Annotated in this window: 56 protein-coding genes; 12 read left to right on the top strand and 44 right to left on the bottom strand. The window is 54.4% G+C overall.

Going from position 1 to position 57,671, the window contains the following annotated elements; all coding sequences use genetic code 11:
- Window positions 1-186: 186 nt before the first annotated feature.
- The 8 genes from hflC to tsaE all read right to left on the bottom strand — a co-directional run bounded on the left by hflC (window position 187) and on the right by tsaE (window position 9,339).
- The gene (gene hflC, locus WEB54_RS11770; protein WP_368055829.1) at window positions 187-1,131 is read right to left on the bottom strand and encodes a protease modulator HflC; all 945 of its coding nucleotides are present in this window, start codon (window positions 1,129-1,131) and stop codon (window positions 187-189) included.
- A gap of 12 nt (window positions 1,132-1,143) precedes the next feature.
- A complete protein-coding gene (hflK, locus tag WEB54_RS11765; protein ID WP_368055827.1) occupies window positions 1,144-2,340 on the bottom strand; it encodes an FtsH protease activity modulator HflK in 1,197 nt (398 codons plus the stop codon).
- A gap of 64 nt (window positions 2,341-2,404) precedes the next feature.
- Window positions 2,405-3,718, bottom strand: a complete 1,314-nt coding sequence (hflX, locus tag WEB54_RS11760) for a ribosome rescue GTPase HflX (RefSeq protein WP_368055825.1) — start codon at window positions 3,716-3,718, stop codon at window positions 2,405-2,407.
- Window positions 3,719-3,771: 53 nt separating this feature from the next.
- Window positions 3,772-4,014, bottom strand: coding sequence for an RNA chaperone Hfq (hfq, locus tag WEB54_RS11755; RefSeq protein ID WP_028669518.1), 243 nt, complete (start codon window positions 4,012-4,014; stop codon window positions 3,772-3,774).
- Between the two features lie 328 nt (window positions 4,015-4,342).
- Window positions 4,343-5,329 (bottom strand): tRNA (adenosine(37)-N6)-dimethylallyltransferase MiaA, encoded by a 987-nt coding sequence (gene miaA, locus WEB54_RS11750; RefSeq protein WP_368055822.1) that lies wholly within the window; start codon window positions 5,327-5,329, stop codon window positions 4,343-4,345.
- Window positions 5,330-5,338: 9 nt separating this feature from the next.
- A complete protein-coding gene (gene mutL / locus WEB54_RS11745; protein ID WP_368055820.1) occupies window positions 5,339-7,228 on the bottom strand; it encodes a DNA mismatch repair endonuclease MutL in 1,890 nt (629 codons plus the stop codon).
- A 214-nt stretch (window positions 7,229-7,442) separates the two neighbouring features.
- Window positions 7,443-8,798, bottom strand: a complete 1,356-nt coding sequence (locus WEB54_RS11740) for an N-acetylmuramoyl-L-alanine amidase (protein ID WP_368055818.1) — start codon at window positions 8,796-8,798, stop codon at window positions 7,443-7,445.
- Window positions 8,799-8,841: 43 nt separating this feature from the next.
- A complete protein-coding gene (tsaE, locus tag WEB54_RS11735; protein WP_368055816.1) occupies window positions 8,842-9,339 on the bottom strand; it encodes a tRNA (adenosine(37)-N6)-threonylcarbamoyltransferase complex ATPase subunit type 1 TsaE in 498 nt (165 codons plus the stop codon).
- A gap of 147 nt (window positions 9,340-9,486) precedes the next feature.
- Here tsaE and queG point away from each other — a divergent pair, with 147 nt between their 5' ends.
- The 3 genes from queG (at window position 9,487) to WEB54_RS11720 (ending at window position 12,818) form a co-directional block, all read left to right on the top strand.
- Window positions 9,487-10,566, top strand: a complete 1,080-nt coding sequence (queG, locus tag WEB54_RS11730) for a tRNA epoxyqueuosine(34) reductase QueG (protein WP_368053284.1) — start codon at window positions 9,487-9,489, stop codon at window positions 10,564-10,566.
- A gap of 252 nt (window positions 10,567-10,818) precedes the next feature.
- Complete coding sequence (locus WEB54_RS11725) at window positions 10,819-11,883, top strand: BamA/TamA family outer membrane protein (protein ID WP_368053286.1); 1,065 nt, start codon at window positions 10,819-10,821, stop codon at window positions 11,881-11,883.
- A gap of 89 nt (window positions 11,884-11,972) precedes the next feature.
- On the top strand, window positions 11,973-12,818 hold the full coding sequence (locus WEB54_RS11720) for an ion transporter (protein ID WP_368055867.1): 846 nt from the start codon (window positions 11,973-11,975) through the stop codon (window positions 12,816-12,818).
- Window positions 12,819-13,017: 199 nt separating this feature from the next.
- On the opposite strand, the gene pobA is transcribed toward WEB54_RS11720, so the two are convergent.
- A complete protein-coding gene (gene pobA / locus WEB54_RS11715; protein WP_368053288.1) occupies window positions 13,018-14,199 on the bottom strand; it encodes a 4-hydroxybenzoate 3-monooxygenase in 1,182 nt (393 codons plus the stop codon).
- A 191-nt stretch (window positions 14,200-14,390) separates the two neighbouring features.
- Here pobA and WEB54_RS11710 point away from each other — a divergent pair, with 191 nt between their 5' ends.
- Window positions 14,391-15,263, top strand: coding sequence for a helix-turn-helix domain-containing protein (locus WEB54_RS11710; protein WP_368053290.1), 873 nt, complete (start codon window positions 14,391-14,393; stop codon window positions 15,261-15,263).
- A 105-nt stretch (window positions 15,264-15,368) separates the two neighbouring features.
- Here the strand turns inward: WEB54_RS11710 and WEB54_RS11705 are convergent, their stop codons facing one another.
- From WEB54_RS11705 to WEB54_RS11650, 12 genes are all read right to left on the bottom strand, one after another.
- Window positions 15,369-16,184 (bottom strand): redoxin family protein, encoded by an 816-nt coding sequence (locus tag WEB54_RS11705; RefSeq protein WP_368055814.1) that lies wholly within the window; start codon window positions 16,182-16,184, stop codon window positions 15,369-15,371.
- 114 nt (window positions 16,185-16,298) lie between these two features.
- Window positions 16,299-17,297, bottom strand: coding sequence for a substrate-binding domain-containing protein (locus WEB54_RS11700; RefSeq protein ID WP_368055812.1), 999 nt, complete (start codon window positions 17,295-17,297; stop codon window positions 16,299-16,301).
- The gene (locus WEB54_RS11695) at window positions 17,287-19,836 is read right to left on the bottom strand and encodes a PAS-domain containing protein (protein WP_368055810.1); all 2,550 of its coding nucleotides are present in this window, start codon (window positions 19,834-19,836) and stop codon (window positions 17,287-17,289) included. The genes WEB54_RS11700 and WEB54_RS11695 overlap by 11 nt, the downstream gene beginning before the upstream one ends.
- Entirely contained in the window at window positions 19,829-20,557 is a 729-nt protein-coding gene (locus WEB54_RS11690) for a response regulator (RefSeq protein ID WP_368055808.1), read from the bottom strand. The genes WEB54_RS11695 and WEB54_RS11690 overlap by 8 nt, the downstream gene beginning before the upstream one ends.
- Window positions 20,558-20,614: 57 nt before the next feature.
- On the bottom strand, window positions 20,615-21,469 hold the full coding sequence (locus WEB54_RS11685) for a carbohydrate ABC transporter permease (RefSeq protein WP_368055806.1): 855 nt from the start codon (window positions 21,467-21,469) through the stop codon (window positions 20,615-20,617).
- Window positions 21,466-22,353: a carbohydrate ABC transporter permease gene (locus tag WEB54_RS11680; protein WP_368055804.1), complete on the bottom strand. Its 888-nt coding sequence runs from the start codon at window positions 22,351-22,353 to the stop codon at window positions 21,466-21,468. The genes WEB54_RS11685 and WEB54_RS11680 overlap by 4 nt, the downstream gene beginning before the upstream one ends.
- Before the next feature lie 87 nt (window positions 22,354-22,440).
- Window positions 22,441-23,802: an ABC transporter substrate-binding protein gene (locus WEB54_RS11675; protein ID WP_368055802.1), complete on the bottom strand. Its 1,362-nt coding sequence runs from the start codon at window positions 23,800-23,802 to the stop codon at window positions 22,441-22,443.
- A 287-nt stretch (window positions 23,803-24,089) separates the two neighbouring features.
- Entirely contained in the window at window positions 24,090-24,716 is a 627-nt protein-coding gene (locus WEB54_RS11670) for a nucleoside/nucleotide kinase family protein (protein WP_368055800.1), read from the bottom strand.
- A 253-nt stretch (window positions 24,717-24,969) separates the two neighbouring features.
- Entirely contained in the window at window positions 24,970-27,045 is a 2,076-nt protein-coding gene (locus WEB54_RS11665) for a UvrD-helicase domain-containing protein (RefSeq protein ID WP_368055798.1), read from the bottom strand.
- A 44-nt stretch (window positions 27,046-27,089) separates the two neighbouring features.
- A complete protein-coding gene (locus tag WEB54_RS11660) occupies window positions 27,090-27,620 on the bottom strand; it encodes an NUDIX hydrolase (RefSeq protein ID WP_368055796.1) in 531 nt (176 codons plus the stop codon).
- A gap of 95 nt (window positions 27,621-27,715) precedes the next feature.
- Entirely contained in the window at window positions 27,716-28,870 is a 1,155-nt protein-coding gene (gene cfa, locus WEB54_RS11655) for a cyclopropane fatty acyl phospholipid synthase (protein ID WP_368055866.1), read from the bottom strand.
- A gap of 313 nt (window positions 28,871-29,183) precedes the next feature.
- On the bottom strand, window positions 29,184-29,900 hold the full coding sequence (locus tag WEB54_RS11650) for a YebC/PmpR family DNA-binding transcriptional regulator (protein WP_368055794.1): 717 nt from the start codon (window positions 29,898-29,900) through the stop codon (window positions 29,184-29,186).
- 183 nt (window positions 29,901-30,083) lie between these two features.
- Here WEB54_RS11650 and WEB54_RS11645 point away from each other — a divergent pair, with 183 nt between their 5' ends.
- Window positions 30,084-30,383, top strand: a complete 300-nt coding sequence (locus WEB54_RS11645; RefSeq protein ID WP_368055792.1) for a Rho termination factor N-terminal domain-containing protein — start codon at window positions 30,084-30,086, stop codon at window positions 30,381-30,383.
- Window positions 30,384-30,497: 114 nt separating this feature from the next.
- Here the strand turns inward: WEB54_RS11645 and WEB54_RS11640 are convergent, their stop codons facing one another.
- The 3 genes from WEB54_RS11640 to WEB54_RS11630 all read right to left on the bottom strand — a co-directional run bounded on the left by WEB54_RS11640 (window position 30,498) and on the right by WEB54_RS11630 (window position 33,393).
- A complete protein-coding gene (locus WEB54_RS11640; protein WP_368055790.1) occupies window positions 30,498-31,262 on the bottom strand; it encodes a Crp/Fnr family transcriptional regulator in 765 nt (254 codons plus the stop codon).
- Between the two features lie 827 nt (window positions 31,263-32,089).
- Complete coding sequence (locus WEB54_RS11635) at window positions 32,090-32,734, bottom strand: ion channel (protein ID WP_368055788.1); 645 nt, start codon at window positions 32,732-32,734, stop codon at window positions 32,090-32,092.
- A gap of 8 nt (window positions 32,735-32,742) precedes the next feature.
- A complete protein-coding gene (locus WEB54_RS11630) occupies window positions 32,743-33,393 on the bottom strand; it encodes a hypothetical protein (protein WP_368055786.1) in 651 nt (216 codons plus the stop codon).
- Between the two features lie 276 nt (window positions 33,394-33,669).
- On the opposite strand from WEB54_RS11630, the gene WEB54_RS11625 reads away from it, so the two are divergent.
- Window positions 33,670-34,524 carry an SDR family oxidoreductase gene (locus WEB54_RS11625; protein ID WP_368055784.1) on the top strand — a complete coding sequence of 285 codons (855 nt, stop codon included), beginning with the start codon at window positions 33,670-33,672 and terminating at the stop codon, window positions 34,522-34,524.
- A 123-nt stretch (window positions 34,525-34,647) separates the two neighbouring features.
- Here the strand turns inward: WEB54_RS11625 and orn are convergent, their stop codons facing one another.
- Complete coding sequence (gene orn, locus WEB54_RS11620; protein WP_368055782.1) at window positions 34,648-35,193, bottom strand: oligoribonuclease; 546 nt, start codon at window positions 35,191-35,193, stop codon at window positions 34,648-34,650.
- An 85-nt stretch (window positions 35,194-35,278) separates the two neighbouring features.
- On the opposite strand from orn, the gene rsgA reads away from it, so the two are divergent.
- The 5 genes from rsgA (at window position 35,279) to WEB54_RS11595 (ending at window position 40,623) form a co-directional block, all read left to right on the top strand.
- Window positions 35,279-36,298, top strand: coding sequence for a small ribosomal subunit biogenesis GTPase RsgA (gene rsgA, locus WEB54_RS11615; protein ID WP_368055780.1), 1,020 nt, complete (start codon window positions 35,279-35,281; stop codon window positions 36,296-36,298).
- A gap of 27 nt (window positions 36,299-36,325) precedes the next feature.
- Entirely contained in the window at window positions 36,326-36,826 is a 501-nt protein-coding gene (locus WEB54_RS11610; protein WP_368055778.1) for a hypothetical protein, read from the top strand.
- A gap of 105 nt (window positions 36,827-36,931) precedes the next feature.
- A complete protein-coding gene (locus WEB54_RS11605) occupies window positions 36,932-38,665 on the top strand; it encodes an EAL domain-containing protein (RefSeq protein ID WP_368053896.1) in 1,734 nt (577 codons plus the stop codon).
- 17 nt (window positions 38,666-38,682) lie between these two features.
- Window positions 38,683-39,519, top strand: coding sequence for an alpha/beta fold hydrolase (locus tag WEB54_RS11600; protein WP_368055776.1), 837 nt, complete (start codon window positions 38,683-38,685; stop codon window positions 39,517-39,519).
- A gap of 159 nt (window positions 39,520-39,678) precedes the next feature.
- On the top strand, window positions 39,679-40,623 hold the full coding sequence (locus WEB54_RS11595) for a GGDEF domain-containing protein (RefSeq protein WP_368053892.1): 945 nt from the start codon (window positions 39,679-39,681) through the stop codon (window positions 40,621-40,623).
- 236 nt (window positions 40,624-40,859) lie between these two features.
- Here the strand turns inward: WEB54_RS11595 and WEB54_RS11590 are convergent, their stop codons facing one another.
- From WEB54_RS11590 to WEB54_RS11525, 14 genes are all read right to left on the bottom strand, one after another.
- Window positions 40,860-41,192, bottom strand: a complete 333-nt coding sequence (locus WEB54_RS11590; RefSeq protein ID WP_368055774.1) for a multidrug efflux SMR transporter — start codon at window positions 41,190-41,192, stop codon at window positions 40,860-40,862.
- Window positions 41,193-41,292: 100 nt separating this feature from the next.
- The gene (locus tag WEB54_RS11585) at window positions 41,293-41,484 is read right to left on the bottom strand and encodes a hypothetical protein (RefSeq protein WP_368053842.1); all 192 of its coding nucleotides are present in this window, start codon (window positions 41,482-41,484) and stop codon (window positions 41,293-41,295) included.
- Between the two features lie 11 nt (window positions 41,485-41,495).
- On the bottom strand, window positions 41,496-42,710 hold the full coding sequence (locus tag WEB54_RS11580) for a YeeE/YedE family protein (protein ID WP_368053844.1): 1,215 nt from the start codon (window positions 42,708-42,710) through the stop codon (window positions 41,496-41,498).
- Between the two features lie 102 nt (window positions 42,711-42,812).
- Window positions 42,813-43,748 carry a sulfurtransferase gene (locus WEB54_RS11575; RefSeq protein WP_368055772.1) on the bottom strand — a complete coding sequence of 312 codons (936 nt, stop codon included), beginning with the start codon at window positions 43,746-43,748 and terminating at the stop codon, window positions 42,813-42,815.
- Between the two features lie 146 nt (window positions 43,749-43,894).
- Window positions 43,895-44,248 carry a RidA family protein gene (locus tag WEB54_RS11570; RefSeq protein WP_368053848.1) on the bottom strand — a complete coding sequence of 118 codons (354 nt, stop codon included), beginning with the start codon at window positions 44,246-44,248 and terminating at the stop codon, window positions 43,895-43,897.
- A gap of 44 nt (window positions 44,249-44,292) precedes the next feature.
- Window positions 44,293-45,330: a histone deacetylase family protein gene (locus tag WEB54_RS11565; protein ID WP_368055770.1), complete on the bottom strand. Its 1,038-nt coding sequence runs from the start codon at window positions 45,328-45,330 to the stop codon at window positions 44,293-44,295.
- A gap of 10 nt (window positions 45,331-45,340) precedes the next feature.
- The gene (locus WEB54_RS11560) at window positions 45,341-46,096 is read right to left on the bottom strand and encodes an amino acid ABC transporter ATP-binding protein (protein WP_368053856.1); all 756 of its coding nucleotides are present in this window, start codon (window positions 46,094-46,096) and stop codon (window positions 45,341-45,343) included.
- Between the two features lie 65 nt (window positions 46,097-46,161).
- Window positions 46,162-46,815 (bottom strand): amino acid ABC transporter permease, encoded by a 654-nt coding sequence (locus WEB54_RS11555; protein ID WP_368053852.1) that lies wholly within the window; start codon window positions 46,813-46,815, stop codon window positions 46,162-46,164.
- Window positions 46,816-46,827: 12 nt separating this feature from the next.
- Entirely contained in the window at window positions 46,828-47,484 is a 657-nt protein-coding gene (locus WEB54_RS11550; RefSeq protein ID WP_368055768.1) for an amino acid ABC transporter permease, read from the bottom strand.
- Window positions 47,485-47,755: 271 nt separating this feature from the next.
- Window positions 47,756-48,559, bottom strand: a complete 804-nt coding sequence (locus WEB54_RS11545; protein ID WP_368055766.1) for a transporter substrate-binding domain-containing protein — start codon at window positions 48,557-48,559, stop codon at window positions 47,756-47,758.
- A gap of 21 nt (window positions 48,560-48,580) precedes the next feature.
- Window positions 48,581-49,108, bottom strand: coding sequence for a peptidase dimerization domain-containing protein (locus WEB54_RS11540; RefSeq protein WP_368055764.1), 528 nt, complete (start codon window positions 49,106-49,108; stop codon window positions 48,581-48,583).
- Complete coding sequence (locus WEB54_RS11535; protein WP_368055762.1) at window positions 49,095-49,751, bottom strand: 3-oxoacid CoA-transferase subunit B; 657 nt, start codon at window positions 49,749-49,751, stop codon at window positions 49,095-49,097. Before WEB54_RS11535 ends, WEB54_RS11540 begins: the two co-directional genes overlap by 14 nt.
- Window positions 49,738-50,433, bottom strand: a complete 696-nt coding sequence (locus WEB54_RS11530) for a CoA transferase subunit A (RefSeq protein ID WP_368055760.1) — start codon at window positions 50,431-50,433, stop codon at window positions 49,738-49,740. Before WEB54_RS11530 ends, WEB54_RS11535 begins: the two co-directional genes overlap by 14 nt.
- A gap of 2 nt (window positions 50,434-50,435) precedes the next feature.
- Window positions 50,436-51,770, bottom strand: coding sequence for an aspartate aminotransferase family protein (locus WEB54_RS11525; protein WP_368055758.1), 1,335 nt, complete (start codon window positions 51,768-51,770; stop codon window positions 50,436-50,438).
- Between the two features lie 156 nt (window positions 51,771-51,926).
- Here WEB54_RS11525 and WEB54_RS11520 point away from each other — a divergent pair, with 156 nt between their 5' ends.
- Entirely contained in the window at window positions 51,927-52,853 is a 927-nt protein-coding gene (locus WEB54_RS11520) for a LysR family transcriptional regulator (protein WP_368055755.1), read from the top strand.
- A 158-nt stretch (window positions 52,854-53,011) separates the two neighbouring features.
- Here WEB54_RS11520 and WEB54_RS11515 read toward each other — a convergent pair whose 3' ends face one another.
- From WEB54_RS11515 to WEB54_RS11495, 5 genes are all read right to left on the bottom strand, one after another.
- On the bottom strand, window positions 53,012-54,292 hold the full coding sequence (locus WEB54_RS11515; RefSeq protein WP_368055753.1) for a sorbosone dehydrogenase family protein: 1,281 nt from the start codon (window positions 54,290-54,292) through the stop codon (window positions 53,012-53,014).
- Between the two features lie 282 nt (window positions 54,293-54,574).
- Window positions 54,575-54,961, bottom strand: a complete 387-nt coding sequence (locus WEB54_RS11510) for a cytochrome c (protein WP_368055751.1) — start codon at window positions 54,959-54,961, stop codon at window positions 54,575-54,577.
- Between the two features lie 693 nt (window positions 54,962-55,654).
- On the bottom strand, window positions 55,655-55,969 hold the full coding sequence (locus tag WEB54_RS11505; protein WP_368055749.1) for an ArsR/SmtB family transcription factor: 315 nt from the start codon (window positions 55,967-55,969) through the stop codon (window positions 55,655-55,657).
- A gap of 52 nt (window positions 55,970-56,021) precedes the next feature.
- Window positions 56,022-56,957 carry a cation diffusion facilitator family transporter gene (locus WEB54_RS11500; RefSeq protein ID WP_368055747.1) on the bottom strand — a complete coding sequence of 312 codons (936 nt, stop codon included), beginning with the start codon at window positions 56,955-56,957 and terminating at the stop codon, window positions 56,022-56,024.
- A 410-nt stretch (window positions 56,958-57,367) separates the two neighbouring features.
- A partial coding sequence (locus tag WEB54_RS11495) for an SCO family protein (protein ID WP_368055745.1) occupies window positions 57,368-57,671 on the bottom strand: 304 nt, incomplete at its 5' end.

The raw sequence follows: 57,671 nt of genomic DNA, 5'->3' as shown, positions 1-57,671 counted from the left end.
TCAGGATTTTACCGGGCGTTGTGGACGTACCAAAGGCCCCAAATTAGCCGGACCAAGCTGCCATTTGCCAACACCAGGCACAAAAAAACCGGGCACATGGCCCGGTTAACGGATTCTACACTTGCAATGCTCGACCCCCAACCCTTTTTTAAACTATTTCACCGGATTTGGGGAAAGCCTACCAAGCTATTGTTGATCCTGAGACGGAACGCCGCCCTTGGACTGCAGGTAACGGAAGAAATCATTATCCGGTTCCAGCAACAGGATGTCGCCATCGCCACCAAAACTTTGCTCATAAGCGCCAAGACTGCGATAGAAGCTATAAAACTCCTCATCGGCCGAATAGGCTGTTGAATAAATCCGGGAGGCTTCAGCATCACCTTCACCGCGAATCTGTTCGGACTCGCGAAACGCATTAGCCAGAATCACCGTTTCCTGGCGGTCAGCGGATGCCCGAAGTTCTTCGGCTTCCCGCTCACCGTTAGACCGGAACAACTGAGCTTCCTGCTGGCGGTCGGAGCGCATCCGGCTGAACACGTCCTGAGAAACTTCCTGTGGCAGGTCAATCGCTTTTACACGAATATCGATTACCCGGATGCCAAGACCGCTGCGGGCAAAGCTATCCACATCGGCCGTTACTTCACGCAGCAAACGGTCCCGCTCACCTTCATCTTCAATCTCGGTTCCGGTCGAAAGCGGCTGGTTCTCGCTCCGACCAGATACAACTTCACGCAAGGTGCGACGACCGAAGGCGTCGCGCAGGGCAGAGTTTACCCGGTTACCCAGAATTGTGTTGGCGCGGAAGAAATCGCCGCCACTGGTGGCGGTGTAGAACTGACGCACATCGTCGATTTGCCATTGAATATAGGCATCTACTTCAAGACCTTTCTGTTCACTGGTAATGAAACGCTCTGCTTCGCTATCCAGAGTGATCAGACGAGCTTCAAATTTGCGCACGTTCTCGATAAACGGCACCTTGAACTGCAAGCCTGGCTCCACATCGGCGGCAACCACTTCACCGAACCGCAGCTTGATCGCGCGCTCTTTCTCGCTCACTACATAAACGCTTTGCAAGCCAACAAAGACAACCAACGCGAGCACGGCGAGCAGGATTGTATTACGAGTACCCATAGTTCAGCCTCCTCAGTTTGCTCGCCGACGGTCGATTTCACGCAAAATCTGATCAGTCAGACTCCGCACATCGCTGTTCGACAAGTTATTCATGTTAGAACCGGCCGGGCTGCCAATCTGGCTGGCTGAGCTCTGACCACCACCACTTGCATTGCGACGCAACTGATCCAGTGGCAGGTACATCATGTTGTTACCACCCTCGACATCCACCAAAACCTTACTGCTGTTAGCATAGATGCGCGAGATCGATTCCAGGTAGAGACGTTCACGCGTTACTTCCGGTGCTTCACTATAAGCGCCTAGAATATCGGAGAAACGATCGGCCTCACCCGTTGCATTGGCAACCACCTGTTCGCGGTAGGCCTGGGCTTCTTCCAACTGACGACGCGCACGACCCTGAGCCACCGGTAAAATCTGGTTGGCATAGGCCTGAGCTTCGTTGATCAGTCGTTGCTGGTCTTCACGTGCGGTAATAACATCATCGAACGCGGCCTGCACCTGCTGTGGTGGCGAGGTGTCGTTGATGTTCAGCTGGGCCAGTTCAATACCCACATCATAAAGGTTCAGATAATTCTGCAGCCGGTCACGCACCGAGAGCTGAATCTGGTCACGACCCACGGTCAATGCCTGCTCCAGCGTGGCCGAACCGATGACGTGGCGCAAGGCCGATTCGGCGGCATTGGCCAGACTGGTTTCCGGCTGCTGTACGTTCAGTGCAAATTTCTGAGCGTCCGCGGCACGGTATTCCACCGTCATGGTAACCGATACGATGTTCTCGTCACCGGTTAGCATGCTTTCCTGCAAACGCAGGCTGCGCACTTCGGTAACGTTCACTTTCTGATCAATTCGGTCAATGAATGGCACCTTGAAATGCAGACCAGGCAGCTGAATGCTGCTGAACTCACCCAAGCGCAAAATTACAGCTCGTTCAGATTCGTCGACCGTGTATATGGAGTCATAGGCGGCATAAGCCAGCACCACAACCAACAAAATGCCCAGAATGGCACCAAAACTGGCTCCGGAGCCACCCGAGCCACTGGAACCACCCCCGCCTTTCTTTTTGCCACCGAGCCACTTGTTCAGTTTCTCGTTGACCTGTTTGAAAATTTCATCGAGATCCGGGGGACCATCGTTGCCTTTACGGCGCCGGTTCCCCCAGGGATCCTGATCGTTATTGTTGTTGCCATTTGGTGGTTCATTCCACGCCATGGTCATCTCCGTTTTCAAATGATAAAGGTTGGGTTGATGGACACCGGCCAAACACCGACGACCGTCACAACTCAAAAAATTCCCGGGGTTCGCTCACACCGAACCGCTCCGCATCAAGCCCGTTTTTCTTCAGCAGCTGTTTAAAGTCTTTTTTCTGGATTCGTATATCCAGGACCGACAACCCCTGTGCATCGTAATCTTCAGACAGTACCGCATTGTACTGATAGAGTGCAGCCCTTAAAGCCGATTCGTTCGGTTTCAGGCTGATTTTACGCGCAATAATCTCGTCACCAAGGCATTCTGCAATAGCTTGCTGAATCAATGCCAGGCCCTGACCGGTTTGCGCCGACACCCAGACCCGCACTGGACGCCCCTGGTCATTGCGTTCAATGGCCGGGGCAAAGTCGTCGAGCAGGTCAATCTTATTGAAAATTTCCAGCCGGGGAAGGTCCAGCGAGCCAATCTCTTCCAACACCAGCTCAACCTGCTCCATATTCTCTATACGGTCTTCATCGGCACAATCGACCACATGCAGCAGCAAATCGGCGTCCGCCGTTTCCTGAAGCGTCGCCTTGAAGGCCTGAACCAGCTTGTGCGGCAGATGTCGGATAAAGCCCACGGTATCTGCCAGCACCACGTCACCCATGTCGGGAATGCTCAGTCGGCGCAGGGTGGGATCGAGTGTCGCAAACAGCTGATCGGCGGCATACACCTCAGCTTGCGTCAGGGCATTAAACAGAGTCGATTTGCCAGCGTTGGTGTAACCCACCAGCGAAATCGTCGGAGTGTCCGACCGGGTCCGTGCGCGGCGGCCCTGATCACGCTGCTTTTCAACCTTTTCAAGCCGACGGTGAATAGTGCTGATGCGAACCTGCAGCAAGCGACGGTCCGTCTCCAGCTGGGTTTCACCCGGGCCACGCAGACCGATACCGCCCTTCTGGCGTTCCAGGTGAGTCCAGCCTCGTACCAAGCGTGTGCTCTGGTACTGCAACTGGGCCAGTTCGACCTGGAGTTTACCTTCGTGGGTTCGCGCCCGCTGGGCGAAAATATCGAGAATCAGGCCAGTGCGGTCCAGTACCCGGCATTCCACCGCACGCTCGACGTTGCGTTCCTGTGACGGTGACAGGCTGTGATTAAACAGCACCACCTCGGCTCCGGTTGCCTGAACCGCCGCTTTAATTTCTTCAAGTTTACCCGACCCGACAAAATATTTCGGGTGCGGCGCAGACCGGGAACCGCCCAGAGTGGCCACAGCTGTGGCCCCGGCGGACGTCACCAGTTCTTCAAATTCCTGGGGGTCTTCCCGATTGGCAGACTCGGGAAAATCGACGTGGACCAGTATGGCCCGGTCCCCGCCTTCGACACGTTCAAAAAACAATCAGATTCTCCGATACCCGATCATCGACCGGGCTGGCCTGCATGACAACGCCGTCACTCGATGGTGACTTCTTCGCTTTCATGAGGAATTTTAACATTACGCGCTGGCACCACAGTGGAGATGGCATGCTTGTAGACCATCTGACTCACCGTGTTTTTCAGCAGGATGACAAACTGGTCGAAGCTCTCAATCTGCCCTTGCAGTTTGATCCCATTTACCAGAAAGATTGAAACCGGAATACGTTCTTTCCGCAGCGCATTGAGGAAAGGGTCTTGTAACGAATGCCCCTTTGACATGTCGAACTCCTTTTAACGAAGGATTATAGTAATCGTTTATGGGCCTTCCGACAGTGCCGAACGTCACTGGACGTTCCTGCACCCGGCTTGCCATTGATGGATTGCGCCAGCGTCACCATCGACATCGCAATCTGGTAAGGGTATACCACTTGACCGAATTGAATCGGACTAGCGGAACACTGGATACGCAAATCAACGTGCCCTGGGTCGACAAAAAGTCTGGGTTGAAACTGTCTGACCAACCAAAGCCAGCCAGATCACTTCACAATCCGCAAGATAATGTGGAATTGTAGGCGAAATTCAAGGTGATGTGGATGCAATTCGTGCACTAAAGTCCCGATTTACGCAAGATTTGCCACGTTTGGTCAATAATGCGGCGATCCCCTCCGGGCCCAGTTGGATCCAGCACCGCCAGTTCCGGCCATTTGCGCAACCAGGTCAATTGCCGTTTAGCCAGTTGACGGGTGGCGGCCACTCCGGTCTCGATCAGGGTCGAATGATCAATCTGACCTTCAAGGTACTGCCACATCTGGCGATAACCCACTGCACGAATGCTGGGCAGATCAGCGTGCAAATCTCCCCGTGCCATCAGTGCACGCACTTCCTGCTCGAAGCCCTGGTCCAGCATTTGCTGGAAACGCCGGGCAATTCGCTCATGCAATATTGCCCGATCTCCTGGTATCACGGCCAGTTGTATCAGTTGCCAGGGGAACGCTTCCGCTGCAGTTTCAGCCAGACGGCCTTTGCCGTCATTCACCGATTCGGCCCAGTACGCTGAGATTGGCCGGCCACTGATCCGGTAGACTTCCAGGGCGCGCAAAACACGTTGCGGATTTTGTCGGTCTATCCGCGCATACGCCTGCGGATCAACGACTTCCAGCTCATTCAATAGCGGCGCCAGCCCCCCGCTGTCCAGTTGCGCCTGCAGCGCTTGGCGCACGGCCTCATCCGCCGGGGGCATGGCCGCGAGCGGCTCCACCAATGCCTTGAAATACAGCATGGTGCCACCGGTCAGTAATGGAACCCGGCCACGCTGATGAATGTCGTTCATAGCCGCCAGCGCGTCCGCTTGGAACTGTGCGGCGCTGTAACTGTCGGCCGGGTCGCAGATATCAATCAGGTGGTGGGGCGCTCGCTGCAGGATGGCGGCATCCGGTTTGGCGGTGCCAATGTCCATACCGCGATAAACCTGGGCCGAATCGACGCTGATAATCTCGCACTGCCCCGCCTCTACCAGCGACAGCGCCAGGTCAGTCTTCCCGGCGGCGGTCGGGCCCATCAGGAAAATAGCCGGGGGCTTGTTGGCTGGCGCCATCGTGGTCACCTAGCGCCCTCTCATGAAGAGTTTGTCCAGCTCATCCAGAGACAGCTGAGTCCAGGTCGGGCGGCCGTGATTGCATTGACCGCTGCGCTCGGTGCGCTCCATATCGCGCAACAAGGCGTTCATTTCGGGAATGGTCAGCTTGCGGTTGGCGCGTACTGAGCCATGACAGGCCATGCTCGACAGTATTTCATCGCGACGGGCGACAATCGCATCCGAGGTTTCATGCTCAATAAAATCGGCCAGCACCGAGCGCACCAATGGTTCGATGTCCGCCTGTTGCAGGTACACCGGGGTCTGACGCACGATCAGGGTTTCCGGACCCAGGCGCTCGATCACCAACCCGAACTGCACCAGCAAGTGGGCAAACTCCTCAGCGGCGTCAGCTTCGCGCTCACTGACCGAGAATTTCTGCGGAACAAGAACCGGCTGCGCCTGCAGACCTTGCTGGTCGTATTGGCGTTTCATGCGTTCGTAGGTGATCCGCTCGTGAGCGGCATGCATATCGACCACGATCAGACCATGCTGGCTTTGCGACAGAATAAAAATGCCGTGCAACTGGGCCACCGCGAACCCCAGCGGTGGCACATCACCATCGACATCGGGCAGAGGTTGGGCGGGCCGGTTTGAAGCATCAATAGACGCTCGTTCAGACGGCGATGATGCAGAAGCCGACGGATACAACGCCTGATAGAAGCCGATTTGATCGGCCACCGACGCGGCCTGCCCCCCTACTTCAGTCCGACCATAGCTGCCCGCTGCAGACGACGGCGGCGACATATCCATGCGCTGTTGCCCGCCAAATTCGCCCGCCATGGCACCCGTGGCCTGTGGACGAAAAGCCTCGTGCGAGGGCGACTGCGCCCGGGACGGATCGGTGTCTGCGTCCGGTCTCACCTGGGCCAACGCCCGGTGTAATTGCCGGAACAGGAAGTCGTGCACCAGCCGCTGATCACGAAACCGCACTTCATGCTTGGTGGGGTGAACATTCACATCGACCCCGCCGGGGTCGAGTTGCAGATAAAGCACAAAGCAAGGCTGGCGACCATGGTACAGCACGTCCCGGTAGGCCTGTTTGACGGCGTGCGAGATCACTTTATCGCGCACCACACGGCCATTGACGAAGAAATACTGCATGTCCGCCATCGACCGGGAAAAGGTCGGTAAGCCGACCCAGCCGGTCAGTCGCAAGCCGGCGGCTTCGGCCTCGATCACCAGGGCATTGTTCATAAAGTCGGGGCTGAGCAACTGTGCAACCCGACGTTCCTGCTCGGCCTGGGTCGTCGCCGGGCGCAGTGAGTGGATCGTCTTGTTGTTGTGGCGCAGGCTGAAACCGACGTCAAATCGCGCCAGTGCCTGGCGCTTGACCACTTCTTCCAAGTGATTATATTCGGTTTTTTCGGTGCGCATGAACTTGCGCCGTGCCGGGGTATTGAAGAACAGGTCGCGCACTTCCACCGTAGTGCCATCGGTATGGGCGGCCGGCAGAATTTCGGTATTCATATCCTGCCCATGGGTATTCACCTGCCAGGCTTCAGCCTGATCGGCCGGCTTCGAGGTCAGCATCAGCCGCGACACCGAGGCAACACTCGCCAGCGCTTCGCCCCGGAAACCCAGCGATGCAACCGCTTCAAGTTCATCCAGATTGTGAATTTTGGAGGTAGCATGACGATTCAGTGCCATCGCCAGATCGTCCCGGAGGATACCGGAACCATTGTCGCGAATACGCATCAACTTGACGCCACCCTGCTCAACCTCGACATCAATGCGTGTAGCACCGGCATCCAGGCTGTTCTCAACCAGCTCTTTCACCACCGAAGCGGGTCGTTCAACCACTTCACCCGCCGCTATCTGGTTAGCCAGCCGGGGAGAGAGCGTTAATATTCGACGCATGCAATAACCTTTAATTACTTAAGTTCCGGAGTTTGGTTTCGCTGTATTGCCAGGAGTCCGTGCCAGGCACCGGGGGTGCCTATCCGGGGTCGGCGTAAACCCGTCCATGGGGCCTAGACCGCAACATCCATGTTGCGGACTTCCCCGGATAGGCACCCCCGGCACCTGGACTCAGTTGGTTGCTAACGCCGATATTCGAGATTCTAACCCAAGACTAACCCTGGGGAATCAGAATCACCTGACCGATGCGAATGGCGGTGCCGTTCATCTGGTTAACTTCCCGCAACCGACTGACCGAGGTGTTATTGCGTGAGGCAATGCCCGACAGCGTATCGCCGCTGACCACCACATAGCGGCGCAACGTACCCACTTCGCGCTTTTGCCAGGCAACCCAGGTACCCGGAGGCGGATTACGCTCAAACCACCGAGTCACGCCCTGACGGATGGCCGTCGCCAACTGCCGGCGATACCCGGCCGACCCCAGGTTAGCTTCTTCTGTCGGGTTGGAAATAAAGCCGGTTTCAACCAGTACAGACGGCACATCCGGAGATTTCAACACGGCAAAACCGGCCTGTTCAACGCTGGCCTTGTGCATGCGCGCCACCTGCTTCATCTCACCGAGAATGTCACTGCCAACATCCAGACTGGAGCGCAATGTCGCCGTCATCGACAAATCCACCAGCACGGAGCGCAGAATTTCATCCTTGTCTTCCAGGCTGATGCCGTTCACACCACCGATAACATCGGCCGCGTTTTCCTGATTGGCCAGGTACCCGGCCATGGCGGAGGTCGCGCCGCTGGATGAAAGCGCAAACACTGAAGCGCCCGAGGCTCGGGGGTCGGTAAAGGCATCGGCGTGTATCGAGATAAACAGATCCGCCCGTTTCTCCCGCGCCAGCTCTCTGCGGCGCTGCAATGAAAGGTAATAATCACCGGTGCGCATCAGTACAGGTTCGTAGCCGCGCATCCCATCCAACTGACTGTACAACTCGCGGGCAATAGCCAACACCACGTCTTTTTCGCGCGTGCCCCGGCCACCAATCGCGCCCGGGTCTTCGCCGCCGTGACCGGCGTCAATAGCGATAATGATGTTGCGCTGCTGGTTCGACAGATCATCAGCACTGCGGCTCACCTGCCGCTCACTGGGCTCCATTGAAAGGCCCGGAGGCCGCTCAAGATCGAGCACCAACCGATGCCCATATTGTTCGTTAGGGCGCAGCGCGAAACTGCGCGGACTCAGCTGGGTCGACAAATCCAGCACCACGCGCAGCTCACCGCCATCGCGCTGGGCGCTGCGAATGCGTGATACGCCGCTGTTGTCCAGCGACAGCCGCGCCAAATCGGTACTCAGCGACACATCGCTGATGTCCACCACCACCCGGCTCGGGTTAGACAGCACAAACACCCGATGCTCGACCGGGCCGCTCAGATCGAACACCAGCCGGGTATTGTCTGGCGCGGGCCAGATACGGGCGTCTTCAATTTCAGCGGCCCAAACGCTACCAGGCACACTGACCAGACCCACCAGCACCAACAGGGGTACCGCCAGGCTCACAAACCACTGTTTCATTAACTGTCCCATTAATAATTGCATCGCGCCAGCCACCGGACCATCACAGCGCATGCCCGGCCAGCGGTAGGCTCAGATGATCTACAATGCGCTGCCCCGCAGCAGTAGCACCTTCAAACCTGAGCAGACGACCGTCGCTGCCATCGCTGGCCCCTGCATCGCTAAAATGTACCACGACATCCGCCTCAGGCAACACGCCAGCGCCGCGCTCGGGCCATTCCACTAGCCAGAGGGTATTGGGCAGCAGATAATCGCGTAGGCCCATAAATTCGAGTTCTTCGGCGTCGGCCAGGCGGTACAAATCAAAATGAACCACGGTTATTCCGTCGCACTCATAGGGTTCAAGCAGGGTATAAGTTGGGCTCTTCACCTTGCCCGCCCAGCCACAGGCTTGAATAACAGCACGGCTCAGCGTGGTTTTCCCCATGCCCAGCGTTCCATCGAGATAAACGATGCCACCGCCTTCGGCGCGCACGGCCGCTGCGACATGCTGGCCGACTGACGCCATGGCGATTTCATTAACAGTAATGGACAACACCATGCTCTGTTACTCCTTCGAACCCGGCCATTCCGAACACAAACACACAAAGTGTAACATCAAGGTGCCAACGGTGCGGAACCTATGGGTTGTCTATCGTCGGTTCTGGCCGCACACTTTACACCCTGTTTCCAATCTGGCCATCGTTGCATGCCCGCTAACACCCACAGCATTCCGAGTCTGGATCTGGTTCACCTGACGCAACACATCAAATCCGAAGCGGCCGCGCTAGGCTTTCAAGCGGCCCACATCGGCACAGGCACCACCGAAGCCCACCGCGAACGCTACCTGGCCTGGCTGGATGCAGGCTACCACGGCACTATGAGCTGGATGACCCGCAATCTGGACAAGCGCTTCGACGCGGCCGAGTTACACCCCGGCTCACTGCGCTCGATTTCCGTACGCATGGATTACCGGCCCGAGGGCGATATGCAGGCCGCACTGAACGACCCCAACCGGGCCTACATCTCACGCTATGCGCTCGGCCGTGACTACCACAAGCTGATGCGCAAGCGGCTCACCCAGCTGGGCAAAACGATCGAGACCTGGGTCGGTGAGCACGGTTTCAGGGCCTTTGTCGACAGTGCGCCCGTGCTGGAGCGCCAGCTCGCCCAGCAAAGCGGTATGGGTTGGCTCGGCAAAAACACCCTGCTGTTGAACCAGGAAGCCGGTAGCTACTTTTTTCTGGGGGAACTGTTTACCAATCTGCCTTTACCGCTGGACGCGCCTTTTGAAACCCGGCATTGCGGCAGTTGCACTCGGTGCCTGACCGATTGCCCGACTGAGGCCTTCGTTGAGCCCGGCGTACTCGATGCGAGCAAATGCATCAGTTACCTGACCATTGAACACAGCGGCTCTATTCCGGTCGAACTGCGCAGCAAGATGGGCAACCGCATCTATGGCTGTGACGATTGCCAGATCGTCTGTCCGTTCAACAGTTTCAGCCAACCCACCCGGGAGCCCGACTTTCAGCCCCGACACTCGCTTGACAACATCAGCCTGCTGGCCCTGTTCAACTGGGATGAAAAGACATTCCTGAGCAACACAGAGGGCTCGGCGATCCGCCGCATTGGCTATGAACAATGGCAGCGCAACCTGGCCGTGGCGCTGGGCAACGCACCGACCAGCGACTCGGTTGTAGATGCACTGCAACACCGGTACCCGGCATCGAGCCCGCTGGTTCAAGAACACATCCGCTGGGCGCTGGCGCAACATCATCACTCTGAATAGGTTGACCGGTACTCGAACAGATCGTACCGGCGGGGCTTCTGCTTGCACCGGCGCTTTTAGCGTATAACTCAACCGAACCACCAACTGCGATGAATCATTATGAGAGTACATCGACAAATAACCGCTTCTTCTGCAGTCACTTATGGAGTTCTACCCCATTCACTGGGGTTTCAGGGCACTTTTCACCTTTTCGCAGCCAGATTGGCTGGTTATAGTGGTGTTCATCACCGGCTACATTGAATCGAGTACCCAATGAAAATAAAAATCTTATCTCTGCTTACCCTGACGGCCGCCCTGGGCAGTGTTCAGGCCGAAAACCTGAAACCCGCCAACTGGGTGTTGCTCCCCGCCATCGGGTCCAGCCCGGAGACCGGCTTCCAATACGGCGCCTATGTCATGCGTCAGTTCGAACAAACCAGCCTGAACAAACCTCAGGACCGGCTTGAATTACTGCTCCAGGGCACGACCAAAAGCCAGTTCCAGGCTTATATCTGGCCCGATTTCTACGTTGCCGGCGGCGATTGGAACTTATATGGCACGTTGGGCGGCAAGTACTGGCCAACGCCTTACTATGAGCAAGGCAACGATACCGGCTTTGATGACGACGAGGAGATCTACGACCTTACCACCTTTGAATCCGAGTTCGGCGCGGCCTACCGGGTCACGCCAACCCTGCACATCGGCGGCATCGTGTTCGCCGACAACGAAACCATTAAAGACGATACCAGCGACCCTCTGCTGAGCGGCGACCAACGTGGCTATGAAGGCGGCTTTTACAGCGGTCTTGGCCTGACAGCCCGATGGGATACCCGCAACGACAGAGACTGGCCAACCGCAGGTAGCCAGGCCAGCATCACCGGCCGCCAGTATTTCGAATTCCTGGGCAGTGACAGCAATTTCGGCACCATCGAAACCGATGTTGGTCATTACATCGCCCTGGGCGATGACGTCATAGCACTGGGTGCCAATTATGACTTCGGCTGCAAAACCACCCCCTTCAGCCGTTTACCCCGGCCAGCCGGTGCAAGCACCTTGCGCGGCGCCAACGGCAACCTCTGGTCAGATCATCACTTGCTCGGGCTGCAATCGGAATACCGCATGACCCTGACCCAGCGTTGGGCTGTGACGGGTTTCCTCGACACCGCCCAGGTCGCCGGTGAATTGAGCGGACTCGGCGTCGACCGCTTCCATACCAGCGTCGGCGGTGGCATCCGTTATTCCACCATTGCCGATTCACGCTTTAACATCCGTGCCGATTTTGGCCTGGTCGATATGGAAAGCTTTGGCTTTGCGATCAGCGTTGGTGAAGCGTTTTAATGGGTCAGCGTCGAACAGACCGGTTTCACATTTTACCGCCACACGCAGACCGGGAGCGGTTACCTGAAGAAGAGGCTGCCCCGGAGCCGATGGCTCCGTGGCGACTGGCCCTGAACGACATTATTTTTGGCGCGGAATCAAAACCCGGTAAGCTGTTCGACGTGGTGCTGATTTTAGCGATTCTGCTCAGCGTGGCGGCCGTGATGCTGGAGACAGTCGGCTCGATCAATGCCCGATACCAGTCGCAACTGATTGGCATAGAATGGTTTTTCACGCTGTTATTCACACTTGAATACGGGATACGATTGGTCAGTGTTCGCCACCCGCTAAAATACGCTACGAGCTTTTACGGCGTTGTCGATTTGCTATCGATCATACCGACCTACCTCAGCTTGCTGATACCGGGTATCAATTCGCTGCTGGTGATTCGAATACTGCGCATTCTGCGCGTTTTTCGTGTGCTAAAGCTGATTCGTTACGTCAGCGAAGCCGAAATGCTGATGCAGGCGTTGCGCACCGGTAAACGCAAGATTCTGGTGTTTCTCTACAGCGTCGTTACCATGGTCGTGGTCTTCGGTACCTTCATGTATCTGATTGAAGGCCCCGAGGCCGGTTTCACCTCAATTCCCAAAAGCATCTACTGGGCTATCGTTACCCTCACCACCGTCGGTTACGGCGATATAACCCCCCTTACCCCGCTTGGCCAAATGCTTTCTACGGCGGTGATGATCACCGGTTACGCCATCATCGCGGTACCCACCGGCATATACACCGCTGAACTGGCCACTCATTTACGAACCCAGCGCGACAATCGCAGTTGCCACGGCTGCGGTAAAACCGGCCATGAGATCGATGCGGAATATTGTCGGTTCTGCGGGGAGGAGCTGGAGGATATGGAGGATATGGAGGATATGGAGGATATGGAAAAGGGTTGAGGGCGGTGGTTGCTTTTACCACCTATTGGATAGCACCTTTTGCCAGTGGTTCGCGACCGGTGTCAGGTACTCTACGGGAGGGACGCTGCAAGTACATCCATGTACGCTCGGCGGTCCGCATCCATGCGGACCCACGCCCTCCCGCAGAGTACCTGACACCGGTCACTGTTTCAGTGGTTACCTCTTATGTTGTTGTCAGTTACTCGACCTTCTCATACGGCAAGCCGACGTAATTTTCAGCAATCACCGTAAGCCCCGCTTCAGACCCTGTGAAGTAATCCAACTCAGCCAGCTGCATCTTCTGGTTAAAGGTATTTTCGTCGAACTTGTGCAGCATCGATGTCATCCACCAGGAGAAACGTTCGGCTTTCCAGATGCGGCGCAAAGCAATATCGGAGTATTTATCCAGCAACTCCGGTTTGCCATCGTGATAGGCCCCGATCATGGCGTGGTACAGCGTGTAGACATCACTCGCCGCCAGGTTCAGACCTTTGGCACCTGTCGGTGGCACAATGTGCGCGGCATCGCCGACCAGAAACATGCGGCCGAATTTCATCGGCTCGGCAACGAAGCTGCGCAACGGTGCGATGCTTTTTTCGATCGAGGGCCCCGTAACCAGCCGGGCAGCCGTATCTTCCGGTAAACGGCGCTTAAGTTCTTCCCAGAACCGCTCGTCTGGCCAGTCTTCGACTTTCTCATCCAGCTCTACCTGAATGTAATAACGACTGCGGGTACTGGAACGCATTGAGCAGAGTGCGAAACCCCGTTCGTGGTTGGCGTAAATCAGTTCATCGTCGACCGGCGGAGTATCGGACAGCACGCCCAGCCAGCCAAATGGATAGATGCGCTCATGAGTTTTCAGAACGTCTTTCGGCGCTGTTTTACGGGACACACCATGATAGCCATCGCACCCGGCAATGTAATCGCATTCGAGTGTTACCTGCTCGCCATTCTTGGTGAACGTCACCGTTGGTTTATCGGTATCGATGCCATGCAGGGCCACATCTTCGGCTTCATACACGGACTGGGCACCTGCCGCTTTGCGGGCATCCATCAGGTCTTTGGTGACTTCCGTCTGGCCATAGACCATAACGGTTTTGCCACCGGAATACTTTTTCAAATCAACCCGAGCCAGACGGTTATCGAATGACATGTGAAAGCCTTCATGCACCTGACCTTCCCGATCCATACGTTCATCGACACCCGCTTCACGCAGCAGATCCACCATACCCTGCTCCAGTACACCGGCACGGATGCGGCCGAGCACGTAGTCTTCGCTGCGCTGCTCGATAATGACGTTGTCGATGCCCTTGCGGTGCAGCAACTGGCCGAGCAGCAAGCCCGAGGGGCCAGCGCCGATAATTGCGACTTGGGTCTTCATGTTCAGTACTCCTGTTTGGGCGGTGTAGCACGCATTGGGAAGCGACAGCCAACGTTTTTATAGGCTGTGTTTTCTTATGCTGGTATTTTTAGTCGACAGAGAAGGCAAAAGAAGGAACAAAACAGGGTTTTTCTTGTACTTTTGATGGATATCTGGACAATTATCCATCAATTTACAGGATGAGCGCATCCATGGCCGAGCCAAAACCCATTCCCGTGTTCAAGCTCTATGGTGAACAGGCCGCCTGGCTGACGCCGGACTTGCTGCATTGCGAGGCCATTGCCGATCGCAGCCGCCTGCACGATTGGGTGATCAAACCGCACCGCCACCGGGGCTTGTATCAATTACTGTACTTGAATGCGGGCGATGCGGTGCTGCAACAGGATGCCCAGCAGTATCATCTCGACGCGGGCAGCCTGGTGATCGTGCCTGAGATGTCGATTCATGGCTTTGCCTTTGGGCCTAAGGCTGCAGGCTATGTGCTGACGCTGGCACATCCCCTGGTACACAAGCTGGCACAATCATTACCCGAGTTACACGCCTTTTTCAGCGAATTCGTGCGCCACCGCATCTCGGTGTCGCAACGGCGCAGCGATATCGAGCGGCTGTTCGAAATCATCAATCAGGAATACCAAAGCGATGGTCTGGGGCGGCAGGTATTGTTGGAATCTCTGCTCAGCAGCCTATTCGTCTGGCTGCTGCGCCAGGCCCGCCCGCAAGACACCCATGACACCCCCGCCGCCCAGGACCATTTCGGCCGGTTTAGCGACCTGATCGAAACGCATTTTCGAGAGTCCCGGGGCGTGGCTGACTATGCAAACAACATTGGTATCACGGCCAACCATCTGAACGCTGTGTGCCGCCAGGCGGTCAACAAGCCGGCACTGGCACTGATTCACGAACGCCAGATCCTCGAGGCCAAGCGACGACTGGTCTACAGCGGCCTGACCATCAACCAGATTGCCGATGAACTCGGCTTTTCTGACCCGGCCTATTTTTCGCGGTTTTTTAAGCGACTAACTGGCGCTACACCAAAAGGATTTAGGACTCAGGCAGGGACTTAAGGAGACACTTCTTGACAAGGGCTACGGCCATTGCGCTGCGAGGTGCGCCTTGTGGCAGAACGTTTTAGCTCGCGCAGAGCCCTGGGGGAGTTGTTCAGAGGCTCCTCAATCTTCCGGCAGTATCCTGACTAACCCCCGGGCAAGCGTTGCGCGTGATAACTCACCGGCGTGGGTGTCTTGCAGGGTGCCGCTGGCGTCGTAAAACAGCGTGGTTGGTAGCCCCCGGCTCTGAACTATCGTCGGTAATTCAGCTCGCAGGTCGTAATAGCTGTGACGCAGGTTCAGGCCCTGCTCACGAAGAAACGCCAGCCCCCTGGCCGGGCTCTCGGCCTGGTTGACGAAGATGAACGTTACCTCGGGGTATTCTTCCTGAGCAGCCTCCAGCACCGGCATCTCCCGCACACAGGGGCCGCACCAGGTGGCCCAGAGATTAACGACTCTTGGTCCGCCGGCACCGACCACAGCCAGGTTTTGCGGTTGGCCTTGCAGATCAACCAGTTCGAGCTCCGGCACATCGGCATTGGGATAACCCACCATCTGTACGCCACTCCAGATGCCGACCCAGGCAATTACGCCAGCGCTAACGGCAATGGCCAGTGGCTTGCGCACATCGGCATGACGCCAATACCAGTACGCCGCCATCAGCACCGTGCCTGCCAGGCCAAACCAGGGGTCAAAGCCGCCATCGCGGATATCGATCATGCCCAACCAGTCATCCCGGTAGAACTCGAAATAGCGCACGATAAACCCAAGGCGCGCCACAACCACCGTCACCAGGAAAATATCGCCGAGCTTTGAAATCACAGAACTGCGGGTACGGCGGCCCACCAGGCTACCGACGAGAATGGCAATCCCAAAGGCCAACATCAGCATGATGTAACCAATGGGCAGGCTGACGGGGCCGATAATTACAGAAGTCATAGAAAAGTGTTTGTCCTAATCAAGAGTGCCCTGAAAAAAGGCAGAGTATCGCGAAGCCTGTCCGAACAGCCCACTTGGCCGCAAAGGTATCGGTTGCCTGCCGCGAAAACAAGCTTAAGGCACGCTGGTGTTCTGATCGATGCCCGCACAATTTTGCCATTCGCAAAACTCATCCGTATTGTCGCGGGTGATCAACTGGACCGGAATGCGATGCTCCTGAGGTGTGTAATTACCGGTACGCAGCATCTGCAAACCGAATACAATCGCGCGAGCGCCCATCAGTTGTGGAAACTGTGCCGCGCTGGTGAGTAACGGCCCTTCTGATTCACGCAATGCAGCGGCAAAGGCAGGCGAACCATCCACCGAGGCGATCAGCAAATCGGTTCTGCCTTGCAGGGTCGCGGCGGCACTGGCACCCAGCGCCGCCGGATCATTAATGCTGAACACACCGTCCAGATCCGGATTGCGGCTCATCAGCCGGCTCATTGCTTCAATCCCGCCCACATAACTGGCGCCGCTGTTCTCCCGGTCTACCACTTCAACGTTGGTGAAATAATACAGGGCCGCCTGACACCCTTCCAACCGCTCGCTGATCGACGATACCGGCGGCCCGTCCAGCAGCGCAACCTTGCCTTTCGCATTCAACGCCCGCGCCAGGTGCTGACAGGCCCGGTAACCGGCGTCCCAGTTATCGGTGGTGATGGTGATCAAGGCGCCGCTGGCTTGAACATCCACCGCGATAACAATGTGCCCCAATGCCTGGAGTGCCTGAACCTCAGCACTCAGGGCATTAGGGTCGGCCGCCGACAAGACCACCAGTGACGGTTCTACAGCCATCAGTGAATTCAGTTGCTGACGCTGGCGCTCAACATCGTAACCACTCGACACCACCGTCACCCGGACGTGGTTGCCAAACCATTCCAGTGCAGTGCGGCGCACGCTTCGGCTGAGAACCTGGAAATAATCGTTGCCCAGATCATTTACCAGAATGGTAACCCGGGAAGGCATGGGCGTCTGGGCTACCAGGTGAACCGGACTGGCGAGCAGAACCAACAGCAACACTGCTGCCACGAGACTGACCCGCTGACTGAACCGCTTCTGATCAGGACTCACGTTGAAATACCTCATTCAATTGTGCCAGACGCACCGGCTTGGCCAGCAAACGATGATGCGGCTGCAAGCGAAAATACTGCTCCAGATGTTCTCGGGGCAGCCCGGAGGTCAGTACCACTGGCAAATCCGGAAAATCCAACTCCAACTGATTGGCCAGGTCTACTCCGCTGATCTCACCGCCCAGATTCACATCAGTCAGCACCGCGCCCAGTGTTTCATAATGCTCGGTCACCCAGGCGAGCGCCGCCTCGGCCGAACTGACCGCGCGCGTGCCAAACCCCAGATAATGCATGGCGTCATGCAAGGGCTGCAACACAGACGCATCGTCGTCCACCAGCAAAACGGTTTCACGGGGACTCAGCACCACCGGTGGTACAGGCACTTCGGCCCTGTCTTCCTGTTCAGGGCCATTCAAACCGGGACGGGGTAGAAACAGCCGAACGCGCGTGCCCTTGCCGGGCTGGGATTCCAATAACACATCCCCACCGGACTGGCGCACAAAGCCATAAACCAGGCTTAACCCCAGGCCGCTGCCCTGCCCGACGGCCTTGGTGGTGAAAAACGGTTCCCACACCCGGCGCATCACCTCGGGCGACATGCCGCTGCCAGTGTCTGACACCTGCACCTCAATTTTATCGGTTACCTGGTGTCCCGTTGCGCGTACTTTTAAGGTTAACTGACCACCGTCCGGCATGGCGGCACTGGCGTTGATGGCCAAGTTCAGCAAGGCGTTTTCAAGTTGCGACGGATCGATCCAGGTTTCGGGCGCATCATCGTCCAGATCCAGCACCACATCGACATTGGGGGCCACACTGTATTCGATCAGATCCACCATGCCTTCTATTAAGGCGGGCACATCCACCCGTTCCGGGTGCAGATGCTGGCGCCGGGCAAAGGCCAGCAAACGCTCAACCAGATGAGTACCCCGCTCGGCGATGCCCATGGCGCGTTCTGCGTAAGTGCGGTCTTTATCGGTGAGCCGGTCGGAGGTGTGCAGCAATTGCAAATTACCCACCAGCGCCGCCAGCAGGTTGTTAAAATCGTGAGACACGCCACCGATCAACTGACCCAGCGCTTCCATTTTCTGAGACTGTTGCAACTGACTTTCAATCGCCCGGCGGTCGGTCATGTCTGTATACAGCGTAACAAAACCACCGTCAGTCATCGGCTGGCTGCGAAACTCGATTACCTTGCCGCTGTCGTACTGGCGTTCAAACAAGTGCGCTTCCCGGGCACGCAGATCGTTGATGGAATCCATATCCAGCAATTGACGGTCTAGGCTGTAATTCTTGTGCGGGTACTGATTCATTAATTGCTGCACATCGCGCAACGGCATACCGATGTAAATATCCTGGCCATGCAGTTCAAACAACTCCAGATAACGCTCGTTCCAGGCCAGTAAATGCTGGTCACTGGAAAACACACTCAGGCCGTCGTTAATGGTATTGAACACGGTCTCCAGCAGACGTTTCTGCGATTCCAGATCACCACTGAGACGAACCAGATCGAGTGAGGCCCGACGAAACACACCAAAAGAGCGAACCAGGTCGCCGATTTCATCCTTGCGTTCGATCACCAGCTCCCGCTCTTCGGTACTGCCGTCGGCCAGTTGCGTCATTTCATCGGTGACGGTTTTCAGATCCCGGGTCATACGGGACATAAACCAAAACCCTTCAAGCAACGACAAAAACGCCAGCAACGAGACCAGCATAATGCCCAGTCGGCCACGCTGAACGGCGGCGGTAATTTGCTCCCGCTGGCTGGCAATGTCTTCCTGAACCCGGGCAACAAACCCCTGAACAGACTCGGTCAGGCGTTCAGACTCGGCACGAATACTGGCAAACAGCAGGGTTTTCTGAGCATTAACACGGGCACGCTCCTGCAGTTTATCGGCACTGGAATTCACCAGTTCGCGCAATATCGGCAACACACCCGGCTCCAGCGTTATTGCTTCCAGGCTGTTCAGGGTGGCCTGTCTGACCGTTTCTATCTGATGTTCGGCCTGGTACGGCTGGGTAAAATCCGCTTGCAAAAACTGGGTGTAAACCGCCAGCGAATTTGAGCTTTGAATGCGATCGTTACCCGGTTGCATGAGTTGCCGCAACCACTCACTCAGTTCGAACTGAATCGCGCGAATGTCTTCACGAATAAAAAGCTCTACTTCAACCACGTCGGTCAGTTGTTGAAACCGATCGTTCAACGATTGAATCTTTTGCTGCATCTCGGTTCGAAACGCCAGATCTGTAATGGTCAGAACCCGGTTTCTGAGCAGGTCAAAACGGTCTTCCAGCTCCCTACGTTCAGCCTGTAACTGAAACGGTACGGCTGACTCGCCAATGTAGGGTCCCAGCGCTGCAATTTGAGCCGCACGCTCGGCCAGGCCAAGAATCACCGAGACATTGACCAGTGTCTGGCTTTGTACCTCATTCGCCGTGCGTTCGGTTTGCTGCAGTGCCCACCAGCCAACAATACCCAGCCCCAGCGTCAGTGCCGCCATCATTAAAATGGTGACCCGCGAACGCTGGCGCAGATTAGTCAAGCGGCGTTACCTCGGCGGCAAACAAATAGCCGACGCCACGCTCTGTGCGAATGTACTTGGGTTGACGTGGGTTGGGTTCTATTTTCCGGCGCAATCGCAGAATCAGGACATCAATGGTGCGGTCGTAAACCGTTGCATCCAGCCCCCGGGATTGCTCAATCAGTTGCTCGCGAGTCCAGATCCGCGACGGGGATTTGATAAAGGCTTCCAGCAAATTGTATTCAGCATAAGTAAGATCTACCCGTTGCCCATCCGAGTTGGTCAGTTCGCGCAGGTTATAATCAAGCATCCAGCCTCCAAAGCGCACACCTTGGCGGACTTGAGCCGGTATTTCCGGCGCGGCGTTCAAGGCTTTCGCGCGCCGCAGCAACGCATGAATGCGGGCCATGAGTTCACGCACATTGAAGGGTTTCATCAGAAAGTCGTCAGCGGCCAGCTCCAGGCTCAGAATCCGGTCTACATCGGTGCCTTTACCGGTCAGCATCATGATCGGAATGTCACTGGTCGCGCGCAGATCCCGGGCCAGTTGCAGACCATCTTCACGCTCCAGCTTCAAGTCGAGAATCAGCAAGGCGATGGGGTACCGGTCCAGTGCGGCCATCATTTCCCGGCCGGTGGCAACCGCGTGCACCGCGTACCCGACGCCCGAAAGGGCGTCGCTCAGCATCAGCCGCATGTCGGCATCGTCATCTACGATTAGAATGTGCAGCGGCTGTGTCATGGTTTAGCCTGTCCTGATAATTAAGTGACCAGCCTCTCTGGCCTTGGCCAAGCGATACTACCCCTTAACGGCACCAGCTGTCATACCGCTGACGATGTACCGGTTGGCGACCAGCGCAAACAAAATGACCGGTGCGATAATCAATACCGAATAGGCCGCGATAACACCATACTGGGCACCCACTTCAGCACCACCCAAAAAGCGGGTAATACCAATCGTCAGTGGCTGGGCATCACTGCCGGCCAGGAAGAGCGCAAACAGGTACTCGTTCCAGGACATAATGAACACCAAAATCGCCAGCGCCGTTATACCGGAGCGTACTACGGGCAGCGAAATATTCCAGAACAGCCGCCAGGGGTTACAGCCATCGACAATGGCTGCCTCTTCCAGCTCCTTGGGTACCCCTTCGAAAAAGCCGACCAGCATCCAGGTGGCGAACGGTATGTGAATCGCCAAATGCGCCAGCAGCAGACCCACGCGAGAGCCAGATAGCCCCAACTGAACAAACAGCAGGAACAGCGGCAACGCCAACACCACATAAGGCACGAAACGCATCGCCAGCACACCGAAGGAGACGATGGCTTTCTGGCGAGGGCTGATCTTGTTCAGCCCGTATGACAACGGCACGCAGACAATCAGCGTTATGACCACGGCCGAAACAGAGATAATCAGACTGTTCTGAAAAAAGAACCAGAAGTCACCTTCAGAAAACGCCACGGTAAAATTGTTCAGGCTGAAGTCCCTGAGCATCAGCAGATCCCAGGGAGAGCGAAACAGCGCCGTTTCGTTCATTGAGGCTGCCAGCAGCATAATGGGTGGCGCCAGAGAGAACAGCAGCCAGACCGCCAACGCAATATGCAGACCCCAGATGGTTGAGGATTTATGCATGGACCCTTTGGATGTACGGCTCATGTCTTGGCCTCCAGTTTGCGATAGAGGGTGATATAGACCCAGGCGAAGGTCGCCATAATGAGGAACATGGTGAAGGCAACGGTGTTGGCCATGCCCATATCCTGATTCGAAATACCACGGGTGTAGGCGAAAATACTCAACACACTGGTTGAGCGACCCGGTCCCCCACCGGTCAGCGCCATGATCATGTCGAACTCGCGAAAGGCACTGGTAATGATGATGATCGACACAAACAAAATGTGTGGCCCCAACTGCGGCAGAATGACATGCCACATGGTTTGAACCGGCGTGGCTCCGTCCATACGGGCGGCTTCGTACAAATCTTCCGGTATGGTGGTCAGTGCCGCATAAAACACCAGAATGGCCAGCGGTGTCAGGTGCCAGGAGTTGGATATAATGGTCGCTAAGAGCGCAGTTTCACTATCCAGCAACCAATAGGGCTGGCCCAGACCAAACAAAGCGGTAAACTGGTTGATCAGACCGAACTCCTGTTGCCAGATGAACAAGCGCCAGGCAATGCCACCGACAACCGGTGTCATTACAAAGGGAATAAGAAACAGAGCTATCCAGGTAGAACGGAAGCGCACCAGTTTGGAGCTGAGTAAAAACGCCAGTATGAGGCCAAGCCCTACGGAAATAATCATGCAACCGGCGGTGAAAATGGCCGTTGTTTTTAGTGAGGCGATGTACAACGGATCACGAAAAGCCCAGCGGTAGTTTTCCAGGCCAACAAAAAACTGATTGCGAAAATCGTACAGGAACACATCGTGCAGGCTGAATCGAAAGCCCATGGCCAATGGCACACACACAATGAGTGTCATCAGGGTTAGACCCGGGGCAATAAACCACCAGCCACGGGTGAATCGGTGTTGGTTACCAAACATCGGTCTTCTCCAATACAGGGTATCGCCGGCCGACGCCGGTCAAAAAAGCGGGGCCCGCAGGCCCCGAAAGGTTCAGTTCCGATAAGTTCAGTCGATGTAACCGGCCCGGCGGAAGGTGCGTTCTATGTTGCGAACCCAACGATCCTGTGCCTGTTCGGCGGTCAGATCACCGGAGAAAACGTCGGTGATATAGTCTACGGTTCCCTGCCACATGGCAGCGCCGTACTCGGGAATACCCTGGCGAACGAAGACGGCTTCAAGCGTTTGCTCGTAGGCAGGCAGGAAGTCTTCGAAATAGGGTTTCATGGTGCGCAGCGATTCATTGGTGAAATGCGCGGAACGGGAGAACTGCAGGCTCTGTCTGGCCCACTCAACTTCCTCGTCCTGCAGCATCCACTTTAGAAACTTGAACGCTTCTTCGGCCTGAGGGGTGTCGAACACCAGCACGCCACCACCGCCCAGGAAGGGTACACCCTGGTCATAGCCAACAAGGTTACCTTCCCATTCCGGTAAAGGTGTGTAAGCCACTTTACCCGCAGCCTGACCCGCTGGATCTTCGACCGTCGCAATACCCTGAGGCCACATGGTCGCCATAGCCAAACGACCATCCCGGAAGTAATTCAAACCTTCCAGAAATGCCCAGTTCTGAGCTTCACGGGGTGCGTAGTTTTTGGAGATATCAACAAAGTAGTCGGTTACTTCCAACAAAATGGGGTCGTTGAGGTCCGTCTGGAAGTTCTCGTCGAACCCCTGTAAGCCTGTTGAATACAGCATCACGATAAAGCTTCGGGCAATGCCATTACCTGAACCCAGTGCGTCGGCCCAACCATACAGCGATGATTCAAGCGTTTCGCCAGCAACGGTCTCGCCAGCATCACGGGTAAAGAACTCGGCAACATCACGCAACTCTGCGAAGGTTTCCGGAATGGCCAGTGGTCGGCCATACTCGGCTTCAAACGCGGCTTGTTCTTCCGGATGGTTAAAGAAGTCTTCACGGGCAATCAGCATTGGGGCGGCCGGTGTGGTCGGCAGTGCAATGTACTCACCCGGGCGCGCTGAACTGCGCATGTGCGATTCCACGACCAGGTCCGGATACGCGGAAACATCGAAGTCGTATTTTTCAATGTAAGGCGTCAGATCGACCACATAGTCGGCGAAGGTGCCGAACCAGCCCGGGCTGTGATAACCCAGATCCCAGCGGCCCGTGCCGCCAATGGCCTCAATAGACATACGGTCACGCAGTTGATCGGGTGGCAGTATTTCGCCAATAACCCGAATACCGGTTTCTTCATAATATTTGGGTGCAAAATAATTGACGACGGCATCGGCTTCTTCACCCGGATGCAGTGCCCAGCGAATGGTGGTCTCTTCAGCACTGGCGATACCGCCAGCCAGAGCACCGGCCAGCGTCAGGCCGGCAATGCTCCGCCGTAAGGTGGAATTGGACATGGTAAAACCCCTCTTGTTGTAATGGTCAGGTTCGACATAGCCTGCCACCGGAATAGGTTGCGGGCAGGTTCAGGGCTACAGTGCCTATCCAGCGTGAACGGCAAATTTCAACCACATTACAATTATTACAACCTTTGGGTTCGGCGCTTCGGTTAGCTTTGTTGCCTTTGGTCCGTGACAGGCACCGGGTGTATTGATCCGGGGTCGGCGTTAACCCTTCCATGGGGCCTAGACCGCAACATCCAACCCACCTGATGGATACGAAATTCAGTAACAACAAGAAATTTTTACAAAGACAGTAGTACGGTCTCAGTATCCCTCACGGTCTTTTGCACCACCAGACGAGCATTGGGCAGGTCGTTACCACTGACTTTTTTGTGGGCCATGTCCGCATCGAAACCATGGTCCAGCCAGCGTTGTGTCAGGCGTTGCTCAAGAGTTTCCATCGGTACGTCGAGGTAAACCTTCAGATCAAACAAACTGGCCAGTTCGTTCCAGGGTGCCTGATCCAACAGCAGATAATTACCTTCCACCAACACCAGCCGCTGGGCCGTCGTTACGCGCAGGGCCCCAGCGCGGGCCAGGTCCAGGGCGCGGTCAAACACCGGCAGATACAGATCTTCCTCTGCAGCGGCCAGTCGTTTCAGGCTCAGGGCTAACCCAGCAACATCAAAGGTATGGGGCGCGCCTTTTACCATGCGCCAGTCGTTGGCGTCGAGAATGGCATTGTCGAGGTGGTACCCATCCATCGGCACCACGGCGCAGCGCTCTTCGCCTACGGCTTGCTGCAGACGTTCAACCAGGGTCGACTTGCCCGCGCCAGGGGCTCCTACAATGCCTACCAGGGTCCGTTTAGGTTGCTCAGCTCGTTTTTGTAGTTCAGAGATCAGGGATTCCAGACTGTGCTTGGCCATAGATAACGCCTTCCAGTGATTGTTTTGTTATTAAATTTCAGGAATTCGACGACAAGACAAGCAGCGGTTGCCGGGTGTGATCCTGTGGGGGAGTCCGCAGCAAGGATGCTGCGGCCTAGGCTCCACGGACGGATTTACGCCGACCCCACAGGAGCACACCCGGTAGCCGGTGCGGGCCCATGCCACCGACACCAAACCGAACTCCGGAATTCGATCTATTGGCTTAACGGGACATTGTTCCGGGTAACGGGTTTTACTTTAGCAGCGCCGTCACCTCACCGCTATGGGTTAGCGCCAGGCGATGCATGGCCCGGGTGCAGGCCACGTACAGCAGGTGACGGTCCATCTCCGTGTGATACAGTTTGTCGGTAGCCTCCGGTACGATGACCCGATCAAACTCAAGCCCCTTGGCCATGTAGGCCGTACACACGATGACGCCCGGATTGAATCCCTGACTCTGATGGTTCAACAGTACCGCTGTTTCCACGCTGTATTGTAGCTTGGCATAAAGTTTTTCAGCCTGCTTCTGTGTCTTGCAAATGATGCCCAGGCTTTTGTGATCGGATGACTCAAGCTCTTTCGCCTGTTCAGCAATATACGCCAGCTCCTGCGGTTTGGTCTTAAAAGCAGCCACCTTCGGTTCTTCATCGTGGCGCTCAATGGCCTTCAGCTCCGGGTTGGGAAGAATACGCTGCGAGAACTGACTAATTTCGTAACTCGATCGGTACGCTGTATTCAGCGACACCAGTTTTGCCTGCACAAAGATGTGCTGAATGGCTTCACCGGTCGATGAACTATAGGGGTTCACCGATTGGGCGGCATCGCCCAGTATGGTTTTTTTGCAGGGGAACAGTCGTGCAATGACAGAATATTGAACCGCCGAATAATCCTGCATTTCATCAATCAACAGATGTTTGACCTTGCGATACGACAATGGCACCGTTTCCAGGTTCATCTTCATGTAAATAAGCGGGAAGACATCGGCGTATTCCAGCCGACCACCCTTTGCCTGGCGGAACAGCTCGGGCTTGCCGAGCCAGGTGTAAAATTGCTTGTAGGTTTCACGCAGGCTCGACTTCCGAATCATGCCTTTCAGTTCAGCTTTTAACGCCTGCCGGTCTTCCAGTCGAAAATCATAGCTGTACTGCATCCTCACCTTGACCTCCACTTCCTTCACAACCTGGTTGATGCGCTGAGTCGAATTCAGGGAGCGGTGCTTGCGGTAAATTTCCTCAAGCAAAAAGGCGGGAACCAGGCGCCGCGAAATCCAAACATCGGTTGCCTGAAAGGCATTCTTTTCGACATGGGCGATGTAACGGCCCAGTTCCTTAAGAAATTCGGGGCTCGACTTAAAACGTACTCGCTCTTTTAATTGCTCATCGTTTTTATCGAGCAACTCAGAGGTTTGCTCAAAAAACGTCTGGAATCGATATTGCCCTTCCAGCAATTCATTGGCCAGCGCGTCCATTCCCATTTCGTTGACGGACTCCTCACCCAGCTCAGGCAGCACATTGGCAATGTAACTGGCAAACACCTGGTTGGGCGAGATGATCAGGATGTCTTTCGATGACAGAGTGTCTTTGTGCCGGTAGAGCAAATAGGCGATGCGGTGCAGGGCGATGGATGTTTTGCCAGAACCGGCAACGCCCTGAATGATCAGCACGCTCGACTGATCGTTACGAATAATCGCGTTCTGGTCGCGCTGAATGGTCGCCACGATGTTCTTCATGCCATCGTCCGAGGCGCGGCCGAGTTCATCCTGCAGCACTTCATCCATGACATTGACCGAACTTTCGATCATCAGTTGCAAGTCACCGTTTTTAATACGGAACTGGCGTTTCAGGTCAACCTGGCCGGTAACCTCGCCTTCCGGTGCCTCGTATTGCACCGGGCCGGTCTCGTAATCGTAAAACAGGGTGGCCACCGGGGCTCGCCAGTCAAACACCCGATTGACCCGGTCGAACTCATCGTAGAAATGTTTAACACCGATGTAGACAGGCGTGGTTTCCTGCTCGCCATCCCGGGTGAAATCGAAGCGGCCAAAATAGGGCGACTGTTGCAGTTTCCGGTACTGCTCCTGACGGGCCAAAAGATTGTCACCAGTAGACACCGCAACCTGAATCGAGTCGCGTGCGGCGATCTTTTCAACATGGTCCATCTCATCCCGGTTATTCCACAGATAGTCCTTCTGCTCCTGAATATCCCGGGCGTACTGACTCAACCGGTCGTCAGCCTGATCGATCGACTGCTGCAAGCGTTGCTGTACCCTATCGAGGTACTCCCGCTCTTCCTGTTCCGCGTGGCTTTCGGGCTTGGCTCGACTGTTCATCAAAGAGACTCTTCTATCTGCGGTAACCACTGTGCGCCGATGGCTCAGGCACCCACGGCCAGAAATTCAGTGGCGACCCGGTCCAGCATAAAGGTCTCGCGCTGGATCGACTGGCCCATCGACTTGTCCTGACGCTTCATCACTTCCCGGTTGTGACGCAAGGCATCGTGCAGCTTGACCCACACTGGCTTCATGCCGTTGTCGATCTCGTAGTGTTCCATTTTTGCCGCTTCCAGTTCAGGTGCGATGTCACATACGAAGAAATGCGAGGTCATGTGCATCAGATCGAACTCCGGCTTCCAGTAGGGGCGCAGCTCTTCTATGTAGCCATAGTGATGTTTGACCCGAACATCCCGGGCCCCGGTCTCTTCATTAAGTTCACGGGCCAGCGCCGCGACGATGTCTTCATCCGGATCGACACCGCCACCGGGAAAGCTGAAATCGTTGTAGCGCTCGGTAAAGAGCAACAATATGGACTCATCGCGCAGCACAATACCGCGCGCGGCCTGGCGCTTGAAGACATTACCCTCGGTCGAGGTCAGGTCCGGATGGATCATTTTGCTGATCAGATTCATATGACAGGAATACTCTGTTCAAAAAATAGGCGGCATTCTAATGACATGGGCGTGTGTTTTGAAGCCCGGCCTGGTGAAAACCGGGCTTAAACGGGTCAGGTAACCCTGGGGTAGACACCCTCAACACCGTTTTTGGACATAACCCATTGCCATAACTGGATGTCGCGGGCACGGAAGGCACCGGCACAAGAGAGTAGATAGTACTCCCACATGCGGTAAAAACGGTCACCCAGCTCGTTTTCGAACTGCGGCCAGGCCGCCTTGAAATTAGCGTACCAGGCCATGAGGGTTTTATCGTAATCAGCACCGAAATTGTGCAAATCTTCGACAATGAACAGATCTTCGGTCGCGTCGCCTAGCTGGCCTACTGAGGGTAATTCACCATTCGGGAAAATGTATTTATCGATCCAGGGGTCCGTTCCCGGCGACTTTTCGTTCTTGCCAATGGTGTGTAACAAAAACAGCCCCCCATCTGCCAGGCACCGGTGGGCCACTTCCATGAACGTCCGGTAATTCTTGTGGCCAACGTGTTCGAACATACCGACGCTGACAATGCGGTCATAACTGCCCTGCACATCACGATAGTCTTGCAACAGAAAATTGAGCGGCAAATGCGGGTAGCGTTCTTTAGCCCAGTCTGCCTGTTCTTTCGAGATAGTAACGCCCGTCGCTTCAACCCCGTAGTGTTCAGCGGCATAGCTCATGAAGCTGCCCCAACCACAACCGATATCCAGCACTTTCATACCGGATTTCAGTTGCAACTTGCGACAGATCAGATCGAGCTTAGCTTCCTGTGCCTGCTCCAGCGTTGTGGCCTCTTTCCAGTAACCGCAAGTGTATGTCATGCGTGAATCGAGCATGGCCGCGTAAAATTCGTTACCGAGATCGTAATGCTGTTCGCCTACTTCCCAGGCCCGCTTACTGGTCTGACGATTCAGTAGCCTGGCTTTCAAAAAATGCAATAGAACACGAGACGGTTTAATCTTCTCATGCAGTCGGGCTTTCAAAATGTGATAGAAAAATTCATCAAGATGCTTAGCTGTCCACAACCCATCCATGTAGCTTTCGCCCAACCCCAAATTACCGCGTGACATTGCGCTTTCTGGCACGCCAAAGCCCTGGAACGCAATGTCCCATGGCTGATTTCCACCAATGGTGATATTGGCCTCCGCCAGCGTATCGCGCACAAATTGGTGTAAATTGGAGTCTTCTGAAAAAAAGGCCGGTTTAGTCGTATTAAATTCGTTCACAGTCGTCAATGGAGTATCCATTTGCTGAATTTGAAAAGTAGTCGCTGACCGATATATCAGTGCATAAGGTCAGGAATGAGGCTATCGCGTGCGTAGGACGCAAGGGAGGAGAATGCTATGGCGGGGAAGCAACAAAGGGGGATAAGAGAGGTCTATTCATACCAACTGCCTGCACCTATTTAGTGTTGATGCGTTGAATTTCGAGCGGCAGTATAACTGAAAATTGGCTGTAAAGACAGCCGAGGTCACTGCTGCCTATCAGGCACGAGCCAGTGACCAGGATGGTTCAGAAGGTCGTAAGCAGCATTCTCGATCAGTATGCAGCGTTATGGTAAACGTGTTGAACGTCGTCCAGAAAATTCAACAGATCGAGCATTTTCTCAAACTGTTCGACGTCGGCTCCTTCTATAGCCGTGGTCATTTGCGGCACGAACTGGACTTCATCCACTTCGAACTCGATCCCGTCGAAGGCGCTTTTGAGGGCATCGCGAGTCTTGGCGTATTCGGTGTGGGGGGCAAACACGGTAACCACGTCGTTTTCGGCCTCGATATCAGAGACATCAACATCCGCATCGGCCAGGGCTTCAAATACAGCCTCTTCGTCCAGTCCGGAGAAACTGAAGATAGCATCGTGGTCAAACAGATGGCTGACCGCGCCCGAGGCACCCAGCTTGGCTTTCACCTTGTTAAAGCAGGTGCGCACATCGCCGTAGGTGCGGTTCGGGTTATCGGTCAGGCAGTCGACAATGATCATAGTATTACCCGGCCCGAAGCCCTCGTAACGCGCCACTGCAAAGTCTTCTCCACCACCACCGGCCGCTTTGGTGATCGCCTTATCGATAACATGAGCGGGCACCTGGTCTTTCTTGGCGCGCTCCAGCAGGGATGCCAGGGCCAGGTTACCGGTCGGCTCACTGCCTCCGGATTTGGCACACATGTAGATTTCGCGGCTGTAACGGCTGTAGACCTTGGCTTTCATATCCGAAGTCTTGGCCATGGATTCTTTGCGGTTCTGGTAGGCTCTGCCCATGGGAAAATACCGGGTTGGTTGATCGATGGACGGCGATTCTAGTCGTATTTGCAGGTTTTCACTAGCCGCAGACGCTAACACGCCATCAGGTTGGAGCCAGTAGCAATGACAACGAAGGGTTTGTAGTAGAGGCTATTATTTAGTCTACACTAAAAGTCCACAAGCAAAAAAGGAGTGCTTAAAATGCCAAAAGCATGGAGTTCCAAAGACGAGAGACAGTACGAGAACATCAAGCAAACCCAGCAACAGCGAGGTAAAAATAAGGAGCAAGCCAAGGAGATAGCCGCAGCCACCGTTAACAAGCAGCGCAGGCAGGAGGGACGAACCCCAAATAAAACCACACAGGGCACCGGAAACCCCAACAGTAATCTTGAGGAACGTACTAAAAACGAGCTTTATAACCGAGCTAAGGAGTTGGATATTCGTGGCCGAAGCAATATGTCTAAGAGCGAACTGGTCTCAGCCATCAGGAAGCACTCATGAGCAAAAGGGACCCTTTACGCAGCGAACAACCCAGCCCTAACCACCTGGACATTCATCGCAGGCCATAGCCTCAGTTTGTGGCTATGGCCTGCGATGAGTGCCCAGTGGATTCACTCAAAGCACCGCAATGGCGATGGATTCAGGTTTCTTAATCACTTGCCGCTGCGGCAGATAATTAAGCAGCAGGTCTGTTTCCTCCCGAACCACGCTATAGCATTCACAACTCAGCTCTTCCAGTTTCGGCCGGTCAAGCACGTTGATTAATCCTCGCGAATATGAAATCACGCCCAGGCGTTGTAACTTAAGCGCTGCCTCAGTGACACCTTCGCGGCGAACGCCAAGCATGTTGGCGATGAATTCCTGCGTCATGGTCAGGTGGTTATCTTCCAAACGATCCATGGAAATGAGAAGCCAACGGCAGAGCTGCTGGTAGATCTGGTGGTTCCGGTTGCAAACTGCAGTCTGTGAGACTTGCGTGAGCAAGGCCTGGGTGTAGCGAAGCATCAGTAAAAGCAACTCCCCGTGGCGGTCGAACTCTTCTTTCAATCTCTGCTTAGGGAGCCGATATGCATAACCGGCGCTCTGTACCAGCGACCGGTGAAGCATGCACTCGTCGCCGCCCATATATAAAGAAACGCCGAGCAACCCCTCGTTGCCTACAATCGAGATCGCGGTCGATGCCCCGTCTTCCAACAGATACTGCAACGAGATTATGGAGTTCGTGGGGAAGTAAACGTGACCCATGGGTTGATGGCATTCAAAAAGGACCGCTCGTAATGGCAATGGCACCAGCTCCAGGTGCGGAAATAAACGGTTCTGAACATTAGGCGACAAAGCTGCCAGAAGGTGGTTATGATTGGGTTCTGCTCTGTAGGTCATAGTGCTTTTTCTCATCCCTGGAAGTTTGTAAGTAGGCTTATCAAATATGAGTCAGTTTTGATCTACTGCTAAGAAGAAAGGCTGCGGCAAAAAGGCATTGAGAATACTTCACACAGAAACACCGAGACCGATCGATTTGGCTGACACTGGTGTGGCCCGCATCCAATGGAGCTGACGACCAATGGGTAATCGTCTTTAACAGGCGTGTGTTGTGGAGAGGTGTTGACTGTAGCATCAGTCATCAATAAGTCCTTTTCTCAGCTGGTGCATTTGACACCAAGGAATTATCTGTCCACGCCGACAGCAATACGAAACGGGACGTTCGACGCACTTCACGATTTGGTAATCGTGACAACGTTAAATGCATGGTCAAGAAAAGCAGTGAACGGCGTGGGTGTCAAACAGGTATAAAGAAAAGGATCGTTAAATGCCTTATGGTTGCGTTCAAATCCGTGAACAAATGCTCAGCTTCACTAGCGGTAGGTTTATCCGGGGAACACAAATCAGGACACCAGGGGCTAATAGGAAAGGCATATTAGACAATTGTTTCCATGGCGCGGTCTGGTTCAACGCCGTGCACACAGCCAGATGCCTATGCCATCGTGTACCAGCACCTTCACTCACCTACCCGAACCCTCCCAAGCTTCCAGTTTTCGAAGCCTGTTCACCAGCTCACCCTCGGTTATTCCAGTAAGAGATGTGTACCGAAAAAGTATTGAAAATAATTCGTTCAGCTTCCGGCTCGATTGTTTGCACCCGATATCAGTTTGAAATGCCTTTTGTGCGGCCAGTCCAAGCTTGGCTAGCTGAACTGGTAGAGAATACCTCTATTCCTTGGCAACGAAGTTGTCCAAAATGGGGTAAGCGAGTCGTTGTTCGGTGCAAAAAATCAGATCTTTTTTTATAGACGCTACCCACTCGCTGAAGTCATTGACGCTGGCGAATTTCGCCAGGAAGTCACCGTTTTCTTCCCCCACGAGATAAATCTCGTACGCCAGCACCCTTCTGGCGACTACCCCACTGACTACTGAGATGGCATAAGTCACTACAAGTGTAACCACCAGCAATCCATTAAATGATGCGAAGGCAGTTGCCAACTGGGCTACAGCCCCCCTCGGCGTAATATCTCCTATGCCCAAGGTAGACAGTGTAAAACCCACGAAATACACAAGATCGTAGATGTCAGACGTCGGGCGTTGTGAGTGTGTGATAGCGTCAGGCAGGCCCAGAAAGATCAGGACCCAGCCTGCCCAAAGGCCCGCCAGCCAAACAGCACCCAGTGCCATTAATGAAACCGACCCTACAAGCTCAGACATTCTGTGCCCGCTACGCATCGCCAGCCGCGCTACTTTCCTGAACCCTCCTGATACACTCGCGGATATCAGGCCTTCGCCTCTGGTCGTCAGTGTGGTCCACACAATGTCGAGCATCACGAGGATGATTGATAAACAACCGGCCGTTATATATATCATGAGGCTCCCTAGAGGTACCGTTTAAGCCAATCATTTATTTGACGCCTGTATCTAAAGGATCTTCTATTTTCGGTATCCAAGGTATCCGGATAGAGACGCACTTGCTGCCCCTCCTCGGGAGCTTCAATCGAGAATCGTCTTACTGCCCCGAAGGGTTTGTGTTCCGGGCCATAAATACTCACTACGTGAACCTCAAGCCAGTGCAGCTGTATACCTGCTGCAGAGGGAGAGCCGTCATTGATATCGAGTTCTGCTGAATCAAGCAGTCTTTTGATCATGCGTCTAAAGCTGACAAATTCCAGGCACTCTCCAGAGTTAAGTGGGCCCTGGCGGGTTCTGTTTCTCAGAGTGATCTCGCCTTCACTTTCCGGCAATTCATCGCCTTCTCGGTCCGTCATAGGGGCCTCGTAGATCCCGTCGGACGTCTTCAGTTTAACTATCATGAAGTAAACGAACACCGCCTCCTGGCTCATATTGCAGATCAGGCAGGGAGAATCGACGTATTCGTCTCCCACTCCTTTATTGATCAAGACTCGCGGAAGCCGCTGACGCCGATAGCTGCTGTACAACAATTGAGCATAAAATATCCAGACGAGCAAAGTGCCGATATTGGTAACGCTTGCGACGACCGTGTAGTTTTCAGTGAGAAATTCAAGCATAGCGAATAACCGTCAGTAAAATATTTTAAATAACAAGGCACGGCTAGAGCAGAAAGGTTCGCAGGCTTACCCGAGGAATACTTACCCTCATCAGGTAAATTCTACGAACATAAGCCCGAAAGCCGCGATGTTATAAGGAAACCCTGCTCCATTCTGTGCGTTAACAGACAGACTAAACTCCCGGCACAAATCTAAGCTACGCGAATTACTGGCGGGAAATAGCCATGAACGCTTACAGGATTTCGCCCTCGACAGAACAGAAAGTGGAAGGTATTCATGATGAACGATGATTCATTACATCGAGAACAAACTCAGGATAAGCAACCCGGACTCGAATGGGCCATGGAGCGTAAACCGGTATTTATACGCAGCAGCTATAAAGGTAGCGAAAAACTGAGGGGCAAGGTGGCACTGATTACCGGCGGTGATTCAGGCATCGGCCGGGCCATTGCGGTGCATTTCGCACGGGAAGGTGCCGATGTCGCCATCGCTTATTTTGGAGAAGACACGGATGCCAGTGAGACGCGCGAATTAGTGCAGGACGAGGGGGCCAACTGCATCCTGTGCAGTGGCGATGTGGGAGACGTTGATTACTGTAAATATTTGGTAGAACGGGTAGTGCAGGAATACGGTTCCCTCGACATACTGGTCAACAACGCCGCGGAGCAACACCCGCAAGACGAAATTACCGATATCAGTGAAGCGCAGTTGGAGAAGACCTTTCGCACCAACGTATTCGGGTATTACAACATGATACGTGCGGCGCTTCCCCGGCTTAACGATGGCGGAAGAATTATAAATACCTCTTCGGTTGTTGCTCATCGAGGTAGTCATCACCTAATTGATTATGCGGGCACAAAAGGGGCGATCGAAGCATTGACTAAATCCATGGTGCAATCGTTAGCAGAGCGCAATATTACAGTTAATTGTGTTGCCCCCGGACCTATCTGGACGCCGCTCATCCCTGCCAGCTTTGATGAAGAGAAAATCCGCAAGTTCGGTAGCAACGTACCATTGGGCCGCCCTGGGGAACCCTGCGAAGTGGCAAGCTGTTACGTTTTTCTCGCCTGTGACGACGGCTCCTACATGACTGGGCAGACCTTAAATCCAAATGGAGGTGGTGATTTTTAGAAATCGGAGACCTGCGCCTCCAATCGCAAGGCCTCGCCAGCGGCCAAGATACCGAAATTGCGGAGGATAAACTGAACGGTGAGTAAGTTCCCACTCACCGTTTCGACGAAGATTTTCGGTCCTTCAGTCCAGACGAATGAAATGCTCTCGGTAGTGTTTCAGCTCACCAATAGACTCCAGAATGTCGTCCAGCGCGCGATGGCTACCTTTCTTCTGAAACCCATCCAGCACCTCCGGCCGCCAGCGACGGGCCAGTTCTTTCAGAGTCGATACATCGATATTGCGGTAGTGGCAGTATTCATCCAGTTTCGGCATGTAACGAATCAGAAACCGCCGGTCCTGCCAGATCGAATTGCCGCACAAGGGCGACTGGCCAGGCTCGACCCAGTCTTGCAAAAATGCCAGTGTTTGCGCCTCAGCCTCGGCATCCGATAGGGTGCTGTCTTTTACCCGCTGCGTCAGGCCGGATTCACCGTGGTGAGTGGTACACCATTCGTCCATCGCATCGAGCACCGCATCGCTCTGGTGAACCACCAGATTCGGGCCTTCAGCGATAACATTCAGGTCTTTATCGGTCACCACGGTCGCGATCTCGATGATGCGGTTGGTATCCGGGTTCAGACCGGTCATTTCCAGGTCAACCCAGATCAGATTCGATTTTTTATCCATGTCAAAATGCCTTTTATGCCCCCCGAAAGGGGTTTAGGGAGTAGAATGTGCCTAGAGTATAACCCAAGAGAAGCACCGTCGATTCATGAGTAAACGCAAGCTGACCCGCCAGCAACAGCACCGCATACAGAAAGTCCAGGACGAACGACTGGCTCGTGCCCAGAAAAAGGCCGATAAAATCGAATCCCAACTGGAAGGCGGTGAACTGGGCGAGGCGCGACGCGGGCTCATCATCGCGCATTACGGCATCACCACCGAGGTGGAAGCCGACGATGGCACCACGGTTCGCTGCCATAAACGCAGCAACCTGCCGCCGCTGGTCACCGGCGACCAGGTGATCTGGCAGCCAGACCCGCAGGAAGGTGGCGTTATCGTCGCCACCGAAGAACGCCGCACCCTGCTCAGCCGGCCCGATTCACGCGGCCAGTTGCGCCCGGTGGCTTCAAACATCGATCGAATCATCATCGTCGCCGCACCAACGCCACGCACTCCGGCCAACCTGATCGACCGCTACCTGGTGGCCGCTGCCCACGACAACATTCACCCCATCATTTTGCTCAACAAGTCCGATCAACTCGATCAGGCACCAGACATGGTGCGGGAACTCGAAGAATACAAAGAACTCGGCTACGAGACCCACTCCGTCTCGGCCCAGACCGAAGAAGGCATGCAAGCCATTCGCGCCCTGGTGGCCGACGGTAATTCCGTGTTCGTGGGCCAGTCTGGCGTGGGCAAATCGTCCATCATTGCCGCCCTGCTGCCCGATGAAGTGATTCGCGTTGGCGCCATCTCCGAAGCTACCGGCAAAGGCAAGCACACCACCACCACGGCGGCGCTGTACCACATTCCCGGTGCCGGCAACCTGATCGACAGCCCCGGCATTCGCGAATTCGGGCTCTGGCACGTTGAAACCGACAGCCTGTTTCAGGGCTTCCCGGAACTCGATGACGCCGCCGGGCTATGCAAATTCCGTGACTGCGCGCACGAAACCGAACCGGGTTGTGCGGTACGGGCCGCCGTGGAATCGGGTAAACTACTGCCCAGACGCTACCGCAGCTTCCTATCGATCCGGGATTCACTGAACGAAGTGTCAATGCGGAACTAATCACTCGCTGCCAAGCGGAGGCTCACTATGACAGAGCGTAATGACACCGGCGTGATTCGACTGAACACCCTGGACGACTTCATCGAACACAGCCGCGAGCTGATCAACCAGGCTGGCCGTGAACTGACGGTACTGAGCACCGACCTCGACCGCGACTGGCTGGGCAGCGATGCCCTCACAGATGCCCTGCGCCAGTTTGCCGTATGCAACCGGCGCAGCAAGGTGCGCATTCTGGTTACCGAAACCAGCCCCGTCGTGCAGGGCCGCCACGCCTGGCTGGATTTGATAAAACGCCTGTCGCGCATCGAAATACGGGTCATCAAACCTGAAATTCTCGATACCGAACCGATGAAAGGCACCTTCCTGCTCAGTGACCGCAGTGGTCTTGTGTACCGCAACTCAGAGACTGGCTACATCGGTTTCGTTCACTATGACGACCGCGCCACCGTGCGTCAGCAACTCGAGGTATTCGAACAATACTGGCGTTACAGCACGGAATCCCCCGAGCTCAGGCACCTGGCGCTGTAAGTGGGCCAGGGCTGCGCAACCCCCCGTCTGCCGCTGGCTGACACGTGAAAACGCGCTAAACTGGGCCTTTGAGTGTATTGATGAAACAAATATCCGGAGCACACCATGGAAACCGCCCGAACCCAGGGTTCACTCGACCTGATGCCATCTGGCTACCTGGTCACCGACAATGAACGGTCCATACTCTATGCCAACCGCTACGCCTTAAATCACCTGAACCACGACGACCTGGGCGGAACACCACTGTTCGACATTTTTACGCTGGCCTCCTGCATACTGTTTGAGAGCTATATTGCCCCTTTATTGCTTAAAGAAGGAGCCTGCGACGAAATTCAACTGACGCTTAAAACCGCGAACGGGAAAAAATGTTCAGTTGTAACCAACATTCGTCGGGATGAAGAAGATGAGAACAGAGTTCACTGGACCTTCATCAATGCCTCACAACGCGACAAACTGTTTCAGGAACTGATCGACGCCCGCAACCTGCTTGAAGAAAAAGCCCGGTTTCTGGAAGCCCGAACCGTCACCGATGACGTGACTGGGCTGCCTAACCGGTTATCAGTAACCCAATATTTATCCGATCGCATGAATGACCCCGCTCTGTCCCAGAGTCAGTTTGTGATTATTTTTATTGATCTGGATGGCTTTAAAACCATAAACGACACCCACGGCCACCCGGTGGGCGACCAGTTCCTTAAAGCCGTCGGTCAACGCCTTACCCGCAGTTTGCGCACTACCGATCTTGTCGCCCGTTATGGCGGCGATGAATACGTCGTCTTGTTGCAGCAAACGGCTGACGAGGCAACAACCAATACGCTGATGATCCAGCGCATCGTTAATCAGTTAAACACACCCTTCCAGATCAACGGCAAAACACTCTCTATTTCAGCCAGTGCCGGTGCCACACGCTATCCGCAACGCAACGCGGTAGAGCCTGAACAGCTGATCCGACAAGCCGATCAGGCCATGTATGAAGCCAAGCTGGCCGGTAAAAACCAGTTCCGCTGGTTTAACCAGGAATGGGAAACAACCCAGAGAACACACCAGAAACTGACCACCCAGGTTCGACTGGGCATCGAGAACGACGAATTCGTACTGCATTATCAACCGAAGATAAACCTGACAACGGGTGCAGTGATAGGAGTTGAAGCACTGATTCGCTGGCAACACCCCGAGCGCGGCCTGTTAATGCCTGCCAATTTTCTACCGAACATTGAAAACAAACGCATTGAACAAGAACTGGGAGACTGGGTCATCGCCACCGCGCTGAAGCAGGCAAACAGCTGGTACCAGAGCGGGCTGCAGCTGCCCGTCAGCGTTAATGTATCTGGCTTTCAGTTAATGGACCCGCACTTCCTGGAACGGTTGACCGTGTTATTCAACCGGTTTTCGGACCTGCCCAGAGCACAGTTCGAACTTGAGCTACTGGAAACCTCCGCGATTAACGACAGCATGAATATAGCCAACGTCATAGCGGCTTGTCGGCGCATGGGTTTGCGGGTGTCACTGGATGACTTTGGTACCGGTTATTCGACACTCTCCCATCTGCGAGACCTATCAGTCGACACCCTGAAAATCGACCGAACCTTTGTGCAGGACATGTTAACCAACCCAAATAACATCGCCATTATCAACGGCATTATCGGCTTTGCAAAAGCCTTCAATTGCCAGGCGATTGCCGAAGGCATTGAAAGCGCCGAACAACAGGCAGCCCTGCTTCAACTGGGTTGCCAGAGCGGTCAGGGCTATCACATCAGCAGACCCATGCCGGGCGAAGCGATTGAGCCCTGGGTGGCAAGCCGAAAATCCGGCATCGTATCGCACTCCAGTAATGATTGACCGACAAGGAACTTCCGATGGACGAATGTACAATCAGGCAACGAAATAACGTCAAGGTGTTCGGAAGCGGAGAGCGCACCCTAATGTTCGCGCACGGTTTCGGATGCGACCAGACCATGTGGCGCTATGTAACAGACTCCCTGCAGCGCGATCACACCATCATTACCTTCGACTACGTCGGTTCCGGACATTCCGATCTTTCCGCATTTAGTACACACCGCTACGCCACACTCGAGGGCTATGCTACCGACATTACCGAGATTCTGGACGCACTGGAGCTCGACAACGTCATCCTGGTCGGCCACTCGGTCAGTTCAGTCATTGGCATGATCGCGGCCATGAAATCACCCGATCGGGTCAACCATCTGGTGATGGTGTGTCCATCACCCTACTACCTGAACGACCTTCCCGAATACGAAGGCGGGTTTGAACGTGAAGACCTGGAAGAACTCATCGACCTGATGGACAAAAACTACATCGGCTGGGCCAATTACCTGGCCCCGCTGGTTATGGGTGGCGGGGCGGACACCCACATGGTCGAAGAGCTTTCAGGCAGTTTCTGCTCCACTGATCCACTCGTCGCAAAAACCTTTGCCAAAGCCACCTTCTTTTCAGACCACCGCAGTTTGCTGCCAAATTGCCAGATTCCGACCCTGGTGCTGCAAAGTAAGATAGACTCACTGGCCTCGGTAAAGGTAGGTGAATACGTTTCCCGAAAATTGCCCAAGGGGTTGCTCAGAATTCTGGATACCGAAGGCCATTGCATCCACATGACGAATCACGATGAAGTGGAAGCCGAAATACGGGCGTTTCTATCGCCCAAACAAGCCGCTTCCGACACGCCCCTCAGTTAGCCGACTCCCGACTGACCCGGTTCGAATACCAGGTTTCCGTAGCCAGCATAATCTGCGTTAGCCAGGTTAGGGTAGTGAGGCTATTATCTACCTTAGGGGAATCATCAATACCTCACCAAAGTGTATTTTATGAGCCAATCAGAGGTACCGAAGGAGTTTATGACGTCTCCCAACGCACCCAAGCCGGTCGGTGGCCTGTTACCCACCCTGACCCGGCTGTTCGAAGCCAGTGGTTCGGCTGTATCTCTCTATGATGAAGCCGACGTACTGGTCTATGCCAACACCACCTACTATGAGCTCACGCAGCAAAAGCCCGGTACGCACCCGCACTGGGAGATGGTCATTCGGGACAACCATCGTTCGGCGGGAGGCTTACAGATCGAAGCGGAGGACATCGAAGACTGGCTAAAGCGTGCTCAAGAGCGCCGGGGTGTTATTCCTTACCGGCAATTTGAGGTCGATACCGTCGATGGTCGCTGGATTCTGATGTCCGAAACAGTCATTCCAGACCTCGGTATTCTTAGCATTGGGGTCGATATTACCCGGGCCAAGCACACCACCAACATTTTGCAGCATGAGTACCAACAAGCGCTGGTAGAAGCGGAAACCGACGCACTGACCCGAATGGGCAATCGCCGCGCACTGGACCGTCTGCGGCGGCTACTGACGCTGAATGGCCAGAACCGAACGATCTCGGCCCTGATGATCGACATCGACTGGTTCAAGCCATACAACGACACTCTGGGCCACCTGCAGGGCGACGACTGCCTGCGCGACATTGCCGACATCATTCGCTCGGGGTTTCGCTCTGAAGAAGCCTACCCATTGCGCATCGGCGGCGAGGAGTTTTTAATTCTGATGGTCGACGCAGACCAGCAAGCGGCCCGTCAGTCGGCTCAGCGCATTCTCAGAAACATTCGTAGCCGCGCCATCCCGCACCCAACTAACGACACTGGCTATGTCACCCTGAGCATTGGCGTGGCCACAACCACGGTGACCGACAATGAGAGCATCTCGACCGTTCTGGACGCCGCCGACAAAGCCCTGTACCAGTCCAAACACTCTGGCCGGGACCAGGTTACCCTCTCAGTCGAACCAGACTAACCGAGCCCTGCCCGCTGCAGACAGTATCTGCGCGGTTGCACCCTATTGGCCCCGGTGCTGTAGAGCTTCTATTTCAGCAAAGTCCACACTGTACAGAATCACTTTGGCCGAATGCAGGCCACCCAGCGCCGATTTGACATTCTCATTTAGCAACCGGTAATAGGCCTGCGTCATGCCACCCAATAGTCCAATGGTTTTTACGCTCAGCGTCCTTTCCGATTTGTTGACCACCGGGCTTAATGTGCACCAGCTTTGGAGAATACATTGATGGTGACAACACCCGCAATGATGAAGCCCATGCCCAATATCGCCGGAAAGTCGAGCCGCTGGCCATAGAGCAGCCAGGAAGCGAGTGCAATCAGCACAATGCCCATGCCTGCCCAGATGGCGTAGGCGATGCCGACCGGAATCGTTCTGAGTGTCAGTGACAGAAAATAAATGGCCAGCACGTACCCGACAACCACAATCAGCGAAGGCCAGAATCTGGAAAACTCTTCACTGGATTTCATCGCCGAGGTGGCGATCACCTCGGCGACAATGGCAATGCTCAGAAATACCCAGTTTTGCATACGGAACTCCGATCAGTGAGCGGACGATAGTAACCACTCACCTCGGGAAGAAACAGACTTGCCGATAAGAAATTCCTGTGCGCAAGACTGTTTTAGGTCGTTATTTCCGCTCGGAAGGACAAGGTGCACCGCAGGGTGCGCAGGCGCCGAGATCACGCTGCATCAACGTGGTTTGAGTACCCTGGCCCATGTTGAAGGCGAACGTTGGGCTGCGCAGGTGATCAGCCATCACCACGAACAGAATGGCCGACATAATCACCACGACACGCCAGCGTTTATACATGCGTTCCATTCCCTGCCTCCTCAATTACCCAAGCCGAAATAAGGGCGGGCCTTAATACCCAGCAACGAGCCCACAAAGGCCGATGCAAACCAGATCCAGCCATGAACGCTGGCTGAGGCAATACCTGAGAACATGGCGCCAATGTTACAACCAAAGCCAAGGCGTGCGCCGTACCCCATCAATGAACCGCCAATCACGGCGGCAAGCACCGACCTTAATACCAGCGGGTTCTTGCTGCCAGCGTTGTACTTGTTGGCAAGGCCAGCCGCCAGCATGGCACCCAACAACACTCCAAAATTCATGACTGAGGGTACATTAACCAGCAGGGAATCCCGCAACGCCAGTGCGCCATAATCCCAGGTCCAGAACTCGACCTGAGTCATATCAATGCCGATGAACTGCGCAATTTTGGCACCCCAGAGTGCGAAGGCAAACGTCACACCCCAGGGGGTACCGCTCAGGATGACCGTCAGTAAATTACCCACGGCCAACACTACGGCAGCCCACAGAAACGGCCAGCGTCCGGTCAGGAGGGTGCGAAAAACCGATACCGACCGGTCACGATCCAGCAAGCCGTGGCTGGTTTTGCCAGTCATCCGTTTTTCACGACGCCCAACCAACCACCAAAGCCCCGCAAGGGCAACCCATTGCAGGGCAATCGCCCCCCAGGGGCCAAGACTTGACGTCAGTTGAATCGGGTCGGTGCCCGGTGCATCAAGCCAGAAAGGTAAGTGCACCGTACCCACCACCGAGCCGATGATGAAAAAAATCAGAGTCAACGTCATGCGCAGGTTCCCGGCACCCACGGTAAACAGCGTACCGGAGCCGCATCCACCACCCAGTTGCATGCCAAAACCGAAGAGAAAGGACCCAACTATCAGCGAAACGCCCACCGGCGCAATGGTGCCTGCCGTTCCTTCTATGCCACCGGACACCACGGGCACGATCAGCAGGCAGGCCAGACCGAGCAGAAACAACTGGGCTCTCATGCCTGTTCCGTTACCGGTGACCACCCAGTTACGCCAACCAGCGGTGAACCCGAAAGCACCGTGATACAGAGCAATCCCCAACAGGGCACCGACAAAGAACAGTCCGACCAGAAACGGCGCGGTTTCGAGCCAAATGAGGCTGGCGAGTAACGCCATCCCAAGCAGAGACAGGGTAATGATAAAGCGGTCGACTTTGGGAAACTTGCCAGCGGCTTCCACAGTCGCCTGTGCATTGGATACAGTCATACAGCAACGCCCTCAGGCTGAAACATGGTGATAGAGATTATAAACGCAAAACAGCGCCTAAGGAGGCGCTGTACGTCTTAACGACAGTAAACTCAGAGAATACTAGCCGCCAAATATGCCAAGCAGTCTACCCAAGCCACGCTTCTCAGTCTGTACCGGACGATCGGGATCCTGCGTCCAGGCTGTCATGGAACCGTCATACATCGCGACATTCGGCAGACCGGCAATTTCAGACAAGGCAAACCAATCGGTTGCAGCCCAGTGGCCGGTGTTGCAAAAGGTGACCGTGCGGCCTGCATCCAGTTTCAGGGTCGCGTCTTCGGCCAGCTGGCGAATACGGTCTTGCGTCAGGAAGTAAGCTACCCCATCACGGGTATCAACCAGGGTACCTTCCTGCAGGTTGATCGACCCTGGCAACGTGCCAGCAACCCGGGCCGGGCCTGCCTTGGTCTGACCGGTGTAGAAGTCGGAAGGGCGAGCGTCTACAAATTGCACGTCACCATTGGACAGATTGGCCTGAACATCCTCAGTCGTGGCCAGGTACTGCGGTTGAAAATCGACCTCAAACTGGGCAGGTGCCGGGCTGATTGGTGCACTGGCCACCTCGAACCCTTGCTGAACCCAGCCTTTGTAACCACCGTTCAGAATGCTAACCGAATTGTGACCCAGCACCTTGAACGTCCAGTAGACACGTGCCGCGCTGCCAAAATCCGACGAATTTTCACCCGGGGGCACAATAACCACCTGCTGTTCGTTATCGATCCCGAGGTTACCAATCATCTTGGCCAGATCGGTAACCTCAGGCAGATTGCCGGTCACGCCTTCACGCTCGGCACGCCAGTCGCCGTAGGTCTGAAACACAGAGCCGGGCACATGGGCTTCAGCAAAGGCATCGGCCGAGCGAATATCGAGCACTGTTATCGAGGGGTTGTTCAATTCATTGTTCAGCCAGTCGGCACTGACCAGCGGGGTCGATGCCATCGCCAGGCCAGAAGCCAGCGACAGGGCGACTGAGGCAAATACGGAACGTAACACCATGATCTCTCTCCTGCGGAAATGTAGTAACAATGGAGACAGTCTAACGATTCTTTCTTAAAACAAGAAATACAAATTCATTGTCTTGTTATGCACTTATAATATAAAGCCCTCGCGGCAACCTGGCCGCGAAGACACCGCTGGCAGGTTTACGCTGGCAAGGCAGCCATCATCATGATCTCCACTTTCCACTCCGGCATGGCCAGGTTACCGGTGACGCAGGCGCGCGCCGGGGTGCGACCGGGCACTACCCATGCATCCCAGGCGGCGTTCATTTCACTGAACTCGGCCATGTCGGTTACCCAGATGGTGGCCGACAGAATATGGGATTTGTCGGTTCCGGCTTCGGCCAGCAGGCGGTCAATGCCCTGCAGGATCTGCTCGGTCTGGCCGCGCATGCCAGCGCTGGCGTCTGGGGCTACCTGGCCTGCCAGATAAACCGTGCTTCCATGAACAACGGCCTGGCTCATGCGGTGGTTGCTGTCGATGTAACGATCACTCATAAAATGCACTCTGTTGATTGGATACAATGGGTTAAAAAAGGCTATCAGCCCCGCCGGAAGCCATGCAAAAAGGCGGCAAGATTATCACCGAGACTGTCGGTTGGGTAGCCGCCCTCCTGAACAATGACCTTGGGGCCTTTCACCTGCGCCAGGCGCTGGCCAATGCGGTAGAAATCTTCGGTTTCAAGTGTCATGCCGGCCAGGGGGTCGTCTTTATGGGCATCCAGCCCGAGCGCAATGACTATGGCTTGGGGGTTGAACTCTGCCAGCGCCGACAACAGCCGTGACAGTGCCTGTAAAAAGGCGATGCCGTTGGCACCCAGAGGTAACGGTACGTTGCAGTTGTAACCCTTGCCGTCACCGTCCCCCACTTCGGCCGCCGCACCCCAGTAAAACGGGTAAAAGTCTGCAGGGTCGACGTGCACAGAGCCGGTCCAGACGTCGCTTCTTTGCCAGAATATATCCTGGGTGCCATTGCCATGGTGCAGGTCGACATCGATGATCGCCACACGTTCATAGCGTTCACGCAAAACGGTTGCCGCCAGCGCTGTATTATTCAGGAAGCAGAACCCCCCTGCCCGCTCCGGCCCTGCATGGTGGCCTGGCGGCCGGCATAGGGCGTAGCTCACTGCTTCACCTTCCAAAACGGCACCGGCCGCTGCCTGAGCCGTCGTGGCACTGGCGAGAATACCGGTGTAGCTGCCTTCGTCCATCGGGCAGGCCATGTCGTGCAGATGCCAGCCTGCCTGGCCAACAATGTGGCGCGGGTAGAAGCTGGCATGGCCACAGGGGTGCACATTGGGTGCGACTATGTCGGATGCTCCGGGCAAGGCTCGCCAGCGTTCAACCACGTTCTCAAGGAAATCGAGATAACGGCTGGTATGAATGCGCTTCAGTCTGTCGAGCAGAAGTGGATCCCGGGCAAGCGGTGGCAACAGCGTCAGGCTAGCGCCTGCGGTATCGATTGCCTCTGTCAGGCGCTCGGCGCGCACCGGCTGTTCCGGTGAGGGTGCCGGTTGCCCGCGCAGAAAAAAATGTTTGGGCGCGTGTGAGCTTTGCGCCTCATGGTAATAGCATTTCACGATGCACCGCCTAGTGGTTATTGCCGAGGTGTTTTTGCAGGAAATTACGCGTGCGCTCCTGATCCGGGTTACTGAACAGTTTGTCCGGCGTGCACTCTTCCACCACAACACCGCCATCCATAAACAGAGCCCAGTCGGAGACATCCCGCGCGAAACCCATTTCGTGCGTCACGATCAACATGGTCATGTGCTCGTCAGCTAAGCTGCGCATCACCCGGTTTACTTCATCGACCAGTTCAGGATCGAGCGCTGAGGTCGCCTCGTCGAACAGCATCACCTTGGGTTTCATGGCCAGCGCCCGGGCAATGGCTACACGCTGCTTTTGCCCGCCCGATAGCCAATTTGGAAAGACATCGGCTTTTTCGGCGAGCCCCACCCGCTCCAGCTGTTCCATACCAAGATCGCGGGCGGTTTTCTTATCCATGCCTTTGAGCTTGCGCGGTGCCAGGGTAACGTTGTCGATGGTCGACAAATGCGGGAACAGGTTAAAGTGCTGAAACACCATACCCATGTTCTGGCGAATGTTGTTAATGTGTCGCTCGAAAGCAAGACCTTTAATATCGGGCCGGTTGACCTGAACACCATCGAGCAAAATGGTGCCCTCATCGATCACTTCCAGATGATTAACCGATCGCAACAGCGTGCTTTTGCCTGAACCGGAAGGCCCAATGATGGAGATGATCTTGCCGCGGTTGACGGTCAGGTCGATCCCCTTCAAAACCTGCAGGTCGCCAAAGCGCTTATGCACATTGCGGACTTCTACCATGGGTACTTCTGAATTATTTTCTGTGCTCATAAAAAAGCTCCAGTTTCATTCTTGTATAGGGGCAGCTATCGGCGGTACGCAGTCTTCCGTTCCAGCCAGGCCTGACCCAGTTCCATAAAAATATTGATCACGTAGTACATCAGGGCGATGACAATAAAAAATTCGAATGGGCGGAAAGACACGCTTATCGCATACTGAGACGCGTAAACCAGCTCAGCAACACCAATGGCAGAGAGTACCGAGGTATCTTTCACCATCAGAATCATATTGTTACCCAACTGGGGAACCGAGCGAATAAACGCCTGGGGCACAATGATGTACAGAATGGTGTTCCAATGCCCAAAACCCAGTGAACGGGAGGCCTCATACTGACCGTCAGATACCGATTTTATAGTGGCAATAAAAATGTCGGCGTTATAGGCCATGTAGTGAAAGCCAAGCCCCAGAATACCGACAACAATGGCTGGAATCAGGATCCAGTCACCCAGACCAAAGTATAGGAAATAGAGTTGAAGCAGCAGCGGTGTGGTCATAAACAGCCAGATAAAAAAGCGCAATGGCCAGCTCACCACCTTGTTGGTATAAATGGATATAACCGCAACCACCAACCCGCCCAGTATGGAAAACAGTGCCACAACAACGGCGATCAATAAGGCCACACCCACGCCCTGAAGCAGGGTGGGGAAGTAAGTAATGACCGGTGTAAAATCAAATTCCATCAGTGCTGCCTCCTATTGGGTGGTGTACCGGATGACACGACGATAGGCCAACTCGATAATGCCCATAACCGCATAAATGATGATGATGTACATCAGGGCACTGAGGGTGAAAATTTCCAGCGGCTTATAGGTCGACCCAATCAGACGCTGTGCCTGATAAGTCAATTCAACCACAGAAATAATGGAGACCAGTGAAGAGTTCTTAACCAGAACAATGGCCAGTACTCCCACAGAACGAATCATCAGGCTCGCCGCCTGTGGCAGCACAATGGATACCATGGTCTGCACTTTGCCAAAACCCAATGACCGGGCGGCTTCGCTCTGCCCTTTATCAACCGATTCAATGGAACCCCGAATCGCTTCGCTCATGTAGGCGCCAATATTGAACGCGCCAACCACGACACCGCAGGTGATGGGATCCAACCGCAAGCCAACACTCGGCCCGCCATAGAACACCAGCAGCAACTGCACGAAATAGGGTGTCCCTCGAACAACACTGATATAACCGCGGGCAAACCAGCGGATGGGCGCAAAGCGGAAGGTCTGTAAAAACACCAGTCCACAAGCGACAAAGAACCCAAAGAAAATAGCACGGGAAGAAATATCGATCGTAACCCAGGCTGCCCTGATCAACAGGGGCGTAACCTCGACCATTAATTCAAAATCCATGGTCATACCTTTTACTGTTATTGTACAAGTTCCCAGTGCATGCGCTTATTCAGTGGCAAGGGGCCGCGCCGGATATCAGGTGTGCCTCTGAGGGGTCGGCGTGAATCCGTCCATGGAGCCTAGACCGCTACATCCATGCTGCGGACTCCCCCTCAGAGGCGCACCTGACACCCGTCGCTAGTCTCTGTAAACACGGAAACTCAAATAACCGGATCAACAAAGCCAGTACCATTTCAAAAAATGAAAATAAACTGGCTCTTTTGATCAGCCCTTACTCGATATTGGCACCTTCACCAATCCACTTATCAACGATATCCTGATAGGTTCCGTCTGCCTTGATTTCAGCTAGGGCATCGTTCAAGGCTGCCTTCAACTGAGGCTTGTTCTGCTGAATGGAAATGGCAGCTGGCCAGCGTGGCAGTTCACCGACGTCGACCATCTTGATGGCGGGTGCGTTTTCCTGCATCGCGACCAGAACCGGTACGTCATCGGCGATCATGACATCGATACGGCCTGTGGTCAGACCGTTCATCATGTCAGGCAAGCCCTGGAAGGTTTGGTTACGCCATTCGCCTTCGCCATTTTCCACGGCCCACTGGTTACCGGTTTCACCCAGAGTGGAACCAACCCGTTTGCCGGAGAAGTCGTCGATGCTGTTGATGTCGTCTGTACTTTCCTGCACCCAGACCGACAGGCCAGCGCTGTAGTATGAGTCAGTAAAGTCAACCGCACGCTGGCGTTCTTCGGTAACGCTCATGCTGCAAATGCAGGCATCAAACCGGCCACCAGCCAGGGCGGCGATGATGCCATTCCAGGGGGACGATTGAATGTTGACTTCCACGCCCACCTTTTCAGCCAGTGCTTCGGCAATGTCGACGTCGAACCCTACCAGCTCGCCCTGGGTGTTAACGTAACTGAAGGGAGGGTAGGCACCGGAGTTGGCCACCTGAAAGACATCGTCGCGAATGTCGGGCAGGTCGCGCGCCTGAGTCGGCATGGTTACCAACGCTGTTGCGCCAAGTACCACGGCAGCAGTCGCCAGAGTTTGTGAGAACTTTTTAGTAAATGTCTTCATATTCTTATTCCTGTTCAGACTTTATTTAAACAACGCATGCATCGATGCATTGCACCTCTTCACACTGGTCAATGTCGTCGCCCGACTGATCGCGGTACGCTGGTAGTGGGTCAGATAAACAGGCTTGGTCATGCCCGGCGGAAAGCCTATTCGCCCTTCCATTTCGGCGAAGGCCGGCACACTGGAAGGCCAGTTGCCACCGGAAATCGTGCCAATATTCAGGTTAAAGGGATGATCGATAGCCTGGTAGGGCCCCTGACGGTGTCGTTCGTTAAGTTCAGCTTCCAGGTCTTGCAACCAGGGGGTGAGCCGTTGCAATTTTTCGATGGCGTTAATGCCTGTGCTCGCTGCCTGAACGTGGACGGGCTTGCCGCGCACACCGAGCTTGAACCAGAGTACCCCGACCTGGCCAGCCAGTAACGTTGGACCGAAGGGCTCGGGAATCAGTACAAAGTCACCGCCATAGCCCTGGTGCAAACACGCCAGTGCGCCATTGCCCGAGCATTCTTCCTCGACAACGGGGGCGGTTTCGCGTTCAGTCAAAGTCATGTGGCGCCTCCCCGATCGCGAACGTCAGCTCAGCTTCGGTCTGCCCCTGCAAATCGGCGTCGCTGATGTCGAGCAATTTCTCACGCACCACCAGCCCCTGGTCGGTCACGTCGATCACGGCCAAATCTGAAATAATTCGACTGACACAGGCTTTGGCGGTAAGCGGCAAGCGGCAGGTCTCGAGAATTTTTGGGCGACCCTGTTTGTCGGTATGGGTAGTCAGCACGACAATGCGTTTTGTTTTTTGAGCCAGCTCCATGGCACCACCGATGCCCGGCGAGAACTTGCCCGGAATTTTCCAGTTGGCGAGGTTGCCGTGCGCGTCGACTTCGAAGGCACCGATCATCGTCAAGTCTAGCCGGGCCCGGCGTATCATGGCGAAAGAGACGGCGCTGTCGAACAGGCTCGCGCCCTCACGCAGCGAGACGTAGGCGCCAGCGGCATCAATCAGAGAGGGATCCATCCATTCCGGTGCAGCCTGTTTCCAGGCACCGAGAATGCCATTCTCTGAATGAATCTGAACATCAAAGTCATCCGGCAGGTAGTGCATGACCTGCGTAGGCAGGCCGATACCCAGGTTAACGATGCTGCCCGGGGTGACCTCAGTCACCGCCCGGCGCAAAATGCGTTCAGCGGCGGACATGATGCTCCAGAACCCCGTAGTCTGAGGTGAGTGACTCCAACGGCACCACGCTGTCGACAAAGGCACCGGGCGTGTGTACCTGCTCCGGCTTGAATCGGCCCGGTGCACCGAGATCCAGTGTCTCGACAATAATGTGGTTCGCCGCCATCGCCATTAACGGGCTGAAATTGATGGCCGAGCCCTGATACACCAGGTTGCCCAGCCAGTCAGCCTGGGCGGCATGTATGAGCGCATAATCAGCCGACAATGCCATTTCCACCTTGTAGGTTTGGCCTTGCCAGTTGAGCAGATCTTCCGGGTGGGTAATGTCAGAATCGATGCCGATGTCGGTCAGGAAACCAAAGCTGCCGGCCCCCGCCGTTCGAATCTTTTCTGCCAGTATGCCCTGAGGGTGAAATTCCACGTCGATATCGCCCTGGTTCATCCGGTCGATCACGACTTTGTTCAGGCCAATGTGAGTGGTAATTAACTGGCGTACCTGACCATTCTCGATCAGTCGGCTCACGCCGTGGCCAGCTTCGTTGGCATCGTTCTTAATAAGCGTGAGGTCGGTCTGCCCCTGGCGCAGTAATTCATTGATCAAACTGAACGGCGTACCCGGGTTGCCGAAACCACCCACCATAACCACGGCGCCCGAGGGGATGGCGGCAATGGCCTGTTCCAGGGTGCGGTTCTTTTTCATGATCAGGCTGCCCGCTCTCTTGCCAGTTGTTCAAAGTCAGCCAGGCTGTCATCGAGCAGAGCAATAATGTCGTCGATGTCTGCTGCGGTCACCGTCAAAGGCGGTGTGATCAATACATGATCTCCCTCCAGACCGTTCAGGCAGCGTCTCGGGTAAATCAGCAAGCCGCGCGCCTTGGCCAGAGCCGTCAACTTGTCGAAGGCGTTAAAGGCGGCCGGGAAAGGTTGTTTACTGACGGTGTCTTGCACCAGCTCTACACCTTGCAGTAAACCAATACCGCGCACGTTACCAATACAATCGTATTTTTCGGCCAGCTGTTCGAGCTGCCGGCGCAAATAGACGCCCTGTTCGGCGGCATTGCTGACCAGTTGCTCCGAGTTCATCACCTCAATGACCGCAAGGCCGGTGGCGCAGGCGAGAGGGTTACCAGCGTAAGTATGGCCGTGCATGAAGCCGCCATTGCGACTCACCACATCGACCAGTTCCTGGCGCGCCATCATGGCAGCAATGGGGTAATAGCCGGAGCCCAGGCCCTTCGCCAGTGCCAGAATATCGGGCGCTACGCCGTAATGCTGGTAAGCAAACCAGGCGCCGGTGCGGCCCATGCCACTGAGCACTTCGTCCATGATCAACAGGCAACCATAGCGGTTACACAGAGCGCGCAACCCTTCCATATAAGCCCGGGTAACCATACGGCCACCCGTGCTGGCGCCGCCAACCGGCTCAAGCGCGATGGCCGCGATGGTCTCCGGGCCTGCCTTCAAAATGGCGCTTTCAGTCTGTTCCAGCACGGCGGCAATGTGTTCTTCAACACTCGCTTCGTGATAACGATACAGATCCGGCGAAGGCACCTTGACCGAGCCAATCGTGATCGAGCGATAGGGTGCTTCCAGGGGTTCGTATCCGGTCAGCCCCAGGGCGCCCAGGGTGCTACCGTGATACGAAGGACGCAGCGAGACAAACTGGCAACGCTCTGGTTGCTCTCTGGCGACAAAATATTGGACGGCCAACTTGATCGCGCTTTCAACGGCCTCCGACCCACTGCCGACAAAGAAGACTTTTTCCAGATCACCATCTGTTAAATCAACCATTCTGTTTGCCAGATCAAGTGCGACCTGGCTTTCGAACTGGGTACGATAGCTGAACGCAATTTTATCGAGCTGCTCAACCATGGCGCGTTTTACAATGGGGTGGTTGTGACCAATGTTGCAGGTGATGGCACCGGAGCAACCATCAATGTAACGACGCCCTGCTGTATCCCAGATATATATGCCATCAGCGTGGCTGACCAGCGGCATGTCATTGCTGGTCAGGTAAAACAAAGCATTGCTGGACATGGTCTCACTCTTCCTTAATAAACAAAGCGTCGTTTTTTTGATCTATTGGCATTATAGGAACAGCTAAAAATTAATTTCAACGCATAATGTTTTTTCATTACTTAATGACTTAAACTCATGTTTTAGCCCCAAAATACGCTTGCGAGACTTGCCAGCATGAGCGATATAAACCTTAACTCTTTGAAATCTCTGCTGATTTTTAAAACGCTCTATGAGACCGGCACCGCCACCCGGACGGCGAAGGATTTGGGCATTACTCAGTCGGGTGTCAGTCGCTCTCTGGCGCAGTTGGAAGAAAATATTGGCATTGCGCTGTTCATGCGGCACAAAAAACGGCTGATTGCTCTGCCCGAGGCCGATGAACTCTATGGTGAGATTCTGGGGTTACTGAGTAATCTGGAAAACATGAAGCACAGCATTGTGGCGCTGCGTGAATTTGGCGCGTCGCGAATACGCATCGCCTGTGCACCCGCTCTTGGTTTTGCCTATGTGCCCAAAACCATCGCCCGCATTCTGAGCGACAATCCAAAATACAGCGTCTATCTGGATATTATGCCCAGCCCGGAAATAGTGCGTGCGGTTGAAGCCGGTTATTTCGATGTCGGGTTCGTCACCCTGCCGGTGACCAGCCAGGCGTTGGTGGTCGACGAGCTGATCTCAACCGAAGCGGTCTGTCTGATGCCCAGAAATCACAGCCTGGCCAAAACCAGCGTCATTACCACCGAAGACCTGAAAGGCCAGCATCTGGTCATCCCCAACCAGCCCAATCTTGCGGTCGACCAGTTGCTACTGCATTTAGCGGAGAATAACATTCGCATTGCCGGCAAAACCGAAGCCAATATTGCTTCTATTTGCTCGCTGGTCGCCAACGGCGTCGGCATTACCCTAATCAACCCCATCACCGCCTACGACCACCAGGCAACGCGTGATGACCTGTTGATCAAGCCATTCAAACCTGCTTTTCATTATCGTTTTGGGTTGGTGTACAAACAGAACTGGGCGAATAACCGGTTAATCAGTTTGCTCAAGGAAATGCTGCCTGAGTTGCCGGATCATCTGGTGGCGGAACGTTTGAATTCCTGAATGACTTTAGACAACCCAATAAAGGGTGCGCCCACAATCAGAACAAAGTGGCCTGGAGAGGCTATGCTCAATTCACGAGAAACTCAATCATCTCCCTCCAGAAAAACTACCGTGGTGTGATAACATGCCACGGCAGTTCGTTAACGAAGCTCCAAACCTCAATTGGGTCGAATTTGATATATCTCGCCTTGGTCAACGGCGGTATACAAATTACCATCGGGCCCTTGAACAACCGACCGGAAACGCGCCCTGATATCGATAGGCATTTTCCAGACTGATTTTACAGAGCGATTGTCATCGGCTAAATCCAGAACATCGAGGCGCTGCCCATCGGGTGTTCCGCCAAACCCAATACCCATGACACCAGTTACCAGTCGCCCATTCCAGGCGCCCCACTGATGACCTTTCAGAAACTCAGCAGACGACGTGCCCTGTGACAACCCGTTATTATTCCAGGCTGGTGGCAGTGCATCCGGGTAGGCTGAGAAATCTGTCATTGGCATGAACGATGCCCGACTCGCTGCTGGAACACCCTCCATTTGATTGGGGCTATAACCGCAATAGTTATCCGGGCAATCGCCTCGGCCATTGACGTTTGCCCGAGGGTCCCAACCCCCATTCCCTCCGGCCACTAACGCCGTTATTTCATCCGAGTGCCATGGACCATGCTCCGAAATCACAGGCTGGTGGGTTACCGGATCAAAGGTGATGCCTTGAACATTTCGATGACCAAAGGTGAAAATGCGTGGGTCGAAGCCTCTATTATTGTTATTAAAGGGTGCCGCATTGCCGTCACCATCGACACGTAAAACCTTACCGCCTAACAAAGTGCCGGATTGCGGCACTTCACCGTTGTGAGTATCGCCGGTTGTTACATACAAATATCCATCGCCCGGGCTAAAGCGAATGCGTCCGCCATTGTGTGCGCCAGGCCCACCAAAGGGGTGATCGCTTGCCTCGGGCTTGTAGGGGATGTCTTCAATGATGTCGGTTCGGTTCGCCACGTCTGTAAAGTCTTCGTTGACGGTCATCCGCAAAACCCGGTTGGACCCAGGGGCCGTTTTGTCAGACGTGGCATAGACGTACAGCAATCGATTGCTGTTGAAATCAGGATCTACCGCGACTCCCTGCATACCAGCCTGACCTTCACAAAATAGATCATCACCGGAACTGGCGTAACCATCTTGGTCCTTCATGCCCAGTAACGCATTGACTGCTCCATCTGGCAACCGAACAGACAAACCCCGACATTTTTCCGTGTAAAATAAAGTGCCATCCTGAAGGAACGCCATATCCCATGGGTTGTCCAGGCCTGTCATAATCGTTGAAGTAGAAAGCTCCGGAAAGCGCCGGGTGTCATCAGCGATTGCGGATGCGGATAATGTCGCGGCTCCCAGTAGAGCTATCGACAGCATTTGGATGTTTGCACACTGTTTCATTGATACCGCTCCTATTATTATTGTGTTGTACCAGTCTATTACAGGTTAAACACTCCTTTATAGCCACTCACTCAGATCTCGGATTGAATCAATGTGTAATTTATCCGATCACTGTTTCACCCTTGTCCATAAGGGATCTGTGTTACGAGTTTAGAATCACCAGGTTCTGAATCTGTTATGGTAGTGAACCTACAGCTTAGAGATTCACCGGGATTCTCGTAATCCAATACCTGGCGTTGAGAACTTGCGCTACTCTGTACCCGGTATAATGAACCCAGCCTTTTATTCGACAGCATTCAAGTAGGCGGCAAGATTCGATATCTCTTCATCAGTCAAATCGGTAGCCATAGCAATCATGAGGCCTGAGTTCGGGCCAACTTTAGTGCCTGCCCGATAAGTCTCCAGTCGATCCACCAAGTAAGCCACATCGCGCCCTGATATTTTGGGATAACTCGCCATTCCACGGCCCGCCGGGCCATGACAATTACTGCAATTTTCTGCATAACGCGCTTTACCAGCCTCAATGTCTTCAGCCCAAGCAGATGCCACGGATAACGATAAAATGGAACCCGCAATGCACAGTGTACGAAGTAATGTCATTTTAGAACCCACAATCATTGTTCTGCCATTTAAAACGAGCCTTTTGAACCACTCGCACGCTTTCGTCACGGTATAACCAACCCTTAGAGCCAAACCCTGACAGCCCTTATCTCACTTTTGTGGTCTGGTTACCTAATCAATCAGTCTAGCCAAAAAGGCGACAAGCACAAATGTAGGTCACAACTTTTTAATTGCCAACGCTCTTAAAACGGCAAATAGCTTTTTAAAACGACTATACAGATTGCAGAACAGAACAACGGCAATCGATATCGCCAGCAACACCTGTACCGGAACAGCACCTTCAAGGCGCTACCCGCCATGCCTGGTGCACCACAAAAAAGCCCTGTAGAACGGAACGTTTACGGACTTTCGTGAACGTTGATTTGGTACCAGAGGTTAGACCGCCTGGGCCAGCGTACTGGACGGCATGTGCCGGTTGAGTCCGGCTGTTGAACCGGAGACACAAAAAAACCCTGACCATCTTTCGATAAACAGGGCTTTTTCAATATTTGGTACCAGAGGCCGGACTCATATAACCGCCTATATCCCTTGTATTCTGACACTTAAAAGCCTAAGAAATTATTTATAGCACCAATGGTAGCACCAGCACAGACTGCCTTCTATTTCCGGAATCCTACCTAAACCTCTCAACTCGATATGAGCGTAATGTAAAGTTTAACATACAGCCGAAGCAACAGGATTCCACATCTCCTTGTCTACTACTCTCCCGCCAGACGATGGACGACTCACCTGAAAATGGAGTCATTCGTCCGAATGTTCTTCATTGATATGTGTTGTCATGTCTACCAATATGTCGTGCACATGCTGGTCAGCGACTGAATAGAACACCTGCCTTGACCGGCGTTCACCTTTTACCATTCGCGCCCCTCTAAGCAACCGCAGGTGATGGCTGACCAGTGCTTGCGAAAACCCAAGGCTTGATACAATGTCTCCTACAGATTTTGGGCCAGACAGGCAAAACAACAGAATCCGCAATCGAGTGGCATCCCCCAGCAAACGAAAGGTTTCCGCCAGTATGGTGACATCCTCCAACGATGGTATTCTCACATTACTCATTAGTCTCACCTGTCAGGTAACCTGGTTTCGCGGTATGCATTTTTTGTCCTCATCAATCCGTTTCTTGTGATTGAGTCAGGCTACAATCCTCATTACTGGAGCGCCAGTCGGTTGCCACTGTGACATGTTCAATATCAAAGTGGGATTTCAGTTCCTGTTCCACCTTGCTGACCACAGAGCTGGCATCGTAGTCGGCCTTGGGTCGAACATGCAAGGTAGCCATTGCCTTACCAGACGTTATCAGCCACACATGAATATGGCTAACCGATTCCACTCCCGCAACTGACTGAATGAGATGACGCTCTATTGCAGCTGGATCAGCATCTGCTGGTGCGCCTTCAAGCAGAATGTGAAGTGACTCTCGAAGCAATCGCCAGGCGCTGCGCAAAATCAAAAGAGACACAACAACCGACAGAATCGGATCGATAGGCGACCAGCCCGTGTAGTAAATGATTACAGCAGCAGAAATAGCACCCACAGAGCCAAGAAGATCACCCATGACATGCAGTGCGGCACCTTTTATATTGACGTGTTCGCTATCGCCGCGAGTCAGAATCCAGAATACAATAATGTTGACAAGCAGGCCTACAATAGCGACGCCTAGCATTGGCCCCGCAAGAATGTCATGTGGTTCCTGAAACCGCCGCCATGCTTCATTGATAATCCAAACTACAATAGCGAACAAGGTGAGCGCGTTTATAAACCCGGCGATTACCTCGAAACGCAAATAACCAAAGGTGCGTCTGGAATCTGCCGCTTTTCGCCCAAGCCGGAATGCAACGTAAGCAAGCGCCAGTGCTGCCGCATCGGTGAGCATGTGCCCCGCATCGGCAAGCAGTGCCAGGGACCCGGAGACCAGACCGCCAATGACCTCAACGATCATAAACGTGAAAATCAGAATGAAAGACAGCAGAACCTTGTGTTCATTCTTGCCGGATACCGTTGGTGCATGTGAGTGCTCGTGTGTGTGTTCTTGATCCTGAGCCATCATCAACTCCTAAACATAAAACAAACATATAAATACATGTTTATATATTAGAAGTCAACCCTCCCTCAAGGCAATATCTTTTCGTATTACCTGCCAGTAGCCGGTTACTTCAGATTAACAAAGTCGATCGACGTTCCTGTGACATTGAAAGGGACAGCGAGGATGCACTTGAACGGGGAACTATCACCCTAGTGTTGAGGTCAATGGGATGGCGCGCACGTTTCCCGCTCCTTACCTTAAGCTTACTACAGGAAACGCCGTGAATTCTGCACCTGGCAACTACTACTTGAGATGAATGAAGCTATACAGCCATACTCAGATATGGGCGGTGGTCGCCCGCCTCTGCAGTCAGTAGCGCTGAAACTACCTGGCCATTTACTGCATTGAAACCCGACTGAACTTGTGTGAGGTCATAATGCCAGTAGTTGCCGCATATCGGCGGCAATGTCTTCTACTTCCTCATCATTCTTAAGCAATACCCGTGCCTGCCCTTCTGCATCAAAGCCATACAGCGCCATGCTGTGTGAAACATCGTAGTATCCGCTATCATCCGGTTCACCATATCCGTAGGCGGCACGAAAAGATTTAGTCAAGTCTTTCAATTGTTTTTGAGTACCGGTAAGGCCAACAAATTGAGGACCAAAGATATTGGTGTAAGCCTCAAGTTGCTGCGGGTCATCGCGGTCGGGGTCAACACTGACGAATAATACTCTC

Source organism: Saccharospirillum sp. (genome assembly GCF_040881935.1).
Taxonomy (GTDB): domain Bacteria; phylum Pseudomonadota; class Gammaproteobacteria; order Pseudomonadales; family Natronospirillaceae; genus Saccharospirillum.
Note: the sequence above shows the minus strand (reverse complement) of the source record. Positions and strands in the feature narration are given on the sequence as shown.

Bases quoted from the DNA above. Each gene is read 5' to 3' on its own strand.
- WEB54_RS11570 (WP_368053848.1), bottom strand. From the start codon at position 44,248: ATGAGTGATCGTTACATCGACAGCAACCACCGCATGAGCCAGGCCGTT.
- WEB54_RS11660 (WP_368055796.1), bottom strand. From the start codon at position 27,620: ATGAATCTGATCAGCAAAATGATCCATCCGGACCTGACCTCGACCGAG.
- WEB54_RS11605 (WP_368053896.1), top strand. From the start codon at position 36,932: ATGGAAACCGCCCGAACCCAGGGTTCACTCGACCTGATGCCATCTGGC.
- WEB54_RS11640 (WP_368055790.1), bottom strand. From the start codon at position 31,262: ATGACCTACAGAGCAGAACCCAATCATAACCACCTTCTGGCAGCTTTG.
- orn (WP_368055782.1), bottom strand. From the start codon at position 35,193: ATGGATAAAAAATCGAATCTGATCTGGGTTGACCTGGAAATGACCGGT.
- WEB54_RS11585 (WP_368053842.1), bottom strand. From the start codon at position 41,484: ATGGAACGCATGTATAAACGCTGGCGTGTCGTGGTGATTATGTCGGCC.
- WEB54_RS11675 (WP_368055802.1), bottom strand. From the start codon at position 23,802: ATGTCCAATTCCACCTTACGGCGGAGCATTGCCGGCCTGACGCTGGCC.
- tsaE (WP_368055816.1), bottom strand. From the start codon at position 9,339: ATGGTGTTGTCCATTACTGTTAATGAAATCGCCATGGCGTCAGTCGGC.
- WEB54_RS11560 (WP_368053856.1), bottom strand. From the start codon at position 46,096: ATGGTAGAAGTCCGCAATGTGCATAAGCGCTTTGGCGACCTGCAGGTT.
- WEB54_RS11720 (WP_368055867.1), top strand. From the start codon at position 11,973: ATGGCTCCGTGGCGACTGGCCCTGAACGACATTATTTTTGGCGCGGAA.
- WEB54_RS11650 (WP_368055794.1), bottom strand. From the start codon at position 29,900: ATGGGCAGAGCCTACCAGAACCGCAAAGAATCCATGGCCAAGACTTCG.
- WEB54_RS11740 (WP_368055818.1), bottom strand. From the start codon at position 8,798: ATGAAACAGTGGTTTGTGAGCCTGGCGGTACCCCTGTTGGTGCTGGTG.
- WEB54_RS11685 (WP_368055806.1), bottom strand. From the start codon at position 21,469: ATGAGCCGTACATCCAAAGGGTCCATGCATAAATCCTCAACCATCTGG.
- pobA (WP_368053288.1), bottom strand. From the start codon at position 14,199: ATGAAGACCCAAGTCGCAATTATCGGCGCTGGCCCCTCGGGCTTGCTG.
- WEB54_RS11535 (WP_368055762.1), bottom strand. From the start codon at position 49,751: ATGTCCGCCGCTGAACGCATTTTGCGCCGGGCGGTGACTGAGGTCACC.
- queG (WP_368053284.1), top strand. From the start codon at position 9,487: ATGCCCGCTAACACCCACAGCATTCCGAGTCTGGATCTGGTTCACCTG.
- WEB54_RS11500 (WP_368055747.1), bottom strand. From the start codon at position 56,957: ATGGCTCAGGATCAAGAACACACACACGAGCACTCACATGCACCAACG.
- miaA (WP_368055822.1), bottom strand. From the start codon at position 5,329: ATGGCGCCAGCCAACAAGCCCCCGGCTATTTTCCTGATGGGCCCGACC.
- WEB54_RS11630 (WP_368055786.1), bottom strand. From the start codon at position 33,393: ATGCTTGAATTTCTCACTGAAAACTACACGGTCGTCGCAAGCGTTACC.
- WEB54_RS11575 (WP_368055772.1), bottom strand. From the start codon at position 43,748: ATGGTGTTACGTTCCGTATTTGCCTCAGTCGCCCTGTCGCTGGCTTCT.
- WEB54_RS11710 (WP_368053290.1), top strand. From the start codon at position 14,391: ATGGCCGAGCCAAAACCCATTCCCGTGTTCAAGCTCTATGGTGAACAG.
- WEB54_RS11690 (WP_368055808.1), bottom strand. From the start codon at position 20,557: ATGACACAGCCGCTGCACATTCTAATCGTAGATGACGATGCCGACATG.
- WEB54_RS11600 (WP_368055776.1), top strand. From the start codon at position 38,683: ATGGACGAATGTACAATCAGGCAACGAAATAACGTCAAGGTGTTCGGA.
- WEB54_RS11645 (WP_368055792.1), top strand. From the start codon at position 30,084: ATGCCAAAAGCATGGAGTTCCAAAGACGAGAGACAGTACGAGAACATC.
- WEB54_RS11545 (WP_368055766.1), bottom strand. From the start codon at position 48,559: ATGAAGACATTTACTAAAAAGTTCTCACAAACTCTGGCGACTGCTGCC.
- WEB54_RS11635 (WP_368055788.1), bottom strand. From the start codon at position 32,734: ATGATATATATAACGGCCGGTTGTTTATCAATCATCCTCGTGATGCTC.
- WEB54_RS11550 (WP_368055768.1), bottom strand. From the start codon at position 47,484: ATGGATTTTGAATTAATGGTCGAGGTTACGCCCCTGTTGATCAGGGCA.
- WEB54_RS11520 (WP_368055755.1), top strand. From the start codon at position 51,927: ATGAGCGATATAAACCTTAACTCTTTGAAATCTCTGCTGATTTTTAAA.
- hfq (WP_028669518.1), bottom strand. From the start codon at position 4,014: ATGTCAAAGGGGCATTCGTTACAAGACCCTTTCCTCAATGCGCTGCGG.
- WEB54_RS11610 (WP_368055778.1), top strand. From the start codon at position 36,326: ATGACAGAGCGTAATGACACCGGCGTGATTCGACTGAACACCCTGGAC.
- WEB54_RS11555 (WP_368053852.1), bottom strand. From the start codon at position 46,815: ATGGAATTTGATTTTACACCGGTCATTACTTACTTCCCCACCCTGCTT.
- WEB54_RS11590 (WP_368055774.1), bottom strand. From the start codon at position 41,192: ATGCAAAACTGGGTATTTCTGAGCATTGCCATTGTCGCCGAGGTGATC.
- WEB54_RS11505 (WP_368055749.1), bottom strand. From the start codon at position 55,969: ATGAGTAATGTGAGAATACCATCGTTGGAGGATGTCACCATACTGGCG.
- mutL (WP_368055820.1), bottom strand. From the start codon at position 7,228: ATGCGTCGAATATTAACGCTCTCTCCCCGGCTGGCTAACCAGATAGCG.
- WEB54_RS11530 (WP_368055760.1), bottom strand. From the start codon at position 50,433: ATGAAAAAGAACCGCACCCTGGAACAGGCCATTGCCGCCATCCCCTCG.
- WEB54_RS11595 (WP_368053892.1), top strand. From the start codon at position 39,679: ATGACGTCTCCCAACGCACCCAAGCCGGTCGGTGGCCTGTTACCCACC.
- WEB54_RS11540 (WP_368055764.1), bottom strand. From the start codon at position 49,108: ATGACTTTGACTGAACGCGAAACCGCCCCCGTTGTCGAGGAAGAATGC.
- hflK (WP_368055827.1), bottom strand. From the start codon at position 2,340: ATGGCGTGGAATGAACCACCAAATGGCAACAACAATAACGATCAGGAT.
- WEB54_RS11625 (WP_368055784.1), top strand. From the start codon at position 33,670: ATGATGAACGATGATTCATTACATCGAGAACAAACTCAGGATAAGCAA.
- WEB54_RS11670 (WP_368055800.1), bottom strand. From the start codon at position 24,716: ATGGCCAAGCACAGTCTGGAATCCCTGATCTCTGAACTACAAAAACGA.
- hflC (WP_368055829.1), bottom strand. From the start codon at position 1,131: ATGGGTACTCGTAATACAATCCTGCTCGCCGTGCTCGCGTTGGTTGTC.
- WEB54_RS11705 (WP_368055814.1), bottom strand. From the start codon at position 16,184: ATGACTTCTGTAATTATCGGCCCCGTCAGCCTGCCCATTGGTTACATC.
- WEB54_RS11680 (WP_368055804.1), bottom strand. From the start codon at position 22,353: ATGTTTGGTAACCAACACCGATTCACCCGTGGCTGGTGGTTTATTGCC.
- WEB54_RS11580 (WP_368053844.1), bottom strand. From the start codon at position 42,710: ATGACTGTATCCAATGCACAGGCGACTGTGGAAGCCGCTGGCAAGTTT.
- WEB54_RS11725 (WP_368053286.1), top strand. From the start codon at position 10,819: ATGAAAATAAAAATCTTATCTCTGCTTACCCTGACGGCCGCCCTGGGC.
- WEB54_RS11525 (WP_368055758.1), bottom strand. From the start codon at position 51,770: ATGTCCAGCAATGCTTTGTTTTACCTGACCAGCAATGACATGCCGCTG.
- rsgA (WP_368055780.1), top strand. From the start codon at position 35,279: ATGAGTAAACGCAAGCTGACCCGCCAGCAACAGCACCGCATACAGAAA.
- WEB54_RS11515 (WP_368055753.1), bottom strand. From the start codon at position 54,292: ATGAAACAGTGTGCAAACATCCAAATGCTGTCGATAGCTCTACTGGGA.
- WEB54_RS11665 (WP_368055798.1), bottom strand. From the start codon at position 27,045: ATGAACAGTCGAGCCAAGCCCGAAAGCCACGCGGAACAGGAAGAGCGG.